The 56,535-nt window shown below is 62.2% G+C and carries 54 protein-coding genes and 1 tRNA gene (2 of these 55 only partly in view); 26 read left to right on the top strand and 29 right to left on the bottom strand.

Features of this window, described 5'->3' with window-relative positions:
• Positions 1–666: the 5' portion of an ABC transporter permease gene (locus tag Q7T45_RS14430; RefSeq protein WP_304871623.1), read on the bottom strand. Its footprint begins 276 nt before the window's first position; only the first 666 of its 942 coding nucleotides appear in the window; its start codon is at positions 664–666; its stop codon lies beyond the left edge, outside the window.
• A gap of 221 nt (positions 667–887) precedes the next feature.
• Complete coding sequence (locus Q7T45_RS14425; protein ID WP_304871622.1) at positions 888–2,018, bottom strand: M20/M25/M40 family metallo-hydrolase; 1,131 nt, start codon at positions 2,016–2,018, stop codon at positions 888–890.
• A 308-nt stretch (positions 2,019–2,326) separates the two neighbouring features.
• On the opposite strand from Q7T45_RS14425, the gene Q7T45_RS14420 reads away from it, so the two are divergent.
• Complete coding sequence (locus Q7T45_RS14420) at positions 2,327–3,934, top strand: ABC transporter substrate-binding protein (RefSeq protein ID WP_304871621.1); 1,608 nt, start codon at positions 2,327–2,329, stop codon at positions 3,932–3,934.
• Between the two features lie 473 nt (positions 3,935–4,407).
• Here Q7T45_RS14420 and Q7T45_RS14415 read toward each other — a convergent pair whose 3' ends face one another.
• Together Q7T45_RS14415 and Q7T45_RS14410 are read right to left on the bottom strand one after the other, a co-directional pair.
• The gene (locus tag Q7T45_RS14415; RefSeq protein WP_304871620.1) at positions 4,408–4,947 is read right to left on the bottom strand and encodes a hypothetical protein; all 540 of its coding nucleotides are present in this window, start codon (positions 4,945–4,947) and stop codon (positions 4,408–4,410) included.
• Between the two features lie 146 nt (positions 4,948–5,093).
• Positions 5,094–5,180 (bottom strand) — tRNA-Leu (locus Q7T45_RS14410).
• A gap of 752 nt (positions 5,181–5,932) precedes the next feature.
• Here Q7T45_RS14410 and Q7T45_RS14405 point away from each other — a divergent pair.
• The 3 genes from Q7T45_RS14405 to Q7T45_RS14395 are packed head-to-tail and all read left to right on the top strand — an operon-like array spanning position 5,933 to position 7,136.
• Positions 5,933–6,331, top strand: coding sequence for a hypothetical protein (locus Q7T45_RS14405; protein WP_304871619.1), 399 nt, complete (start codon positions 5,933–5,935; stop codon positions 6,329–6,331).
• A gap of 12 nt (positions 6,332–6,343) precedes the next feature.
• Entirely contained in the window at positions 6,344–6,832 is a 489-nt protein-coding gene (locus Q7T45_RS14400; RefSeq protein WP_304871618.1) for a DUF5681 domain-containing protein, read from the top strand.
• On the top strand, positions 6,816–7,136 hold the full coding sequence (locus tag Q7T45_RS14395; RefSeq protein ID WP_304871617.1) for a hypothetical protein: 321 nt from the start codon (positions 6,816–6,818) through the stop codon (positions 7,134–7,136). Before Q7T45_RS14400 ends, Q7T45_RS14395 begins: the two co-directional genes overlap by 17 nt.
• Positions 7,137–7,325: 189 nt before the next feature.
• Here the strand turns inward: Q7T45_RS14395 and Q7T45_RS14390 are convergent, their stop codons facing one another.
• Positions 7,326–9,821, bottom strand: coding sequence for a hypothetical protein (locus Q7T45_RS14390; protein ID WP_304871616.1), 2,496 nt, complete (start codon positions 9,819–9,821; stop codon positions 7,326–7,328).
• Between the two features lie 170 nt (positions 9,822–9,991).
• On the opposite strand from Q7T45_RS14390, the gene Q7T45_RS14385 reads away from it, so the two are divergent.
• From Q7T45_RS14385 to Q7T45_RS14360, 6 genes are all read left to right on the top strand, one after another.
• Positions 9,992–10,690 (top strand): recombinase family protein, encoded by a 699-nt coding sequence (locus tag Q7T45_RS14385; protein ID WP_304871615.1) that lies wholly within the window; start codon positions 9,992–9,994, stop codon positions 10,688–10,690.
• Positions 10,691–10,843: 153 nt separating this feature from the next.
• Positions 10,844–11,371 carry a hypothetical protein gene (locus Q7T45_RS14380; protein ID WP_304871614.1) on the top strand — a complete coding sequence of 176 codons (528 nt, stop codon included), beginning with the start codon at positions 10,844–10,846 and terminating at the stop codon, positions 11,369–11,371.
• Between the two features lie 86 nt (positions 11,372–11,457).
• On the top strand, positions 11,458–12,177 hold the full coding sequence (locus tag Q7T45_RS14375) for a hypothetical protein (RefSeq protein WP_304871613.1): 720 nt from the start codon (positions 11,458–11,460) through the stop codon (positions 12,175–12,177).
• A 568-nt stretch (positions 12,178–12,745) separates the two neighbouring features.
• Positions 12,746–12,988 (top strand): hypothetical protein, encoded by a 243-nt coding sequence (locus Q7T45_RS14370; RefSeq protein ID WP_304871612.1) that lies wholly within the window; start codon positions 12,746–12,748, stop codon positions 12,986–12,988.
• Positions 12,989–13,067: 79 nt separating this feature from the next.
• Positions 13,068–14,045 (top strand): tyrosine-type recombinase/integrase, encoded by a 978-nt coding sequence (locus Q7T45_RS14365; RefSeq protein ID WP_304871611.1) that lies wholly within the window; start codon positions 13,068–13,070, stop codon positions 14,043–14,045.
• 319 nt (positions 14,046–14,364) lie between these two features.
• Positions 14,365–14,763, top strand: a complete 399-nt coding sequence (locus Q7T45_RS14360; protein WP_304871610.1) for a twin-arginine translocation pathway signal — start codon at positions 14,365–14,367, stop codon at positions 14,761–14,763.
• An 838-nt stretch (positions 14,764–15,601) separates the two neighbouring features.
• Here the strand turns inward: Q7T45_RS14360 and Q7T45_RS14355 are convergent.
• Both Q7T45_RS14355 and Q7T45_RS14350 read right to left on the bottom strand, forming a co-directional pair.
• Entirely contained in the window at positions 15,602–16,804 is a 1,203-nt protein-coding gene (locus tag Q7T45_RS14355) for an FAD-dependent monooxygenase (protein WP_304871609.1), read from the bottom strand.
• Positions 16,805–16,811: 7 nt separating this feature from the next.
• Positions 16,812–17,057, bottom strand: a complete 246-nt coding sequence (locus Q7T45_RS14350; protein ID WP_057852504.1) for a zinc-finger domain-containing protein — start codon at positions 17,055–17,057, stop codon at positions 16,812–16,814.
• Between the two features lie 233 nt (positions 17,058–17,290).
• Between Q7T45_RS14350 and Q7T45_RS14345 the strand changes: the two genes are divergently transcribed.
• Both Q7T45_RS14345 and Q7T45_RS14340 read left to right on the top strand, forming a co-directional pair.
• Entirely contained in the window at positions 17,291–18,439 is a 1,149-nt protein-coding gene (locus Q7T45_RS14345; RefSeq protein WP_304871608.1) for a hypothetical protein, read from the top strand.
• Between the two features lie 58 nt (positions 18,440–18,497).
• Positions 18,498–19,250 (top strand): alpha/beta fold hydrolase, encoded by a 753-nt coding sequence (locus Q7T45_RS14340; RefSeq protein ID WP_304871607.1) that lies wholly within the window; start codon positions 18,498–18,500, stop codon positions 19,248–19,250.
• Here Q7T45_RS14340 and Q7T45_RS14335 read toward each other — a convergent pair.
• On the bottom strand, positions 19,236–20,528 hold the full coding sequence (locus Q7T45_RS14335) for a hypothetical protein (RefSeq protein WP_304871635.1): 1,293 nt from the start codon (positions 20,526–20,528) through the stop codon (positions 19,236–19,238). The genes Q7T45_RS14340 and Q7T45_RS14335 overlap by 15 nt on opposite strands.
• Positions 20,529–20,887: 359 nt before the next feature.
• On the opposite strand from Q7T45_RS14335, the gene cysE reads away from it, so the two are divergent.
• A complete protein-coding gene (gene cysE, locus Q7T45_RS14330) occupies positions 20,888–21,715 on the top strand; it encodes a serine O-acetyltransferase (RefSeq protein ID WP_304871606.1) in 828 nt (275 codons plus the stop codon).
• Between the two features lie 122 nt (positions 21,716–21,837).
• Positions 21,838–22,056: a DUF3126 family protein gene (locus Q7T45_RS14325; protein WP_304737509.1), complete on the top strand. Its 219-nt coding sequence runs from the start codon at positions 21,838–21,840 to the stop codon at positions 22,054–22,056.
• 197 nt (positions 22,057–22,253) lie between these two features.
• On the opposite strand, the gene Q7T45_RS14320 is transcribed toward Q7T45_RS14325, so the two are convergent.
• Complete coding sequence (locus tag Q7T45_RS14320; protein ID WP_304871605.1) at positions 22,254–22,889, bottom strand: hypothetical protein; 636 nt, start codon at positions 22,887–22,889, stop codon at positions 22,254–22,256.
• 309 nt (positions 22,890–23,198) lie between these two features.
• On the opposite strand from Q7T45_RS14320, the gene Q7T45_RS14315 reads away from it, so the two are divergent.
• The gene (locus Q7T45_RS14315) at positions 23,199–23,528 is read left to right on the top strand and encodes a hypothetical protein (RefSeq protein ID WP_304871604.1); all 330 of its coding nucleotides are present in this window, start codon (positions 23,199–23,201) and stop codon (positions 23,526–23,528) included.
• A 47-nt stretch (positions 23,529–23,575) separates the two neighbouring features.
• Positions 23,576–24,106 (top strand): gamma carbonic anhydrase family protein, encoded by a 531-nt coding sequence (locus Q7T45_RS14310; protein WP_304871603.1) that lies wholly within the window; start codon positions 23,576–23,578, stop codon positions 24,104–24,106.
• Between the two features lie 704 nt (positions 24,107–24,810).
• Here Q7T45_RS14310 and Q7T45_RS14305 read toward each other — a convergent pair.
• The 4 genes from Q7T45_RS14305 to Q7T45_RS14290 form a co-directional block, all read right to left on the bottom strand.
• Positions 24,811–25,311: a hypothetical protein gene (locus Q7T45_RS14305; RefSeq protein ID WP_304871602.1), complete on the bottom strand. Its 501-nt coding sequence runs from the start codon at positions 25,309–25,311 to the stop codon at positions 24,811–24,813.
• A 101-nt stretch (positions 25,312–25,412) separates the two neighbouring features.
• Positions 25,413–25,718 carry a hypothetical protein gene (locus Q7T45_RS14300; RefSeq protein ID WP_304871601.1) on the bottom strand — a complete coding sequence of 102 codons (306 nt, stop codon included), beginning with the start codon at positions 25,716–25,718 and terminating at the stop codon, positions 25,413–25,415.
• A gap of 406 nt (positions 25,719–26,124) precedes the next feature.
• Complete coding sequence (locus Q7T45_RS14295) at positions 26,125–26,745, bottom strand: transglutaminase-like cysteine peptidase (protein ID WP_304871600.1); 621 nt, start codon at positions 26,743–26,745, stop codon at positions 26,125–26,127.
• Positions 26,746–27,076: 331 nt separating this feature from the next.
• The gene (locus tag Q7T45_RS14290; protein ID WP_304871599.1) at positions 27,077–27,691 is read right to left on the bottom strand and encodes a PilZ domain-containing protein; all 615 of its coding nucleotides are present in this window, start codon (positions 27,689–27,691) and stop codon (positions 27,077–27,079) included.
• A gap of 273 nt (positions 27,692–27,964) precedes the next feature.
• Here Q7T45_RS14290 and Q7T45_RS14285 point away from each other — a divergent pair, with 273 nt between their 5' ends.
• Positions 27,965–29,599, top strand: a complete 1,635-nt coding sequence (locus Q7T45_RS14285) for a toll/interleukin-1 receptor domain-containing protein (protein ID WP_304871598.1) — start codon at positions 27,965–27,967, stop codon at positions 29,597–29,599.
• Between the two features lie 14 nt (positions 29,600–29,613).
• Positions 29,614–29,943 (top strand): hypothetical protein, encoded by a 330-nt coding sequence (locus Q7T45_RS14280; protein ID WP_304871597.1) that lies wholly within the window; start codon positions 29,614–29,616, stop codon positions 29,941–29,943.
• A 25-nt stretch (positions 29,944–29,968) separates the two neighbouring features.
• Here Q7T45_RS14280 and Q7T45_RS14275 read toward each other — a convergent pair whose 3' ends face one another.
• Entirely contained in the window at positions 29,969–31,135 is a 1,167-nt protein-coding gene (locus tag Q7T45_RS14275) for a CynX/NimT family MFS transporter (protein WP_304871596.1), read from the bottom strand.
• A 171-nt stretch (positions 31,136–31,306) separates the two neighbouring features.
• Here Q7T45_RS14275 and Q7T45_RS14270 point away from each other — a divergent pair, with 171 nt between their 5' ends.
• On the top strand, positions 31,307–32,458 hold the full coding sequence (locus Q7T45_RS14270) for a zinc-binding dehydrogenase (RefSeq protein WP_304871595.1): 1,152 nt from the start codon (positions 31,307–31,309) through the stop codon (positions 32,456–32,458).
• Between the two features lie 152 nt (positions 32,459–32,610).
• Here the strand turns inward: Q7T45_RS14270 and Q7T45_RS14265 are convergent, their stop codons facing one another.
• The 11 genes from Q7T45_RS14265 to Q7T45_RS14215 all read right to left on the bottom strand — a co-directional run bounded on the left by Q7T45_RS14265 (position 32,611) and on the right by Q7T45_RS14215 (position 44,390).
• The gene (locus Q7T45_RS14265; RefSeq protein WP_304871594.1) at positions 32,611–33,390 is read right to left on the bottom strand and encodes an ABC transporter ATP-binding protein; all 780 of its coding nucleotides are present in this window, start codon (positions 33,388–33,390) and stop codon (positions 32,611–32,613) included.
• Positions 33,383–34,153 carry an ABC transporter permease gene (locus Q7T45_RS14260; protein WP_304871634.1) on the bottom strand — a complete coding sequence of 257 codons (771 nt, stop codon included), beginning with the start codon at positions 34,151–34,153 and terminating at the stop codon, positions 33,383–33,385. The genes Q7T45_RS14265 and Q7T45_RS14260 overlap by 8 nt, the downstream gene beginning before the upstream one ends.
• Positions 34,154–34,236: 83 nt before the next feature.
• Positions 34,237–35,196, bottom strand: a complete 960-nt coding sequence (locus tag Q7T45_RS14255; protein WP_304871593.1) for an ABC transporter substrate-binding protein — start codon at positions 35,194–35,196, stop codon at positions 34,237–34,239.
• A 520-nt stretch (positions 35,197–35,716) separates the two neighbouring features.
• Positions 35,717–36,001 (bottom strand): hypothetical protein, encoded by a 285-nt coding sequence (locus Q7T45_RS14250; RefSeq protein WP_304871592.1) that lies wholly within the window; start codon positions 35,999–36,001, stop codon positions 35,717–35,719.
• Positions 36,002–36,440: 439 nt separating this feature from the next.
• Complete coding sequence (locus Q7T45_RS14245; RefSeq protein ID WP_304871591.1) at positions 36,441–37,520, bottom strand: ABC transporter ATP-binding protein; 1,080 nt, start codon at positions 37,518–37,520, stop codon at positions 36,441–36,443.
• Positions 37,517–38,497 carry an ABC transporter ATP-binding protein gene (locus Q7T45_RS14240; protein WP_304871590.1) on the bottom strand — a complete coding sequence of 327 codons (981 nt, stop codon included), beginning with the start codon at positions 38,495–38,497 and terminating at the stop codon, positions 37,517–37,519. The genes Q7T45_RS14245 and Q7T45_RS14240 overlap by 4 nt, the downstream gene beginning before the upstream one ends.
• On the bottom strand, positions 38,497–40,068 hold the full coding sequence (locus Q7T45_RS14235; RefSeq protein ID WP_304871589.1) for an ABC transporter substrate-binding protein: 1,572 nt from the start codon (positions 40,066–40,068) through the stop codon (positions 38,497–38,499). Before Q7T45_RS14235 ends, Q7T45_RS14240 begins: the two co-directional genes overlap by 1 nt.
• A 27-nt stretch (positions 40,069–40,095) precedes the next feature.
• Positions 40,096–41,658: an ABC transporter substrate-binding protein gene (locus Q7T45_RS14230; protein WP_304871588.1), complete on the bottom strand. Its 1,563-nt coding sequence runs from the start codon at positions 41,656–41,658 to the stop codon at positions 40,096–40,098.
• A complete protein-coding gene (locus Q7T45_RS14225) occupies positions 41,655–42,542 on the bottom strand; it encodes an ABC transporter permease (RefSeq protein WP_304871587.1) in 888 nt (295 codons plus the stop codon). Before Q7T45_RS14225 ends, Q7T45_RS14230 begins: the two co-directional genes overlap by 4 nt.
• Entirely contained in the window at positions 42,539–43,477 is a 939-nt protein-coding gene (locus tag Q7T45_RS14220; protein ID WP_304871586.1) for an ABC transporter permease, read from the bottom strand. Before Q7T45_RS14220 ends, Q7T45_RS14225 begins: the two co-directional genes overlap by 4 nt.
• Before the next feature lie 355 nt (positions 43,478–43,832).
• Positions 43,833–44,390, bottom strand: a complete 558-nt coding sequence (locus Q7T45_RS14215; protein WP_304871585.1) for a PAS domain-containing protein — start codon at positions 44,388–44,390, stop codon at positions 43,833–43,835.
• Between the two features lie 576 nt (positions 44,391–44,966).
• On the opposite strand from Q7T45_RS14215, the gene Q7T45_RS14210 reads away from it, so the two are divergent.
• The 4 genes from Q7T45_RS14210 to Q7T45_RS14195 all read left to right on the top strand — a co-directional run bounded on the left by Q7T45_RS14210 (position 44,967) and on the right by Q7T45_RS14195 (position 49,558).
• Positions 44,967–46,688, top strand: a complete 1,722-nt coding sequence (locus tag Q7T45_RS14210) for a hypothetical protein (RefSeq protein WP_304871584.1) — start codon at positions 44,967–44,969, stop codon at positions 46,686–46,688.
• An 8-nt stretch (positions 46,689–46,696) separates the two neighbouring features.
• Complete coding sequence (locus Q7T45_RS14205) at positions 46,697–47,986, top strand: hypothetical protein (RefSeq protein ID WP_304871583.1); 1,290 nt, start codon at positions 46,697–46,699, stop codon at positions 47,984–47,986.
• A 162-nt stretch (positions 47,987–48,148) separates the two neighbouring features.
• A complete protein-coding gene (locus Q7T45_RS14200; RefSeq protein WP_304871582.1) occupies positions 48,149–48,934 on the top strand; it encodes a rhomboid family intramembrane serine protease in 786 nt (261 codons plus the stop codon).
• A 195-nt stretch (positions 48,935–49,129) separates the two neighbouring features.
• The gene (locus Q7T45_RS14195; protein WP_304741200.1) at positions 49,130–49,558 is read left to right on the top strand and encodes a CBS domain-containing protein; all 429 of its coding nucleotides are present in this window, start codon (positions 49,130–49,132) and stop codon (positions 49,556–49,558) included.
• A 12-nt stretch (positions 49,559–49,570) separates the two neighbouring features.
• Here the strand turns inward: Q7T45_RS14195 and Q7T45_RS14190 are convergent, their stop codons facing one another.
• Positions 49,571–50,590 (bottom strand): patatin-like phospholipase family protein, encoded by a 1,020-nt coding sequence (locus Q7T45_RS14190; protein WP_304871581.1) that lies wholly within the window; start codon positions 50,588–50,590, stop codon positions 49,571–49,573.
• 220 nt (positions 50,591–50,810) lie between these two features.
• Between Q7T45_RS14190 and Q7T45_RS14185 the strand changes: the two genes are divergently transcribed.
• Both Q7T45_RS14185 and Q7T45_RS14180 read left to right on the top strand, forming a co-directional pair.
• A complete protein-coding gene (locus Q7T45_RS14185) occupies positions 50,811–51,866 on the top strand; it encodes a hypothetical protein (protein WP_304871580.1) in 1,056 nt (351 codons plus the stop codon).
• A gap of 176 nt (positions 51,867–52,042) precedes the next feature.
• Positions 52,043–54,526, top strand: a complete 2,484-nt coding sequence (locus Q7T45_RS14180) for a bifunctional diguanylate cyclase/phosphodiesterase (protein ID WP_304871579.1) — start codon at positions 52,043–52,045, stop codon at positions 54,524–54,526.
• Between the two features lie 199 nt (positions 54,527–54,725).
• On the opposite strand, the gene Q7T45_RS14175 is transcribed toward Q7T45_RS14180, so the two are convergent.
• On the bottom strand, positions 54,726–55,289 hold the full coding sequence (locus tag Q7T45_RS14175; protein ID WP_304871578.1) for a nitroreductase: 564 nt from the start codon (positions 55,287–55,289) through the stop codon (positions 54,726–54,728).
• Positions 55,290–55,481: 192 nt separating this feature from the next.
• Here Q7T45_RS14175 and Q7T45_RS14170 point away from each other — a divergent pair, with 192 nt between their 5' ends.
• Positions 55,482–55,841 (top strand): hypothetical protein, encoded by a 360-nt coding sequence (locus tag Q7T45_RS14170; protein WP_304871577.1) that lies wholly within the window; start codon positions 55,482–55,484, stop codon positions 55,839–55,841.
• A 57-nt stretch (positions 55,842–55,898) separates the two neighbouring features.
• Here the strand turns inward: Q7T45_RS14170 and Q7T45_RS14165 are convergent, their stop codons facing one another.
• Together Q7T45_RS14165 and thrS are read right to left on the bottom strand one after the other, a co-directional pair.
• The gene (locus tag Q7T45_RS14165) at positions 55,899–56,120 is read right to left on the bottom strand and encodes a hypothetical protein (protein ID WP_304871576.1); all 222 of its coding nucleotides are present in this window, start codon (positions 56,118–56,120) and stop codon (positions 55,899–55,901) included.
• On the bottom strand, positions 56,120–56,535 hold the 3' portion of the coding sequence (gene thrS, locus Q7T45_RS14160; RefSeq protein WP_304871575.1) for a threonine--tRNA ligase. Its footprint extends 1,633 nt past the window's final position; 416 of the gene's 2,049 nt are visible here — the last part of the coding sequence; its start codon lies off the right edge, out of view — the gene reads right to left on this strand; it ends in the stop codon at positions 56,120–56,122. Before thrS ends, Q7T45_RS14165 begins: the two co-directional genes overlap by 1 nt.

Here is a 56,535-nt window from a genome sequence, read left to right as displayed (position 1 = left end):
GTTGATGCCCTTGGCACGGGCGGTGCGCACATAATCCTCGCCGAGCACGTCGAGCATCGCCGCCCGCGTCATGCGCGCGATCAGCGCCACGTAGATAAAGGACAATGTGCAGGTCGGCAGAATGATGCGCTCGAAGAACGGCCCGAAACCCTGGGTGATGCTTCTGAAACCCTGCACCGGCAGCCAGCGCAGCTCGATGGCGAAAACCTGGATCAGCACATAGCCGATCACGAACACCGGGACCGAGAACCCGATCACCGACAATCCCATCACGAAGCGGTCGATCCAGGTGCCGTGTTTCCAGGCCGCGATGACGCCCAAGGGCACCGCGACCACGATGGCGAGAATGATGGTCGACAGTGCGATCGAGATCGAGGGCTCGACGCGCTGGCTGATCATTTTCAGCACCGGCACGTTGGAGATCAAGGATACGCCGAGATCGCCTTGCAGCAGCTTGCCGACCCAGGTGAAGAACTGGGTGTAGAGCGGCTCATGCAGGCCGAGCGAGATGCGGATGCGCTCGAGCTGTTCGGGCGTCGCATTGTCGCCGGCCAGGATCGCGGCGGGATCGCCCGGCGTCAGCCGCAGCAGCAAGAACACGAACAGCGCCACCACGCCCATCACGGGAATGGCGGCCAGAACACGGCGAAGCAGATATCCGAGCATCGTTGTCCATCAATTATGCGCCAACCGGTGTTCGGTCGGCGCGGATTTTTTTTGTTCCCGCCCGTATGTACCAGCTAAGCAAATTCGGTGCCATCGGGAACGTCGTTTTTGCCGACGCAGGTAGTGAGTAGCCCGGATGGAGCGCAGCGCAATCCGGGAAAGGTTTCACCGCTTGCGCAGCTGCCCCGGATTACGCTGCGCTCCATCCGGGCTACAAGAGCTCACTCCAGCGTCGCCAGCAGTCCCGCCATCAGGCGGCCGCGCTCGGCGAGGCTGTCGACTTCGATATGCTCGTTCAGCGTGTGCGCGTCGGCGCCGCGCACGCCCAATCCGTCGAGGGTGGGGATACCCATCGCGCCGGTAAAATTGCCGTCGGAGCCGCCGCCGGCGCTGGCGTGGGGCAGCTCCTTGCCCATCGCTTTCGCAAGGCCGCGCGCCTTTTCATACAGCGCCATGGTGCCGGCGTCGGGTTCCCATACCGGCCGGGTCACGCCGCGCGTCACTTTAAAAGTGACGTCATTGGCGGTGCCGGACAGCGCCAGCATCCGCTCGACGCCGTGGTCGAGATCGGCCTGGCGTTTCGCCATGCTCAACGCCTCGCCGGTGCAGGTGGTGGCGACGCAGTTGACCCATTGCCCGCCATGCACGATGCCGACCGAGAAGGTGCAGTCCGCCGTGGTCATGCCGTCGATCGCGAGAATCTGCCGCGCCATCTCGCGGATCGCCGAGCGGCCCGAAGATAGAGTTGCGCCGGCATGGCTCGGCTTGCCCACGGATTCGAGATTGAAGCGCGCGATGGCGTAACGCCCGGTGACGACGCCATTGTCCGGGCGGCCCGGCTCCGGCACCAGCACATACTTGTTGCGGGCGGCCTCCGCCTCGATGATGTCGCGGGTCGAGGGCGTGCCGACTTCCTCGTCCGGCGTGAACAGCACGGTGATCGGCAGCGGCGTGGTGAAGGAGGCGCGCGCCAGTTGCCGGATCGCTTCCAGGGAGAGGTAATTGCCGCCCTTCATGTCGAAGATGCCGGGGCCGAAGCACTTGTTGCCCTCGCGGCGCCATTGCAGCTTTTCCAGCGTGCCGATCGGATGCACGGTATCGAGATGTCCCGCGATCAGGATGCCCGGTTGGCCTGCCTTCGGATGCGGGAAGCGGGCGCGGACGCAGCCGGCAAAACCCTGCCGGCCGGCAATGCGTTCGATCGACGCCCCCATGATCGCCATGTCGCGGGCGGCGAGGTCGAGCATGCGCTCGACGGCGGGGGCATCGAAGGTCGGGCTTTCGCATTCCACCCAGCCGCGCAGTCCCTGCAGCATGGCCTCGGAATCGAAAGGTAGGTTGGCGGGGTTCATCGGCTTCTCTTTATGATTGAACGGGGTCTTGTTGACGCGCGGGCTCACGCGAGCGGCTTGCGAGCAGGATCCTTACGAAAGTGACCGGCGGCGAATTTGTAAAGTGAAACTTGTTGTAAAGTGAAACCTGGGCGCCGGCTCGGGCGCATTCGCCGCGCATCCATGATCTAAAACCCGATTGACGCGCCACGCGCTTGGTGCAAGTCTCGAATACCCTCGGAGTTACAGCGTGTTAGTGCGCCTAAATAACGTACCGCATGCATAACTTATCATCTGGGTTTGATCAGTTTCACGTCAGGAGAGTTTGAATGTTCCACATCTCGCGTTGGAAACGGCCCACGCTAGCGTCCGGTGTCGCGCTGTCGGTCCTTGCCTTTTCGGCCGCCTTGACGCCGCAGGCGTTCGCCGCCGGCAAGACCATCACCGCGGTGATGCATTCCGATTTGCGCGTGACCGATCCCGGTCTCACCACCGCCTACATCACCCGCGACCACGGCTACATGGTCTACGACACGCTGGTGGCCACCGATTCGAACTTCAAGATCCAGCCGCAGATGGCGGAATGGAAAATCTCGGACGACAAGCTCACCTACACCTTCACCCTGCGCGACGGCCTGAAATGGCATGACGGCAAGCCGGTGACGGCGGAAGACTGCGTTGCCTCGCTGAAGCGCTGGGGCAAGAACGACGGCATGGGCCAGAAGCTGATGGATTTCACCGCCAGCATCACGGCCGCCGACGACAAGACCATCGTGCTGAAATTGAAGGAGCCCTACGGCCTGGTGCTGGAGTCGCTCGGAAAACCGTCGTCGCTGGTGCCGTTCATGATGCCGAAGCGCCTGGCCGAGACCGAGCCCGGCAAGGCCATCGCCGAACAGATCGGCTCCGGCCCGTTCAAATTCATCGCCGCCGAATTCCAGCCCGGCGTCAAGGTCGCCTACGAGAAGAACAAGGACTACGTGCCGCGCAAGGAGCCGGCGAGCTGGACCGCCGGCGGCAAGGTGGTCAAGGTCGACCGCGTCGAATGGCTCACCATGCCCGACGCGCAGACCGTGGTGAATTCGCTGCAGTCGGGCGATATCGATTTCGCGGAAAATCCGTCCTTCGATTTCCTGCCGGCGCTGGAAGCCAACAAGGACATCAAGGTCGAAACCCTCAACAAGTTCGGCTTCCAGACGCTCGGGCGCATGAATTTCATCCATCCGCCCTTCGACAACGTCAAGGTACGCCGCGCCGCGTTCCTGGCCATGAGCCAGAAGCCGGTGCTCGACGCGCTGGTCGGCAATCCCAAATATTACAAGATCTGCGGCGCGATCTTCATCTGCGACACGCCGCTCGCCACCGACGTCGGTTCGGAGACCCTGGTGAAGGGCAACGGCATGGCGGAAGCCAAGAAGGCGCTCGCCGAATCCGGCTACGACGGCACGCCGATCGTGATCATGGCGCCCGGCGACGTGGTGACCCTGAAGGCGCAGCCGATCGTGGCGGCGCAGTTGCTGCGCGAAGCCGGCTTCAAGGTCGACGTGCAGGCCACCGACTGGCAGACCGTGGTGACCCGCCGCGCCAGCCAGAAGCCGATCAAGGAAGGCGGCTGGAACATGTTCTTCACCAACTGGGTCGGCGCCGACGTGTCCAACCCCGTCGCCAACGTCTCGATCGGCGGCCGCGGCACCAAGGGCGGCTGGTTCGGCTGGGCCGAAGACGCCAAGGTCGAACAGCTGCGCGATGCCTATGCCCGCGCAGGCACCCCCGAAGAGCAGAAGAAGATCGCCGCCGACCTGCAGAAGCATGCCTATGAGCAGGCGATCTACATCCCGCTCGGGCAATATCTCGCGCCCAGCGCCTGGAGCACCAAACTGACCGGCGTACTCGACGGCCCGGCGACCCCGGTGTTCTGGAATATCGAGAAGAAGTAGGGGGCGGGCGACAGTCCCGCGGCCGTCATTGCGAGCGAAGCGAAGCAATCCATCTTTTAGATCGTATGGATTGCTTCGTCGCTTCGCTCCTCGCAATGACGGCGCTCAAGATTATCTAAGCGTCATGCCCGGCCTTGTGCCGGGCATTTTCGTTTTGCGATAACTTGACGACTCGCGGATCAGCAGTGGCTGCTGCGGAGCGATTCCAGTCCGTCATTCAAGATCGGCGGCGCGGCCTGCGCGGACGGCGAACTCGGGGCAGGCAAACCAGTCGGCGGCTTGTGGGTGGTTACGGCGCGCCGGTTACCGTGATTTTCGCTGGGCATGTCGTCTTGCTCCGATTGCTGCAGGACAACATTTTCGGGACAGGGATGTTCCCGAGGGCGAGGAGATGCATGGCCTGGATTCCGCAAGCCATGCGGCGCCGGAACAGGACTTGGCTTCGCGTTTCGTGTCAGCGCGAGGCCGATGGTTTAGCCCTGGTATCGCTGCATGATCGCCATGGCCGATTGCAGCATCTGGCGCGTGACCTCGTCGTTGCGCGAAACCGCGCCCTCGATGCCGGCGCGAACCTTCTGCGTGAAGTCGAGGCGTTCGCCATCGTTGGCGGCCGGAAGCTCGCCAGTACCGCCACTCACCGGAATTTTCATCGTCATCGCCATGAAAGGCCGACTGTCATCAAGCGACATTTTCCCGCTGCGAATCTGGTCATTGCTCCAGTCCCGCATTTCCTGGCGCGTCATGTTGCTGATGTCGACCTGCTTGACGCCGGCTGCGCCCGATCCGGACGGGCCTGCCGTGGCCGTGGCCAGCACGTCCGCGAACGATGTCGCGTTGCCGGGCGCGGCAGGGGATTGCGCGCGCTGGCTGGCGTGGAGATAGCTCGTTCCCGCATCAATTTTCATCGTGGCAACCTCTTCAAGACAGCGTAGGCACCGACCATGCGAGGCAAGGCTGGTGCCGGCCTTTCGGTCGTTAGACAGGCGGCGTTGATCCACCCGAATCGCGTTCAAGATTTAGAACAGCAAGGCTGAAGGGTTCGTTAGTCGGTACTTGGCTGCGGTTGGGATCCGATCGCCGCAGATTGGTGGAGCGCGACAGCGAACTTGCCGCCATGCGCTTTGTCACGCCATTCGTGCGGCTCGTCAGAGCCAATCTCTGGTGCGGGCGGTGGGAATCGAACCCACACGATGTTGCCATCGAGGGATTTTAAGTCCCTTGCGTCTACCAGTTCCGCCACGTCCGCGCGTTTGTTTCATAACGCTTTTTCGGCTTTGGGCAATGAATGTTTTGCAGATCGTCCCTTGCGTTTTGCAAAACAGGTTCCGGGCACGTTCTCGCGCCGGAACGACGAACGTGACGATGACCCGGTTCTAGATCAGCCCGAGCTACGACGCGCCGCTGCCCGACCTGCCCGACTACTTTTTCACCATGGAGGAATAGCAGCGCTCGCGCGCTGACCGAACCACCGCGTTCGGTCTGCCGTGGACGCTCTGATGCATGGTGCTCGGAGGTCCCGCCACCATCACCGTTCATGACAGCCGTCGCGAAAACAGCGACAGGTCGAGATCGGCCATGATCCTGTCGCGGGCTGGCGTGGGGAACACCCCAAAGCCTCGATGAATGACCGCAGCGAACCGGGCCGTTGTCCGCCCGGTCAGAAAGCCGGTTCTGACATTAGGACACCGGCAATACCACGGACTCTCACCCCGGTAGTAGTAGCCGGGACACCTCCGGTCCTGATCGCTGATCACAATGGGCGACGAGAAACGAGCAAATGCATACCCCATCGAAGACGGGTCCAACTCCCGTCGGGAGGGCCGATTGGCACCCGTCAAGGTGCGCTCGATAAAGTGGTTGGAAATTGTGGCCTTCGACCGTGACCGTCCCGCTGAGCGGGAGGGAGGGCAACGGAGGGGGAGGCGTGCCTTTCAGCAAACTGAATGCTGCCCCGATTCGAGGGTCAGTACGTAACGCAATATATGAGAACTCGGAACGATGAAGCGAAGATTTACAACGGCGGCGGCCAGATCCGAACGATTCCAGACCCTTTTTGACGCCTTGCGCGCCAGCGAAAATATGGACGTAGTCGCTGAATATCTTGCTCGCGGTAGAATATTGTCAAGCGCCCGCACTAAAACCTTAGAAGCCCGCTGGCGGGTTTTGTTGCGCAAGTACCTTGATGGCGGTTCGTTCGAGGAAGCAATGGAGGACGTATTTTCCGAGCTTACGCTACGCGGTATTGATCACGTCGAGTTGCCTCGGGATCTTGAGGCTCTAGTCATATCGCATTACGAACGCGTTGACGAAGAACTAAAGTCAAACTTCGAACTGCGAATGGCTCTGTTCGAGAAGATTTTCAAATTTGCGGAAACCCTCCGTAAGCCCAATAACTAAGTTAGAAACCCAATGGCCAGCAAGAAAACAGCGGGAAAACAGCGGCGGGGCCGCCCGTTCGCTCGCGGGCAGAGCGGCAATAAAGCTGGCAGGCCGCCGGGCTCGCGCAATAAGGCAACGCTTATGTCCGAGGCGATCTCCGAGGGGGATGCGTTGGCGATTGCGCGCGCTGTTGTCGGCAAAGCAAAGAAGGGCGATGCAACCGCCGCGAGGCTCGTTCTTGATCGATTGTGGCCTGTACCACGGGGTCACACGATTAAATCTAGGTCTGGAATAATCCCGAAGGTTGCGAGTTCTGCTGATGTACTTGCGGCCCATGGAGCGGTGATCAGATCCGTCGCAACGGGCGAGCTGCCAACCGATGCAGCTCAAGCCCTTTCGGAATTGTTTGAAAGACAGTTGCGAATGATCGAGACGACAGCCATTGAGGACCGTCTAAAGGCGCTTGAGCTGCGGATCGCCAGTGAACACGGATCAAGATCAAATGAAGAAGGCAACTGAGCGCAGGTTGGCTGCAGCCGAGCGGCTGCTGTTGTCGGAGAAAGGCAGCCTTCAAGTGATCATCATTCACGGCGGCTTTTCAGGCCCGCCCCGGTTGGCGGATGTCGGCGGCCGAATACTGGAGCGCGCCGGCGATGAAACGCTTGACGCTTTTGAGAAGCGAGTAATCAACGATGCCAAAGCGGCTAATCTTAAATCAGTTGTCATCGGCGGGCTTCCGCCGAATGGCGTGGAGTTGGGTACTTCAGATGAATTTTTGAGTCGTTTTCAATTTTCGGAAGTTCCTCCGGAGGAGCCATACTAGGAAAATGACGCGCCTCTCGCTCATGAAGCCCTTTTGAACGGCGTTGATCTATCGAAATTGACCATTCGCACGCTCTTTGCCCGATCTCAGCAAATTTTCTGGAATGCAATGATGGTGAGATAAGCGAGGATTGCCCATAAAGGAATGAGAGCATTTGGTAATGGGTTAGCAAAGCGAAAACGCTGACTATCATACGGCAACTTGTTTCGAAGCCTGCCGTGCAAGACGCCGCGCATGACGCTTTTTCCAATAGTTATCCCGCTCCAGATGAAATGACGGCATACCCAAATAGATTTGCTGGGTCGCATCGGCAAAATTAAATAATGTTCGCGTGTTGTTGTAATCGGCGAATTTCGCGTGCTTGCCGCCTAGTTCCTTCCAAGTCGACGACACGTAGTGATCCATCATCAGTTCGTGCGACGTCAAAAGGAGGACTGGATTTGTCGGCTCGCCATATAGGTTCACGCGTCGTCCCCACTTGACGAAACTCGTCAGCATTTTCTTCTCGGCTGGAGTAAAATGATCGCGCAGCACTGCAATCACAATTACCGCCTCTGGCAGCTTGGTCACGACCTGCCTGAGCTTGGCTAACTCGCTGGAGGTAATCGATTCACCTTGTCCGAATGACTTAGCTTCGCCGATCACGAGTTGTGGAGGGCGGTGCGTTTCCTGCATACGCTCTCCAGCATGCCAAGCGATGAAATCGACTTCGCGGTCGATGCCATCGAAGCTCAAGTTCATTGCGGTGGCGAAAGTCATGCGATCCATCGCCGACCGATAACGACTAAGCACGCGTAGCGCCAAGAGCGCGCTGTATGAGCCGCGACCATAGTCAGGTACAGAGAATGGACCGACCACGCGATATGTCCAGTTGCGGTTGTGGTCTCTCAAACCCGCTTCCGGAAATTCAAAAAGTTTCAGGCAGCGGTCGCAAACGACACGATAGTCGACCGCCGTCAACGTGCTCCACTTCTTGGCACTGCAATGCGGACATTCCGTCTCGACCCCAAGACGAATGATATTCGCCGCAGTGAATTTTACCAAATCCGCTGAGGAGGAGCGTTTTTCCTTCCGACGTGAAACAAGCTTTGTCCAAACCTTTAAGGATGCGGTCCTGAGTTCGAAGGTTTCCTCGATTGTTTCCACTTCGTTTCGCTTTCGCCGCATCCCTCCCGCCATCTTGTTGAGCAGTTTTAAAGTGTCAAGATCAGCCAGCAAATGCACGCCCCATAGGCCACCGAGATGCTCCAGCATTTGCTTGGCGATGTGGCCCGGTTCCGATAGTTTGGCCCTTATGCCTAGTTGCTTAAGCGAGCCAATAATCGCTTCTTCAGGATTCATCAGCGAAACGTACTGACCCAGATTCTTATGGCTCTGCGGGAAAACCCAGCCTTCACCTCCAACCGCAACGCTCTCACCGCCTAAAGCAAGGCTTGGCCAAGTACGATCGAAGGTATTGAAGGGCAGTAGTGACGCGACGCTCTTTTTGCCGTAGTTGGAGAGGCGAAGAACATTAACCCATCGATGATCGCCCTTGCTGTGGCGAATGGAGAACTCGGGCTCAAGCGCTTCAAACGTAGTGTGCAATCGCTGACCATCTTCCTTAAGGAGAAGATCGGCTCGTTTCTCGTTTGCAACTACTTTCAAGCGCGTATCGCGATGCATTCTATCGTCGCGATGGTCAATCCATATTGAATTGCGCCAGTACTTCACCGTCAGTGCGCCGGGCGGCAATCCGGGTTTAAGCGTATGTACTAACGCCTCGGCATCCTTCTTTCGTATGGAGCGGCCAAACTCAATTGTTGCGTGATGCATAATGCCATTTGGATTCCCAGCGACCGATCTGTGCTCTGACTGGAGCAGATCAAAGATGTCGTCGGCCAGTGCCACGAACCAACCGATTGGAACGGGTAGAACGGGATGAGGTTCGAGCCTCAAATTCCAAAGATCGATCAAATCGGTGGCGCGCGCCGGATCGAAAACGAACACCAATAGGTCGTGGTACCAATAACGTTGTGTGTTTAAACCGTGACGCGTAACCCGCAGGGGAGTTTCAGCGCCTCTTTGAAAGACCCGACGCCAGTTTTCGGGTGTCGCATCTACCTCCTCCGGTTTGTAGACATCCGTGTACGCTTGCCGGATGTAGTCCACGTCAGGCGTCGTTGGGTATACACCGAAGACGGATTCTACGAGCGCGTTGCCTCGCTGCGGCTTGACAACAACGCTCTCCCGTTTGTCTCTCAGAACGAACTTTTGCTCAGTCTTGTAGATATGGCCCAATATATCTTGGATGTTCAAACCGAACTGCGGCTCCGAATAGCTTCTGTCGGGCTCAGGCTCCAAGAGCTCCTTCAGCGTTATTACGTGCGAATGAAACGAGTATTCTGGACGCAGAGCGCGGAGGCCGGCTTTTTCCAGTAAGCCCGCCTTGGCTTCAACGTACACGTCGGGTTCAAAGAACCGGACATATCCTTTGGCTACTGCGGCTCCCTTGAACCGATCATAGGTCTCCGACTTCCATTCGGTCGGCGGCCTGTTGAAAACCGGGATGATCGGATTGTAGACGCCTCCCCACAGGCACGTGCACGCGCGCATGATGCTGCGGACCGAAGCGAGGTCAGCAGGCTCTACAAGAAAGCCAATGCGGGTTGGCCGAAGCTGGATTTCCGCCGAAAGGTCAGACATGGCACGATCTTGCTGCAAGTTCCCGGGACAATAAAGCTCGATCCGGGACGGGTTGAGTGCAGTGCGCCGATAGTGGGTCTAGTTGAGGCCAGATCCAAGCAGGCGCAATCCTATTGCGCAAAATCAATACGAGCGTATAGTTCTTGCTCAGCGCGGCAGGGACGGGTTTCATGAGACCGATTGTCAGCTACATCCGGGTATCGACGGGCAAGCAGGGTAAGAGCGGTCTGGGAATCGAGGCTCAGCGCGCGGCCATTTCCCGGTTCGCCGCCGCTGAGGGTCTGGAGGTGCTTACCGAGTTCGTGGAGGTTGAGACGGGCAAGGGAGCGGACGCCATGGAGCGCCGCCCTAGGCTGGCCGAGGCGCTATCCAAGGCCAAGAGGGCTAAGGCACCGGTCGTGGTCGCCAAACTGTGCCGTCTGTCCCGTGACGTTGCGTTTATTTCCGGGCTGATGGCGCAGCGGGTGCCGTTCATTGTGGCCGAGTTGGGGGCGGACGCTGACTCCTTCATGCTGCACATCTACGCCGCCTTAGCTGAAAAAGAGCGAGCGTTGATCGCGGACCGGACCCGCGCTGCTCTGGCTCAGAAGAAGGCGCAGGGCAAGGTTCTGGGAAACCCCACTAACCTCCCGGAGGCGCAGGCGAAGGGCGTGGCCACAAACCAGAAGGCGGCGGACGCTTTCGCCGCCAACGTCCTGCCCATCGTGCGCCAGATACAAGCCACCGGGGCAACGACCCACCGCGCCATAGCGCAGGCACTGAATGACAGGCGCGTGCGCACGGCACGAGGCGGGATGTGGCACGATAGTACGGTGCGCAACCTGCTTGCACGGGCAAGTGATCCCACAACGAGACGCGGCGAATCATAAACGGCGCAGACGCCTCGCCTCGTGAACGTGATCACTATTGCTCGGATTACAGTTCATTGTTCTCGCCAAGGGACCGAGGAGACCACGGTGATTTGCACGAAAGTACGATGCGTAATGTGCTGGCGGAGTGCATTGGAAGTGAGATATTTTTGATTGCCTCATCTTGAACCGATTGGCGGCGTCATTGGGGATATTGAGCCGGGGGATTTCGTGGAGGATTTAGAACGCTATCTTGATGAAATTGTCGAGCCCACAATCAAGGACTTGGAAGCAAACCGCACGTCGGTCCGGAAGACCTTCCTTGCGTGCGTCGTGGTATTTCACGCAATTGACTATTTGGCATATCCCAAGCGCTCTCGAACACTTCGACAGCAATTCAATCAGGAATCACGGTCCTTCGCTATCGTCGACGACACGGCGCATGCGTTCAAGCACGTCGTCGCGGGAAATCCAGCGAGCCCCGATCTTACGGCGAGGGAAGTCATTTCACGACCTCCGGCGGTTTGGGGCAAAATGACATGGGACCTGTCGCGCTGGGGCGACCCTGTCGGCGGCGTCACGCTCGATAAGGAACGCAATGTGGACCTATACGACGTGGTGGTCGACGCGACTGCATTCCTTCGTCGGAAGCTAAAGGAAGTCCCCTCTGACCAATGCCCCATCGACAGAGGAACACCTTAGTCCTCTCGGCTTGCGGCAAGTAAGTTGTACGAGACTGGGATATCAATACTGATCCCTTGGACGGGTCGCTGTCCGGAGTTTTAACGATGGCGGAACAGAAGGCACGCAATCGCCGCTTAGGCAACCAACCCAAACCCGTAATTCAGAGATGGTGGCGCCTCAAGAGCGTGAGGGTCGCAAAGCGCGTGGCGCGCTTTATGTCACGCTGGAAATTGCCGCTAGCGGAAAGGAAAAGGCGACGGGTGCTCGCCTCGACGTTTGAGACGATCAAGTCGCTAGCAATCAAACATGAGAATGGCAAGTTCACCGGCCTATCGATTTTGTTCAATATCGGACTTTATTTGCTAATTGCTGATCGCGACATTCAGGCAGTAAAGCTAGGTGCACTCACACACCCTGACGAGTGGACTAGAAAACTGCACGCCCGAATCATGTTGCTAACGATCTACGAGTGGGACGCCGATAAAGTAGCCGGTCGACAATTGAAACAGGCGATGGAGTTGATGCTGGTTCCGGACGAACTGCAACGCGAGGCAATTGAATGCCTACGCGATCTCAGGCTAGTTCAAAGGAAGGCGAGAAAGCAATTTGCCTTCATCAGGAATGTAGCAATTGCTCACCGTGACCCCAATGCGTTGATTCAGTATCGTGCGATTCGCGATCTCGATGTAAACGCAGTTTTTGCATTGGCGACTGAGTTCTTTGGCGTCGTCGAAAAATTCGTAGGCATTCAAACGAAGCTGTTGGCGGCAACTGACAACCTGCCATCTCTTCTTAACCAGTGGGCGGCCAACACCAAGGCGTAGCATCCATATGTCGAGCCCAATCTACCATCGCTTGGTAGGTGCGCACGGATCGTAAGGGTGGCTACTCAGCAAGCCGGACATCGACTGTCCCGCGCGAGCGGCCTAGAACAAAGGTAGCCCGCTTGCATTCCCAGCGTGCCAAATTCCTCGTGCCAAAATTGTCCACAGCTTTCTTTTGGCGCTTCAAGCACCTGAAATAATTACGAAACTTACCTAATAGGCGCGTATACGGCGAATCCGACGAAAGTCTCTTGGCTGCGGTTGACCACGCGTGACCGCCCTCGCATTGTTCTGCTTCTAGCTGGAAATTTACAGTGAGAGCCAGAAATGCCGCGTCAGAATGGTCACTTCGCTGACGATATTGTTCGCGACGACGACGACAGCGTCCTGTCCTTCCATGAATGGTGCGCGAAGGCAAACGTAAGCGAATCTACCGGGCGACGAATGGTTGCCTGTGGCGAAGGTCCCGTTCTCACGCAGATAAGCAGACGACGGTTTGGCATTACAAAGCGACATCACCGCGAATGGCTGCGCGAGAGATTAGCGGTATCCGCGCCAAGGAAACGAAATGTCTGATGTCGGTTTGCCGTTTTGGCCTGCCGCGCTGCGCCTTGATCAGGCGGCGGCGTACAGCGGCCTGAGTAAGCAGACCTTCAAGGAGGTCTGCCCCGTCAAACCGGTTTCGTTCACCAGCTCCGCAAGAGGCGACCGGTATTTGCGCGCTAGTCTGGACAACTGGATGCAATCGTTAGACCCGAATGTCGCTGCAACAATGACGACCAGACGCTTCGGAGAGAGGATCAATGGTTAAGGTCAAGTTGAGTGGACTGAACATCGTACCCGCACGCGGCAAGTGGTACGTCTACCACCGCGACAGCAAGGAGATCCTGTTGAAGGGTTTCGAGGGAAGCCGCGCCGATCTGGTGCGACGGCTTGCCGAACCGGATTTGATCGCCGCCTATAACAATCGCAGGACACGCGACCTCAAGCGCACCTATCCGGAAGGGACGCTCGGTGCGTGTGTGCAGTGGTTCGAGACCGAATGCCCGACCTATACGAAGCTGGCGGACGCTACCAAGAAGGACTACACCGCCGCCTTCCAGTATCTGCGACCCGAGTTCGACGTGCCGCTGCATTCGATCACGCAACCCGAGCTGTATGAGGTCCGCGACCGCTGCGCCGTGCAGAAGTGGCCCCGGTTCGCTGACAAGATGATGTCGGCGCTTTCGTCGATGTTTTCGCAGGCCGTCAAGCGAGGCAAGATGCCGACCAATCCGGCGAAGGGCATCGACAAGGCCCACAGGGCCGATCCGAACGCCAATCGCGAATGGTCGCCGGAGGAATGGCCCGCCGCGACCGCGAACGCGCCGACCGAGATCATGATCCCGCTGATGCTGGCCCGCTATGTCGGCTTCCGGGGTCAGACCATCGCATCGGTACAGTGGAAGAACTACCAGCCCGATGCCCGCTTCGGAAAATGCTTCCGGCACGTCGCCAAGAAGAATGCCGAACAATCATGGGTGCTGGTCGCGCCCGAACTGCAAGCCTATCTCGACAGCCTTGACCGCACTTCGCTCAACATCGCGACCAGAACGGACGGGAGGCCGTGGGCGAGCGAGAAGGAGATGCAGACCGCCGTCAGCCACTACCTGCGGCGGCTTGAGAAGGATGGCCTGATTGGGGCAGGGACGACCCTGCATGGCCTGCGCGTGAGCTACGCGGCGGAGCTAGGCCGGGGAGGCGCAAGCAATGGTGACGTTGCTGCGGCGCTGGGCGACCGCTCCGAGCGGATGGGTAAGCACTACACGCGACACGTTGAAAACGAAACCAGAGTAATCAGGGCATTCGAGGGAAAAAAGAAGCCCTAGATGTTTTGCAAATCTCGTTTCGTTCCATAGGTTTCGATGCACTTTAGACTTGATGTTTGCAGAGAAGTCACAATGAAAACAACAACGCCAAGGCATTTTAAGTCCCTTGCGTCTACCAGTTCCGCCACGTCCGCTTAGTCCACGAGATCAGATACTTAGCGCGTTTCCTTACGGCTTGGAAATGGGGTAGGCTGCAGGGCGGCGCCAAGTCCTGCTTACGGCAGCGCGCGGGTCAAAGCAAAGTCAAAGGCAAAGCCTCAATCCCGACATCCCCGCCTGCTTTAGGCATTCTCAAGATTGTCCGTCTACGAAAAGCCGCATGACCGCCCAAACGCGCCACCCGTCCTTGTCGTTCGCCGCCGCCGTGGCGGTGCTGTTCGTGGCCTTGGGGCTCGGCGGCTGCGCCAGCATGAGCGACGGCATGAGCACGGCGTTTGCCGATCCCGCCCAGTTCGATCTCTACGACTGCAAGCAGCTCGAGACGGCGCGCAAGACGCAGGCGGCCCGCACCGCGGAATTGCAGGGCCTGATGGCGAAGGCCGAGACCGGGGCAGGCGGCGCTGTGGTGGCTGAACTCGCCTACCGCAACGAGTACATCGCGGTGCGTGGCCAGGCCAAATTCGCCGAGGAAGCCTGGCAGAAAAACCGCTGCGCCACCGCAGCGCCGCCCGCTGCCGCGCCGGTGCCTCCGGTGATCGCGCCGGCGCCGAAGCGCTGAGGCGGCGGGTTTTCCCGCCGGGTCGATGCGAGCGCTTCCATCAGCGTTCGGCGCAAAAAATCTTCTCCTCACGAGGCCTGCGTCAAAGCACCGATTTGTTGAACGGATTCAACAAGTCCCACCCGACGGGCAAATCACTTCTGGTTATCGGAAATTGTGTCAAGCCCTCTCGGGAAAAATATTTCTGTTTATCAGAAATGCAAACCGGACTATATGAATAGCCATCCCGTCCCACCCAGAGGGGCGTTGCGCAACGTCATCAGCGCGGGGCGGGGATGCGGTGGACGGGGATGGCGCTCCTGACGAGGGTGCCTGAAGCGGACGACGAAGTCGTGTTGTCCTGACATCTCGGTGCTGATGTCAAGCCTGCGGTCAGTCCCGCAGGTGACGGTGGCAAGAAAGCCGATCGCCGGGGAGACCACGTATAAGCGTAAACCATCGCGCGGGGAGTGCCGGGTGATTCCGGTGTGACCTGACTAACGCGTGTGCCTACTACCCACTACCGTTGCACACGCGGCTATCGGGCGCATCGGGCGCCCGGCCTCCCCGCGCCCTCTGATTGGAGAGGGCGGAAGATAAATGGCAAAGCTCGGGCGAAACGTGCCGCGAGATTGCGAAGGCGTGTTTGCGAACGAGCGCTGTCTGATATTCGTATCCAAAAAACCCGTAGCCCGGATGGAGCCAACGGGTCGGCGCTTGGCGCCGCCCGATGGCGCAATCCGGGGCCAGCCTCGCGTTCGTTCCCGGATTGCGCCAGCGGCCCGCGCCTTCGCGCGATCCGCTGGCTCCATCCGGGCTACGAAGAAAAGACCTTCGCATGCGCGCCCCACACCACCCCTCACGCCCGCCAGTCGTAAATCCAGTCCTGCCGCGCCAGCATGCGCTGCGGTCCCATCGCGCGGATGAACCAGTCGCGGGCCAGCGCCGCCGGGCCGCCGAGGTGATAGATCGTGCCGTTGCGCCGCGCGGTCCGCTGCACGCGGCCGACGCGGGCGCGGCGCATCTGGCCGTAGCGCTTCAGCGCCGCTGGTATGCCGGCGGCGTTGTCGCCTTCGCCTTCGCCCAGCACCTTGGCCAGCACCGCCGCATCCTCGATCGCCATGCCGGCGCCTTGCGCGGCAAACGGCAGCATGGCGTGGACGGCGTCGCCCAGCAGCGCCACCGCGCCTTCGCTCCATTGGCCGCCCTCGGGCACCGTGAACAGCGCCCATTTGCGCCAGTCGTCGACGGCGTTGAGCATCATCCGCGCCGGCGCCGGCCAGCGGTACGAGGCAAAGGCGTTCTTGATTTCGGCGGCCTCGCCGGGCGCGCTCCAGCCCGGCCGGTTCCAGGTTCCCGGCACCACGGCGACGACGTTGATCAGGCGCGCGCCCGAGATCGGGTAGGCGACGAGATGGGCGTTCGGGCCCATCCAGAGCTGGACCCGGCGCGAGGTGTATTCGCGCGGCAGCTGGGTGGCGTCGAGCGTGCCGCGCCAGGCGATCAGGCCGGAGAATTGCGGCTGCACCTCCGGAAACAGATGCTGCCGGACCGTGGACCAGATGCCGTCGGCGCCGATCAGCGCGGTCGCCAGTTCCTGGTGGCGCGTCATCCCGCTGCGCTGGACCACCGTCAGTCCCTTGGCGTGCGCGGTGACGTCCTCGAACTGGCAGCCGAGCCTGAGCTCGATATCGGGGTTGTCGTTGACCGCTGCCGCCAGCGCGCCCTGCAGGTCGGCGCGGTGCACCACCCAATAGGGCGCACCGGCGCGAAAGGAGGCGGCGTCGCCGAGCGGCAGCCGCGAGATTTCGCCGCCGTGGCGGGCGCTCATGATGCTGACGGCCTCGGGGATCACCGCGCGCCCGGCGAGATGCGGCTGCAGGCCGAGTTCGATCAGCACCCGGCTGGCATTGGGCGACAATTGCAGGCCGGCGCCGGCCTCCTCGAGCCGCTCGGCCTTCTCCAGCACGACGACGCGAAAGCCCTGCGCGGCGAGCGAAAGCGCCGCCGTCAGTCCCCCGATCCCGGCACCAGCGACGACGATGGTGCGTGAGATGGCCACAGGTCGATCAGGCGACCTTGTCTTTCAGCACGCATTCGGGGGGGCGGGCCTCGCCGGCCCCAAGGTCGGCGGCAAAGCGGTACAGCGTCGAGCAATAGGGGCAGATGATCTCGTTGTCGTTGCCGAGGTCGAGGAACACATGGGGGTGGTCGAACGGCGGATTGGCGCCCACGCACATGAACTCCTGCGAACCGATCTCAATGACCGAAACGCCGGCATCATTGTGGAAGTGTGGGACGACGTGGTCGGACATTGTATTTCACCCTGGGTGGACGGCGGCGGACGCAATCGGACGCGGCAGGCTGGACGTGCCGCGCGCTACTGATACTGGCGGAAAGTGCTGATTCCTAGAGCCCCGAGAGCTCATTTGCTCATGCAAATTCGACACAATCTTGTCCTCCCAGAGAAGCCCTTCTTTCGTCGGGGCTGTTGTGTCCGAAAAACGGCACACCATCTTGATGGGAGCGAAACACTGGGTTTTTCGGGATGAAGCGGTCGCGGATAGTTCCGGCGGTGGCGGGCATGGCGGTGTTCGCCGTGGCGTTCGCGCTGCTGTGGCCGCACGCCCGCGACTCGGCCGCCGTGCTGGCGGCGCAGGACGATCCGGCCGAGCTTTCCGACCTCCAGCTCAGTTCTGCGTTGCGGAATAACGCTGCGGTCATCGGGGACAATATCGAGGCGGCGCTCGCCGCCAACGACGCCGACCTCGCCGACAGTTTTGTCAGCCTGGCCCGGGAAAAGAACATTCCGCTCGGCGACGAGCTCCTGAAGCGCGTCAGTGACAAGGTCGCGGAACAAAGTACGTCGTCGCACTATGCCAGGCGCTTCCTCACCGGGCTCGTGGTCGGCGAGGCCGACGACGTCGCCAGCCTGTCGGGCACGGTGGCCGGCGATCTCTTTGTCTACGGCGACATCAGGGACGTGGTCCGCGAAGGCAAGCATCTGGCCATGGGCGAGGATACCGACCAGCTGGTGCTGGGGCTTGCCGCCGTGGGCCTCGTGGTGACGGCGGCGACCTACGTCTCGGTCGGCGGCGTGGCGCCGCTGCGCGCCGGGCTCACGCTGGTCAAGGATGCCCGCAAGGTCGGGCGGCTGGGCGAGGGGCTTACGCTGTGGGCCGGCCGTTCGGCGCGCGAGATGGTCGACACGCCCGTCCTGCAGCACGCGATCGCCTCCGGCTCGGTGCTGCGGCCGGGCCAGACCATGACCGCGATCAAGGCCGCGTTCCGCGCCGAGAAGGCCGGCGCGCTGGTTCGGCTCGCCAAGGATGTCGGCCGGGTCGGCGAGAAAGCGGGGATCCGCGCCGCCAAGGACACGCTGAAAATCGCCGAAGGCCCCAAGGATGTGGCGCGCGCGGCCCGGCTGGCGGAGGCCAAGGGCGGCCAGACCCGCGCGATCCTGAAAGTGCTCGGCCGCGGCGCGCTGTTGCTGGTCGCAGGCGCCTTCAATCTGACGATGTGGGTGTTCGGCGCGCTGCTTGCGCTGGTCGGCTTCCTGTCCTCGATCAAGGCCACCACCGAACGCCTGACCATGGCCTGGCTGCGCCGCAAGAAGGCGCGCCGGCTGCGAAAGCAGACGGCGGCCGCGGCGCTTGCGCCCGACGCATCTCTGGCGGGTGCCGTCGCGCACGGCTAGGATTGGTGCCAGTCCTCGACCGCCGATCCCATTTCCCCGAAAAATACTGGAACTGCCGATGCCGAGTTTTCATAACGGCGAAGTTGAAATTGCCTATCTCGACGAAGGCGAGGGCGATCCGATCCTGCTGGTGCACGGCTTTGCCTCGACCAGCAATGTGAACTGGGTCTATCCGACCTGGGTGTCCGAACTGAGAAAAAACGGCCGCCGCGTCATCGCGCTCGACAATCGCGGCCATGGAGATTCCGGCAAGCTCTATGACGCCGCGGCCTATGAGGTCGCCACCATGGCCGGCGATGTCATCGCGCTGATGGATCATTTGAAGCTCGAACGCGCCGATGTGATGGGCTATTCGCTGGGCTCGCGGATGACGGCGGTGCTGGCGCGGCAGCAACCGCAGCGGTTGCGCTCGGCGATTTTCGGCGGCATCGGCATCGGCCTGATTGAGGGCGGCGGGCCTGGCGAAAACGTCGCGGCGGCGCTCGAGGCGCCGTCGCTGGAGGATGTTACCGATCCGGTGGGACGAACGTTTCGTGCGTTCGCCGACCAGACCCGCAGCGATCGCCGGGCGCTGGCGGCCTGCCTGCGCGGCTCGCGCCGCCTGATGACCCGGGAGGAGGCCGCCGGCATTGCGGTGCCGGTGCTGATCGCGGTCGGCACGGCAGACGAAATCGCGGGCTCGGCGGCTGCCCTGGGAAAGATCATCCCGGGCGCCGAGGTGCTTGATATTCCAAACCGCGACCACATGCGGGCCGTCGGCGACAAGGTCTACAAGGCGGGCGTGCTGGATTTTCTCTCACGGCGGAGGTGAGGTCTCGGCTTCGTCGCTGCGGGCAAAATGCCTGACCAGTGCGATCAGCGCGACGAAGCTGGCAACCCATGCGAGGCGCGCGCCGTAGCGGTCATGCGGTCCCGATATCACACCGCAGACAAAGGCGTTGCCGAGCAGCGCCAATGTCACCGTCGCCGCGAGCAGCGTGAGATCGTCGAGCCGCCGCCGCCAGATCGCCATCGCGAAGATGGCAACGACCGCCATCATCGACGCCAGCGCGACCGGCACGTGCAGCCGGTTGATGGCGGCAAAATCGATGTCCCAGTGCTGCTGATGCGCCGCGCGCATCGACTTGAGTTGCGAGGGGATATAGCGCTCGATGATCCCGTAGGTATGGGCGACCCAACCGTGGGTGCCTTCACCGGTTCCGACCAGGACCAGTTGTTGCGCGGTGGCGACGATGGCGGCCTCGGCCTGGCGGCGCGGATATTCGACGAGCGAACGCCGCACGATCAGGCCCATCTCGTCGTTCAGGCCCGTGAAGCGGCCGAGCGTGTTGAACATGCTGCTGCCCCACAGGAACCTGTCGGCGGTGTCAGGCAGTTCATTGCGATAGGGGCAGAGTTTCAGTTTCTGCCGCGGGCAATGATCGTCAAGATATTGCTTGACGATTCCGTCCTGCAGCATCCGGCCGAACGCCACGCCGTAGCCGCCGGGCGTCCATGCCAGCTGTCCTGACAGGGCGAAGTTGGCGGATAACAGCATGGCGGCGCCGGCAACGAGGGTCAGGCTGCCCTGCAGCAGTCCGGAAACGGCGATCCGCCCGCGCAGAAAGGGGGCCGCGATCCAGCCGGCGCAGCACAGCCCGAGCAGTACGGCCAGCGTGGCGCTGTGGGTTGCCGCGGCGAAGGCCGTGAACGCGAACAGCGAACATTTTTCGATCGTGGAAATCCGGCTCCCGTGCACGACCAGGATGAACAGCGCCAGCACCGACAGGCCGGTAAAGATGTCGGTCAGAAGCGTCGAGGCGAGCCAGGGCAGTGCCGTGGTCAGGATCAAAGCGAGGCTGATCGCCGTCAGCCGCCATGGCCGGAGCATGCCGAACACGCGCAGCGTCAATTGCACGATCCACAGCGTCGCCAGCGCCTGAATACCCAGATTGATCCAGAAGCTCGAATCCTCGCCGAAATGCAGATAGAGCCCGAACACGGTGGACCGGCTGGGGACCAGGTAGCCTTCGTACCACCGGGCCAGATAGCCGCCGGTGTCATACTGCAGCAGCGGATAGCCGTTCCACAGCGCCGGCAGGACCAGCATCAGGGGGATGGCGACGGCCGACACCCAGACCCAAGCCGGATCGGTCACGCGCGCGCGTGTTAAAGTATGTGTGTGAATGCTTCGTCCCCCCAGACCTGCGATCATCATGCCCCGACTGGCACGCCGAAATCCACAAATAGTTGGAACCCGGACCGCTTGATTTTCCAGAATTGCGGGCCACTTTGAGCCGACGCCTGCAGGAAAGTGGTTCTCGGCCTGGCCAAGAAATCGTGCTGTTTCAATGTTTTGGCGCAGTTTCCTGACGGGGACCGCAGGCTCGCTGGGCCTGACGCGGGACAGCCGTCCGTCCGTCGTGCTATGGTGCGCGCCGGGAACATCAGAATTTACGAGAGCAACCCATGGCAGTGCATCAGATCAATCCGCAGGGTGCCAAACTGGCGGCGCTCGATCCGATCTGGGATCGGGTGCGCACCGAGGCGGAAGATATCGTCCGCCGCGAGCCGGAGCTCGCCTCCTTCATCTATTCGACCGTGCTGCATCACGACCGGCTGGAAGATTCCGTCGTTCATCGCATCGCCGAGCGGCTCGACCATTCGGCGCTGTCGGGCGATTTGATCCGCCAGGCCTTTGACGAGGCGCTGCGCAACGATCCCGATCTCGGCAATGCCTTCCGCGCCGACATGGTGGCGGTGTTCGACCGCGATCCCGCGACCTCGCGGTTCATCGATCCCTTGCTCTACTTCAAGGGTTTCCATGCGATCCAGACCCATCGCCTGGCGCACTGGCTCTATCACAAGGGCCGCAAGGATTTTGCCTATTACCTGCAGAGCCGCGCCTCGGCGGTGTTCCAGACCGACATCAATCCGGCGGCAAAAATTGGCCGCGGCATCTTCCTCGATCACGCCACCGGCTTCGTGGTCGGCGAGACCGCTGTGATTGAAGACGACGTCTCGATCCTGCACGGCGTCACGCTGGGCGGCACCGGCAAGGAGAACGAGGATCGCCATCCCAAGATCCGTCGCGGCGTATTGATCGGGGCGGGCGCGAAAATTCTCGGCAATATCGAGATCGGCCATTGCGCCCGCATTGCCGCGGGCTCCGTGGTGGTGAAGCCGGTACCGCACAACGTCACGGTCGCCGGGGTTCCCGCCAAGATCGTCGGCGAGGCCGGCTGCGCCGAGCCGTCGCGCACCATGGATCAGATGATCAACGCCATCGGAATTTGATTACCAGCCTGCATGGCCGGCAAGCTTGCGGAATCGGATGCCGAATTCTGCAAGTTGGGCTGGCAGTTCGCCTCGTCCCGGCCTAGAACTTGCCGAAACCTAAAATCGCATTGGAGACTGCCGTGGACGTTCAGGAAGTCAGGAAACTCGACGCCTATCTCAAGCGCGTGTTCGGCAATCAAAAGCTTCGCGTGGTGCCGCGGCCGAAAAAGGATGACTCGGCCGAAGTCTATATCGGCGAGGAATTCATCGGCGTGCTGTTCGTTGACGATGAAGACGATGACCGCTCGTTCCAGTTTCAGATGGCGATCCTCGAGGAAGATCTGGTCGATCAGGGCTGAGGCGCGACGTCGTCCTCGTCGCTTCCGTGACACACTCCACTCCCTCATGGTGAGGAGCGCGTTCGGAAGCGCCCTTGCGCTACCGGGCGCGCGTCTCGAACCATCTGGCACACCGCCTGCTGCCATCCTTCGAGACGCATCGCTTGCGCGGCGCTCCTCAGGATGAGGTCGGTACTAATCTCACGGGACGACAAATCTCACCTCGGCCCGCCCAACTGCCGCGTCAGGCGGTCCATCGCATTGGCGACGTCGCGCCATTGCGCCAGCCAGCTCCTTGGAAAGCGAAACGTCAGATCGGCGCCGTCGATGCGACGCTCGCTCAGGCACATGCCGGGGGTGGCGGCGTCGCGCGTGCAGCGCGCGGTGAGATTCGGCGCCTTCGCCAGAAACAGATCCTCGTTGCTGTAGGGCGTGCCGTCGCGAAATGCGCGCATCGTCAGGCCATCCTGTTCGGACGGCGAGGCCTTTTCGAGATAGCGCGGATAGATGGTGCGCACGCGGGCGTCCGGCGCCAGCGTATCGTGATGTGCCGAAATCGACAGGAAGATCCGGTCGATCGGCTGTATCGATTCCTCAACGGTGTCGGCGCTGACATGCTTCGGGGCGTCGGGAGCCTCGAGTGCGGGAAACGTGAAGCTGAGATCGACGCGTTCCTGCGGCCCAGAATGGCGCTGGATTTTCCGGCGTACCGCCATGGTCGGCACGTTGAAGAGGGTCGCTCCGACGCTCACCGGCAACCGCTCCGGACTGCTCGAAGCCCTGGGCCCAAAGGTCGGCCACAGCAGATAGCCGATCACGGCAATCGCGCAGGCCGTGACCGCGCCCCCAACCATGACCGGAATCATGTGGCTGCGGCGACGCCGGCGCGACCGGCGGGCGATGTGCTGGACGGACGAAAGGAAGGTCATGAACCAAACAGCTTGAGGTGGCCCCGGGGGCTCGAATCACCCGCAAATATGCCATGCGCAGGCGGGCTTCCGCACGATTTCGCGCAGATAGCACCCGCGCGAGCCATGTCCGGGGGGCGGTTCCGGGCGCCGGCGTTAACCTTTCCTTAAGGATAGTGTGGCGGCCGCAGGCCAATTTTGCGATGCAGGGGGCAGTTGCCGGACGTTGGCGTTGTGTAGCGGAAGTGCCTTTTGATGTCGCCTGATGCGTTGAATTCCCTGTTCTCCCTTTGCATCGGCTTTGCCTTCGCGGGCGCGCTGGCCAGCGGATACCAGGCCCTGGTAAAACGTCCGGCCGGCTTCGGACTGCTGCAGCAGGGCGTGGCGCCGCAGGCTTTCGCAGCCGTTCCGTTCCTGGTGTTCGCCGCCCCCTTCATCATCATGCGCAACACGCTGCGCGGCGCGCGGATCGAACGTCGCCGCTTCCAGTTCGTGATGATGGCGACCATGCTGGCGGGGTTCTGGAGCCTGATGTCTGGCACGTTCTTCCTGATGACGCTGCGCGCGGCAGGGGTGCTGGCCTGAGCCAAACGTCTATGCCAATGTCGCCGCGAACCGGAGACTGATTGGGCATGGCGATCTACGAACTCGACGGGCAGGCGCCCGAGCTCCCTGCGGACGGAAACTTCTTCATCGCCGACACCGCCACGGTGATCGGCAGGGTCCGCTTGCACAATTCCGCGAGCGTGTGGTTCGGCGCGGTGTTGCGCGGCGACAATGAGTGGATCGAGATCGGTGAAAATTCCAATGTGCAGGACAACTCGACCTGCCATACCGATATGGGTTTTCCGCTGACGATCGGAAAGAATTGCACGGTCGGTCACAACGTCATCCTGCACGGCTGCACGATCGAGGATGACGCGCTGGTGGGGATGGGTTCGATCGTGATGAACGGCGCCAGGATCGGCCGTGGCAGCGTCGTCGGCGCGGGCTCGGTCATCACGGAAGGCAAACAATTTCCCGAATACTCCCTGATCATCGGGTCGCCGGCGCGGGTCATCCGCACGCTCGATCCCGCGCAAGTCGCCAGGATGGGAAGTGCGGCAAAATTCTACGTCGCCAACGGCGCGCGATTCAAAAAAGGCATGAAGAAAATCGGCTGACGCAGGCTGTTCGCGGCGAGTCTCCGCCGATTCCGCAGCTTCGGTTTCTGCGGTTGTTTTTTAGCGCGGGCCGCGCCTGCCCGAACGGGATCCGGACCGGACATCACGAGCCGGGCTTCCGTTGTGGGCTCGCCCCCGTTCCCTTCGCAGGCTTGGGGTTGGGAAGCCGGTCAAAATAAAATCCGCCTGGTCCGGGACGAGGCTGCGACTTTAGTATAATATGCTCCGGTGGCGATCATTTCCGCCCGTTCGCTGTTTACGCCGTTTGCCTCCTTTGATGGACGCTCACCATGCTCACAGCTCCTGCCTATACTTTGCTGCTTCTAAGCGTCATCGTCGGTCTCGGCGCCGCCTTTGTGTGGATGTTCTGGGAATTCGAGCAGTTCAGGCTGCGCCGTCATCACGGTCGCTTCGGGGTGGTCGTCAGACCGCCTCGTCGGAACGGCCCGCGATAGCGCACCGCCCGAAATCGTTGCACCGCGCCGATCGCCGGATAAAAAACAAGGCCGTTGACGCAGTATAACGCCAACGACCTTGCCAGCCCCGGATATTGAAATTGGCTTGCGCCATCCGGTGAATTGCATGATGCCCCGGAACACTACGGGCATATGTGATCCAGTTCACAATCGGCGAGAAAAACTTCTGTCAGGGCCCTTGGGGAGGCTTGGCGGCGGGATGATTCCGCCAACGGCGTGGGCGCTAGACTAGCCCCGCGAATTGGCACGCTTGCGCTGCGACACCGCGCTGCGCTTCTTCTTGATCGACGACTTTCGAACCGACGGTGGACTTGAGGGTTCGGAAGCCTGGGCGCTCGCGAACGACTGGCGCAGGCCGTCGATCGCGCCGGTCAGGCTGCCCACCTGCTCGGACAGTCGCTTGGTCTCGGTTTGCTGTGCGGCCAGCAGCCGCCTGACGGTTTGCAGCTGGTCCTGGACCACTTGCAGCTGGTCGATCGACTCCTGCTGGGTCGCTTCCAGGCCCTTGGTTTTCTCCACCAGTTGCTCGGATGCCTGGGCGGTGCGGGCCTGCAACTGCCTGACGGCAACGACGCGGTCGGGTTCGGGTGACGTGCCGGTGTAGCCGCGCCACAGCGCGATGGATCCGGCTCCGGCCACCAGGGCGACCAGGATGGCGGCGCCGAGTGCAATGGGCTGCGAACTGATACGCGTGAGGCCGTTGTTCTTCGTCTGATTGAATTCGATCATGGGACTCCAAAGCCCGGCAGAAGGCGAAAGTTCCAGCACGCTCGACGCCTGCCCAACGGCATGGCGCTACTACAGAAATCGTTAAGCGGCGACCGGGCCGCCTAATAGCACGGGTGCCGCCGGCCGTCCTGGCCGCGGTAGTTCGCCGACGACTGCCCGCAAAGGCGATCGAAGCCGTCATAGATGCCGTAGGGCCGTTCATTCAGCGGCACCACGACGCGGTCCGGCGGCGCCGTCGTTCCCGGATAGAAATCGGCAGGGCCGTAATTGTGGGAATAGTCGATGATCAAGGGAGCGGCATACACCGCCTGAGCACGCTGGCGATGAACACGGACATCAGCATCGGCGGCCAACGCGGGCACGGAGACCACCACCAGCGCCGCGGCGGCCAGCAATTTCAACTTCATCTCGCCCTCGTTTTCCGTTCCTTGCCAAATCCTAGCGGCATCGGCTGGGGCGGTAAAGGGAAGAGGGGGCCGTTGGAGGGCTCCTCCACCGGGCGTTGCCGGGGCTGTTGGAGCCGAGCCGCGGCCCGAGTGGCGCTGCGATCATACCCGGAACGGCAATTGCAACGCCGACGCGGCGGGGCTCGAACCAAAATATCGAAAACAACCCCATGCACAGATAGCGGACGATCGCTGGCAATGAATGCCTAGTTGGCTAAAATGCCCTGAAATATCAGTTATTTGACCCCAAAAAAGTTGCGGCCAGCCTTTGGGGGAAGGCTGGCCGCGCGCGATCCGGTCTGGGACGGGGAGGGGTGGGGATGTGACCGGGTCGCGTGTCCTGTGATTCCTTGTCTCAAGCGCTCTGTCAGCGATCCCTTGCGCTGGCGGTGGCAACGGCCGGGCGGTTGTCGCCCAGCGAGACCCATACATTCGGATCGCCCTGCGACTGCCGCTTGACGAAGCGGTATCCGGTCTCGGTCCAGGCCAGGACGCTCTCGTTCTGGTTGTCGAGCACGAACTCGCCCTTGTCGCTCTTCACGGTCAGCACCGCGTGGCCTTCGCCCTTCTTGTCGCGCACCACCGTGATCAGCAGCGCTTCCCGCGGCCAGCCGGCATCGATCAGCATCTTGCGCTTCAACAGCACGTAGTCCTCGCAGTCGCCGTATCCGTCTGATGGCAACGACCATTTCTCGATCGTGCCCCAATGATCCATGTCGGTCATCGGCTTGACGGTCTCGTTGACCCACTTGTTGACCCGCACGAGGTCCCGCCATGCCGTCTGCGACATCACGATATCGCGCGGCTGCGATGCGCGGCCCCGGCAATCCACCGGATTGTCGGCGCAGAATTCGACCCAGCCGATCGGCGAGCGCGTGGTGTCGCCAAGGCTGGCATAGAGCGTCTCACCGGCAGCCTGCGCCGGCGCATTCAAACCAATCAGGATGGCGACGACCGCCAATCCTTTCCCCTGTCCCCAACCAAACATTGTGGCCCCCGTTTCTTGTTGGGACCATGTTTCGCACAAAGGTTTTGCGCCGCCGCTAAGTCAGGCAAGTACATTTGAAGCGAATACAAGTAATAGGCGCGGGAAATTCGAAACTATACTTGTATAAAATTAGATTAGAATTTTAGACAACTGCAATTGATTCAAATTGTAGGGATTAAGGAACCAACGCCCGTCGATGCTGGGGTTGCGGCGGCAAAAGCCCGCGGCGTTAACCCAAAATGGCAGGCGCCAAACGGCGAAAGGCGGCATCCGCAACGCGGATACCGCCTTCAAGTCTCGTTAAAAAGAGGGGCTGAGAGGCTGGCGCGCTTTACCGCGCGGTAACCGCGTCTTCGAGCGTCTCGGCCAGCTGCTCGTGAACGAACTCCAGCGCAAAGCCTTCCTCGAGGTTTCGCACCACCCGGGACTGCACCTTGCCGAGCAGCACCAGCGATTTCAGCGGCGGGCGGTTTTCCGCGGCGATGGCGGCGCCCGACAGCGACATGTCGATGATCCGGCAGGTCATCTTGGTGCCGTCTTCGAGCGTGAGCAGCGAAATCGGGTTGCGCGGGATGATACGGTCGTGGCGGCGGTCTTCCGGCAGGTTGAGAATGTCGCGGTTGGCGAGCCAGGTCAGCTGCGCCGCCAGCTTGTCGCGCTTGCGGGCGGTTGCGCCCACGCTCATGGCAAAACCATTGTCGATGATGCGGGTGATCTTGCCCTCGACCCGGCCGATATGGTCGAGATAGGCGATCACGCGGTCGCCGACATTGCCGATGCCCGGCGCCAGCAGCGCGAGGCCGCCCGGCGACATATTGATGATCTGGCAGGGAAATTCGCGGCGGTCCGGCAGCATGTAGCGGCCGAGCAGGTGAACCTTCACCCGCTGGAAGCGTCGGCGCTCCTCGGCGGCCGGCAAAATCGTTCTTCTGTGCGCCAACGCCATCTTCGCCACCCGACCACCGGCTTTTCGGTGTCTCCAAACCCTACGGCCAGCAGGGTTAACGAGGAGTTAGCGGCGGTTGCAAGAAGGGTAGGCAGCCACGCGACCGCTGGTCGCGCGGCATGGTCCCGCTGGCAGGCCACCAAATGGCTACGGAGACCGCTTGAAGGAGCGAAAGTCGCCATCACGCCCGACCGTCGTTCTGGAAACCTCCCGGCGGCACCTTGACCTCCGCGCAGGCGCTGGCACTCTCGCGCCGGGGTTGTGGGGATGCGAATGTCTGATAGTTCGGCCAAGCCGGTTATTTTTATCAGCTATAGCCACAAGGACGAGCCGGAGAAGCCGCGCGAAGGTGAGACCCAGTGGCTCAGCTTTGTCCGGACCTACCTGCAGCCTGCCGTCAAGGATGGCATTTTCGACCTTTGGGTTGACTTGCATCTAACGGGCGGGGCGGATTTAGACCCGGAAATCAAGCGAAAGCTTCAGGTCTGCGACATCTTCATTTTACTCGTGTCGGCAAACTCGATGGCGTCAAACTATATTGTCGATACGGAAATCGCGACTATTCGAGGCCGACAGGCAAGGGGCGAAGACGTCCATTTTTATCCATTGCTGCTGACACCGACACCCGATGCGGGCCTAAACAAAGTCAAAGACAAAAATTTGCGTCCCCGGGATGCCCGGCCATTCTCCGGGCTTTCCTATCATGACCGCCTTCAACATATGACGGAGGTGGCAAATGAGATTGGGAAGATCGCTCAACAGATTGTCGAGCGAAAGGACACGAGATCGCCAAGCTCTCCCGTTGCCTCTCCTGCTTACGTTCACATCAGTAGCCTTCCTGAAACTGCTTACGAACAACTACGTGGACGCGATGATGAATTGAAGCGTCTGGACGACGCCTGGTCCGATCAAAGCATCAATATCCTTTCGCTTGTCGCGGAGGGCGGTGCCGGCAAGTCAGCGCTGATCAACGAATGGCTCAATCGCATGCGCGCTGACAGCTACCGGAAGGCCGAGACAGTTCTAGGCTGGTCGTTCTACAGCCAAGGCACCAAGGAGCGCGCGACTTCGGCGGAGGTGTTTCTGAATTGGACTATCGACAAGCTTGGCATCAAGATCGAAACCACGAGCTCCACCGCAAAGGCGGAAGCGATCGCCGAAGCATTGACGAAACGCCGGGTGCTGCTCGTCCTGGACGGCTGCGAACCGCTGCAGCACGGCCTCGACAAGCAGCAGGGCGAATTGAAGGACCAAGGTCTGCGCGCGTTGCTGCGGCGATTTGCTGCTACGCCGCCGGACCGGGCACATGGACTGGTGGTGCTGACTAGTCGCCTGGCGATCAAGGATATCGCTCGATGGGAACGCGATTCGGCGCCGGTCCGGTACGTAGACAAATTGTCCGATGAGGCAGGTGCGGCGCTACTGCGCGACAATAGCGTGTGGGGAACCGATAGGGAATTGCAGGAAGCGACACGCGACTTCGGTGGCCACGCGCTAGCACTCGGTCTGCTCGCTAGTTTCCTGAAAGAAACACAATACAGTGACGTTCGCCGGCGCGACCATATTCGCGGCTTGCTCCACGATGAGGAAAATCTGCGCCACGATCATGCACGACGCGTGATGGAGTCCTATGAAAACGAGTGGCTTGTTGGGCAGGGGACTTTACTCGCGATTCTGCGCATCATTGGTCTGTTCGATCGGCCTGCGATGGGCGATTGCTTACGAGCCCTACGCAAGAAGCCCGCGATAGCGGGTCTTACCGACATGATTGTCGATCTAAACGAGAGCGATTGGCAGCGAGCAGTTACGCGGTTGCGTTACGCACATTGCTTTCACCGTCGGATCCCTCAGCGCCAGATTCGCTCGACTCACACCCGTTGGTACGGGAATGGTTTGGGGAGAGCTTAAGGAAATCCAACGAAGTGGCGTGGAAGACCGCTCATGGTCGGATCTACGAGCACCTGCGTGACACGACCAACGAAGGCCAGGTCTCGACGATCACACGTCTCGCGTTTGCCCAGATCGAAGCTTTCGCGCCGCTCAGTGGTCTCATCGACGACAGCCCGCCAAAACCGGTTGTGCCCGATGCTGCTGACGTGATGCTCTTGAAAGAGGAAGCTACAAAACAACTCGCTACTGCAGCCGACTATATCAAAACCTGCGGCTATCACCGTCGCGACGAGGAACTGGCCGAACTGCAAGCGGTGCTCCGCGGGGAACGAAAATTCGCCGACCTGCTGCCGCGAGTATGAGCGCCGTAATGACTTAGACGCCCATTCACCCCGCCTTCGCCCCTGCCACAATCCGATAAAACCCCCACAACAGCACCGGACACAGCAAAATCATCGCAGCCCCAAAATCGAACGCCGCACCGGCGCTGCCGGCCCACTTGGCGCAGGCGCCGCCGACCACCGGGCCGAGCATCATGCAGGCAAAGAACATCGTGAAGAACACGCCCATGCCGATCGCGCGGGTCTGGGGCTGCAGCACGCGCGCCGGCAGGCTCATGATCGGGCCGGCGGGCAGGCCGCTGATCAATCCCAGGACGAAGATGACCGGGCGGACGGCGCTGCCGCTGCGCGGCAGCAGCACCATCAGGACGGCGGTCAGAAGCGCGGCGGCGACGACAATGGTCGCCGGACGCCCGGTGCGATCGGCCAGCAAGCCGCCCAGGGGAACGGAAATGACGGAGACCCACAGCACGATGCTGACGGTCGATCCGGCTTCGGCGATCGACCAGCCCTGTTCGACCAGCATCGAAGGCCCGAAGCTGACGATCACGGCGAAGCCGACATTGAACAGGCCCCAGATCAGGCCGGCGACGATCACGGCGAGCGTGGCGTTGCGGTCCAGACGCTGCGGTGCCGTCGTCCACGCCACCGCGACATCGGCCGGCGGCCGGTAAAGCATCGCGAGCAGCACAAGGGCGCCGGCGGCGAAGGCCGCGACGCCGAGATGGGCCGCGCCGACACCGAACTGCGTGCCGATCCACGGCAGCACCAGCAGACAGAGCGCGATGCCGAGTGGCCAGGAATTGACAAGCAGCGCCATCGCGGTGGCGATCTCCTTGCCCGCGAACCAGTCCGTCAGCATTTTCGTCGCCTGAACGCTGAGGATGACGGAGCCCGCACCGCCGATCAGCCGGCCGGCGATCTGCACGCTCCATGACGCGCCCGCCGCCATCATCGCGCTGCCCGCCAGCATCAGCAGCAGCGCGCCGAGCGCCGTCCGCTTGTCGCCGAATCGTTGCCCGATGGCGCCGCCCGGCAATGCCAGCGCCACGCCGGGGGCGAAATAGAGTCCGATCAGGACGCCGATATCGGCGAGGCTGACGCCGAACTGGCTCGTCAGCAGCGGCGCCACCGCGGCGACGCTCTGGAACTGGAAGGCGATGGTGCTGCGAACCGCGAACAGAACGGCGAGGATACCCCAGCGATTGCCCACGCGTCACTCCTGTCGACCTGCTTGCGCAAGCTGAGGCGGCATCGTCGACTTGTCAATTGGCGTGCGGATGATGACGGCACCGCGTAGCAATTGGCATTGCATCCCACTTCACATAACCTGCCTGCGCCCACGCAGCCAAAAATCAACACGCACCGAAGGGCCGGAGGAAACATGCAAGATATCCGCGTAGCCACCTATGACGGCCCCGGCGCCCAGCCGGTCATTCGCACCGTGCCGTGGCCCAAAATTCCGAAGAAGGCGGCCTTGATAAAAGTCGGGGCCTGCGGCGTCTGCGGCACCGATCTGCATATCCTGAAAGGCCACTGGCCAAAGCCGTTGCCGTGGCCGTTCACGCTCGGCCATGAGATCGGCGGCGTGCTGGTCGAGGTCGGCTCGGAATTCAAGGAAGACTTCATGAGCAAGCCGCTCGGCGTGGGATCGAAGGTGATGATCCCGCCGCTGATGCCGTGCGGGAATTGCTATTACTGCATTCATTACCCCGAGAGCGCCAACAAGTGCCTGACGCCGGTGTATTACGGCCGCTATCTCGGCTTCGACAAGGCGCCGCATCTATGGGGCGGCTGGGCCGAATATGTCTATGTCGATCTCGAGATGTTGCCGGGTACCAAGATCTACAAGCTGCCGGATGACATGTCGCTGCGGCTCGGCGCGCTGTCGGAGCCCTTGACCTCCTGCATCCGCGCCTTCAACCGCGCCACCCGCGCCGGCGGGTTCACCTGGGGCGACACTGTCGTCATCCAGGGCTCCGGCCCGATCGGAATCCTGGCGGTGGCCGCAGCACAAGAGATGGGAGCAGGGCGCGTGATCTGCGTCGGCGCGCCGGAAAACCCGCGGCTGAAGCTGGCGCGCAAATTTGGCGCGGAAGCGACCGTCGATATCGAACAGGTCACCACGCCGGAGGCGCGCATCAAGGCGGTGCGCGATATCGTCGGCGGGTTCGGCGCCGACCTCGTGATGGATTGCTCGGGTCATCCGAGCGCCGGTCCCGAAGGCATCGAGATGCTGCGCGACGGCGGCACCTATGTCGAGATGGGCCAGTTCACCGATGCCGGCTCGATCAACACCTCCTGGCATCGCATCTGCACCAAGGACCTCAACGTGCTCGGCTCCTGGGGATTTACCGGCAACGACCTGCCGCTCGGCGTCGACATGCTCTATCGCACCCGCAACAAATATCCCTGGCTGGAGATGCAGACGATCTATCCGTTCACCGAGGAGGGCATCGGCCGAGCGGTGGCGGACGCCATGGCGATGAAGACGGTGAAGTCGACCATCGTGCCGTGGCCGGAACTGGCGGAGTAGAAACTTCACGAATCTCGTAGGGTGGGCAAAGGCGCGCGCTTCGCGCCGTGCCCACCATCCATCAACGCAATGGTGGGCACGTTTCCGCCTTCGCTCTTCGAGCTGCGGCGGAAACTTTGCCCACCCTACGCGAGGCTGTTCGAAGTCCGTCTTCATCCCGCCTTGCGGCGATGGTGGCTATGCAGTTGCGACGACAACAGGCGTCGCCACTCGTTGAACTCCGCGCTGGCGGTATCGCGAGGCCTCGGCAGGTCGATGCTGTACTCATTGTCGATCCGGCCGGGTCCGGGCGACATTACCACGACGCGGTCGGCCAGGAAGATCGCTTCGTCGATGGCGTGGGTGACGAAGAGAACCGTCAGGCCGGTTCGCGACCATATCTCGACCAGCTCGTCCTGCAGCCGTTCGCGCGTCATGGCGTCGAGCGCACCGAACGGCTCGTCCATCAGCACCACCTCGGCGTCATTGGCGAGCACGCGGGCGATGGCGACGCGCTGCTTCATGCCGCCGGAGAGCTGATGCGGATAGACGTCTGCAAAGCGCTGCAGGCCGACGAGGTCGATGAAATGATCGACGGTTTCGCGAATCTCGGCCTTGGGGCGTCCCCTCGAGGTCGGACCGAAGCCGATGTTGTCGCGGACGTTGAGCCAGGGAAACAGTCCGTAATCCTGAAACACCATGCCACGGCTCGGGCCCGGTCCCGATATCGGCACGCCCCACATCAGATTGTCGCCCTGCGTGGCGGTCTCGAACCCGGCGGCCATCCGCAACAGGGTGGATTTGCCGCAGCCGGAGGCGCCGATCAGGCAGATGAACTCGCCTTTCTTCACCCGCAGATTGGCGCCGCGCAAGGCTTCGATCGAGCGTCCGTTCTGCGAATAGGTCTTGCCGACGTTCTTCATTTCCAGGATCGGGATGGTGGCTTCAGCCATGCGAGGGACTCCACGACAGCAGGCGCCGCCCCAGCAGCATCACCAGCTGATCGGACAGGAAGCCGACGATGCCGATCACGATCATGCCGGAGATCACGATTTCGGTGCGCGAGAGCTGCCGCGCTTCCATGATGATGGCGCCGAGCCCGGTTTGCACGCCGGTCATTTCGCCAACGACGATGACGACCCACGCAAAACCGAGGCCAAGCCGCATGCCGGTGAAGATGGAGGGAAGCGCGGCCGGCAGCACGACGCGGAAGAACTGCGCCGAGCCGTTGCAGCCGAGCATGGCGGCCGCCTCGAACAATCGCGGCTCGACCGAGCGCACCCCGAAAACGGTGTTGACCAGGATCGGATAGAACGCGCCGAGAAACACCAGAAAGAATGCGGAGCGTGGTCCGAGCCCGAAAAGGATCATCGCCAGCGGTAGCCACGCGGTGACCGGTACGGGGCGAAGAATCTGAAGGGTCGGATCGATCACCTGCCGCACCAGCGGCACGCGGCCGATCAGCATTCCCAGCGGCAGCGCGACCACCAAGGCCAGCGCGAAGCCGCCATAGACCCGGCTGACCGACGCCAGCAGATGGATATGCAGGGTTCGGCTGAAGGCGTCGTCATTGATGCCGCCAAAGGCGAGATCCTGCAGCTCGAGCCAGACTTCGTGGGGCGGAGGAATCAGGCTGCCCGGCCGCCCCACCGTGAAGACATGCCAGAGGACCAGCATGGCAACCGGAAATGTCGCCGCCAGCAGCAACGGTTTCAGGCGCGGCCGCCACGTCGTTGCCCATGAGCTGCCGCGCCCGGAGAGGGTCTGGTCGTCGTCCCGGGACGCGAGAGTTGTCACGATCAGGTCGGTTTCACCGCATCGACGAAGCTGGTGTCGATGAAGGTGGCGAAATCAGGCAGGCGCTTGATCTGCTTCAGCGCCAGCATGTGGTCCGCATAGGTCTTCGATTGCTGGATTTCCTTGGCGCCAAGCCGCCACGTCAGTTCGACATTGGGCACCGAGGCTTCGATCGCTTCTTTTTTCTGTCCGAGCTTGCTGGACGCCATCGCGACCATGGCGGCCTTGTTGGTGGCCGCAAAATCGGTCGCCCTTTGATGAATGCCCATCATCACGCGGACGAGTTCCGGCTTTTCCGCGATCACGTCGCGATGCGTGCCGAACACCATGTTGAGAGATCCCATCGCCGTCGAATAGGGGTATTCGACCAGCGAACCGACGCCGCTGGACAGCGACACGCCGGGACCAGGCTCGGCGCCGACATAGGCGTCGATGTCGCCGCGCGACAATGCGATATGCATTTCGCTGAACGACACGCGAACCGGCTCGACATCCTTGATCGTCATGCCCTCCATTCGCAGCCGCTCCATGAAGAACACTTCCTGGGTGGTTCCCGGGAATACGGCGACGCGCTTGCCCTTGAGATCCTTGATCGAAGCGATGCCCGCGTCCTTTTTCGCGATGATGGCCATGCCGCGATTGCAGGTGGAGGCGATCACCACGACCGGTTCACCTGCCGCGGCGCCGAGCACGGCCGCCGCAATTCCGAATGCGCCGAAGTCGACCGACTTGGTCACCACGGCGTTCTTGCATTCGGTCGGTGTTTCGAACGGCAGCACTTCGATCTTGTAGCCCGCAGGCACGAACTGATCGTAGAAATAGGGTGCGATGGAATGGATCAACTTGAGCGCGCCGGCACGAATGACAATCGGCTGGCCCTGGGCGCGAACGATCGCCGGGGCTGCGAACAGCCCGACCCCGAGGGCGGCCATGAATTCACGACGGCGGATTCTGGATGTCATCAACGCAACTCCCCTGTTGCGCCGATAAATGCAACAACCATGCCGCCGCAAGCGGATGGCAAGGATCTGCCGCTCCAGGCTGCCGTGACGCGTTGGCCGGGCAGGGACGCTTCGGCGTTTGAAGTTGGCTGGCATCCGCCCGGGCCGTGAAAGGCTGCTTCCAGGGCGGACCGTGCAATTAAATTGGGCACGTTGACTGTCGTGCCGTGGTCCGAGAGCAACCCGCAGCGGTTCGCGTCACATCTCGGCTGTCATCACCCGCGCAGGCGGGTGATCCAGTATTCCAGAGACGGTCGTGGCCATCCGAGATGCCGCCGCGTACTGGATACCCCGCCTTCGCGGGGTATGACGGCCGTCGTGTAGTTGCGGACAGAAAAAGAGCCGCCCGTTGCCCAGGACGGCTCAAAGTCGTAGCTTGATAAAAGCCGGGCTCGTGTACCGCCGTTACCTTGTTTTCGGCCATACGAGGTTCAACGGGTAGCAGACGCGCGGCCGATTCGCTGTGACCTGGTTAACACACTCAATGACTGTCGAGCGGGGAAGGGGAAGCGAGCAGGCCCTCCAGAACAAGCGCGGTCTGCAGCGACATCGTCGCGGTCTTGAGGTAGGTCGGCTCCTTCAGGGCATTGTTCAGCATCCGGATCGCGATCGTCCAGTGGCTCTTGTCGCGCTGTTCCAGGGGGAGGCGGGCAAAAAAGGTCACGGCCTCCCCCACGGTCGCGATCACCGTCCCGTCAGGCAATGTGAGGGGAAACGATAGACGGGAGCTGTTGTTCAAGCCTGACAACGCGAAATCCTGGGCCATGGCATTGCTTTACACCCTTTTGGCCAAGAAGTTCCTTTGTTGTGTCCATGCCCGCCAGTCATGAAGGAGGCAGCTCCACCTCGGGCGGGTGGGACGACCATCGCGCTCGGTAGGGACGGCTGGCTGACCGCGAAGAGGGCGCCTGCCCGAACACCGGCGCAACTCTCACAGCGTCATTGCGAGGAGCGCTTGCGACGAAGCAATCCAGCTTTCTTTCTTCCATTGTGTTTCAGGAAAGCTGGATTGCTTCGCTTCGCTCGCAAAGACGTTGATGGATTGAGCGTACGACGCGCGGCGGCGCCTACACGAACATCCGTAGCCCGGATGGAGCCCATGCGAAATCCGGGGCCACTGCCGCGTTCATTCCCGGATTGCGCCATCGGCCCGCGCATTCGCGCGACCCGCTAGCTTCATCCGGGCTACGCCGTTTCGCAGGTCATCAGGCAGATGCCCGCGTCGACTTCGCCGCTTCGAATGCTGCCAGCCGCTCGGCGAATTTGCCGCTCGCGGCACCGGCGCGCGCGATGATGGTGGGGACGGGCAGGGTTTCGAAGAAATGACAGGCGACGCGATGGCCGGGGGCGGCCTCGCGCAGCTTCGGCTCCTCGGCCGAGCAGCGCGGCTGGGCATGGACGCAGCGGGTGTGGAAACGGCAGCCGGTCGGCGGATTGAATGGGCTCGGCACGTCGCCCTGCAGCATGACGCGCTTGGCACGCAGGGTCGGGTCGGGCTTTGGAATCGCCGACAGCAGCGCGTGGGTGTAGGGGTGCAGCGGCTTTGCGTAGATCGTCTTCTTGTCGGCGATCTCGACCAGCTTGCCGAGATACATCACCGCGACGCGGTCGCTGATGTGTTTGACCACGGCGAGATCGTGGGCGATGAACAGATAGGAAAGTCCAAAACGCTGCTGCAGATTCTGCAGCAGGTTGACGATCTGCGCCTGGATCGAGACGTCGAGCGCCGACACCGGCTCGTCGCAGATGATCAGGTCGGGGTTGACGGCCAGCGCGCGCGCAATGCCGATGCGCTGGCGCTGCCCGCCGGAGAATTGATGCGGATAGCGCCGTGCATGTTCGGGCAGCAGGCCGACGATCTCCAGCAGTTCCTTGCCGCGCGCCTCGCGCGAGGCGGCGTCGCCGATGTCGTGCACCCGCTGCGGCTCGGCCAGGATCTCGCCGACGGTCATGCGCGGATTGAGCGAGGCGTAGGGATCCTGGACGATGATCTGCATGTGCCGGCGCAGCCGGCGCAGCGCGTCCTTGCCGAGATTGGCGATCTCCTCGCCCTTGAAGCGAACCGAGCCCGCCGTCGGATCCATCAGGCGCAGCACCAGCCGTCCGGTGGTGGATTTGCCGCAGCCGGATTCGCCCACCAGCGCCAGCGTCTCGCCGCGCGCGATCTCGAAGCTCACATCCTCGACGGCGCGCACCAGACCCACCTGCCGGCGCAGGATGATGCCGCGGCTGACCTGGAAATGCTTGACCAGGCCGTCGACCTGGAGGACCGGGACTTCGCTCATGCCGCTACCTCGACCGGGGCCTTCCAGCAGGCGACCAGATGACCGGGCGCGATGTCGCGCAAGGGAGGCGGCTCCTGCCGGCAGCGCCGGTCGGCGAACGGGCAGCGCGGCGCGAAGCGGCAGCCCTTGGGCTGGCTGTTGGGGCTGGGCACCGTGCCTTCGATGGTGGCGAGCCGCACGCGGTCGACGTCGAGCCGCGGGATCGAGCCCAACAGGCCGATGGTGTAGGGGTGCTGAGGGTCGGCGAACAGGTCGGCCACATCGGCGCTTTCGACGATCTGGCCGGCATACATCACCAGCACCTGGTCGGCGACTTCGGCAATCACGCCGAGATCATGGGTGATGATCAGGATCGCCATGCCGAGCCGGCGCTGCAGGTCGCTCAAGAGATCGAGAATCTGGGCCTGGATGGTGACGTCGAGCGCGGTGGTCGGCTCGTCGGCGATCAAGAGCGCCGGCTCGCACGACAGCGCCATCGCGATCATGACGCGCTGGCGCATGCCGCCGGACAGGCTGTGCGGAAAGTCGTCGATGCGCTGCGCCGCGGAGGGGATCCGCACCAGTTCGAGCATTTCGACCGCGCGCGCGCGTGCCGCCTGCGGCGACATCGTGGTGTGCGCCAGGATCGCCTCGACGATCTGCTGGCCGATGGTGTGGACCGGGTTGAGCGAGGTCATCGGCTCCTGGAAGATCATCGACATCTTGCCGCCGCGCAGCTTGCGGCGTTCGTCGGCCGACAGCGTCAGCACGTCGCGGTCGCCGAACATGACCGCCTCGGCCTCGACGTTGCCCGGCGGGCTCGGCACCAGGCCCATGATGGAGAGCGAGGTCACGCTCTTGCCGCAGCCGGATTCACCGACCAGGCCGACGGTACGGCCGCGCGGCACGCTGAAGGAGATGCCGTCGACGGCGCGGAACAGGCCGCGATCCGTCGCGAAGTGAGTCTTGAGGCCGCGAACCTCGAGGAGCTTTTCCATCAGAAGGAGTAATCCAGACCCTTGTAGAAGGTGTTTTGATAAAGCATGTGCGGGCGCACGCCCTTCATCTTCTTCAGGCTCGTCGTGTACATCGCGATATTCATTACCGGCATCCACAGATGCTCCTCGGTGACCCGTTGCTGGGCCAGCGCGTAATATTTGGCGCGATCGGCATCCGTCAGCGAGGCGCGTCCCAGCTTCAGATACTCGTCGGTCTTCGGGTCGTTCCAGTTCATGCGGTTGGGCGCCGGCATGTTCCTGGAGTCGAAGTAGAAGTTCAGCAGGTCGCCCGAGGAGATGTAGGGGAACGTCACGGTCCACAGTTCGAAATCCTGCTTCGCCATTTCGGCCGGCGCGATCGTGGAATCGAAGCCGACGATCTTCCAGTCGATGCCGATCTTGCGCATGTAGCCCTGGATGGCTTCGGAGACGCGGCCGAAATAGGCGACCTGGGTGAACAGGACTTTTGGCGCGAGCTTGACGCCGTCCTTCTCACGAATGCCGTCGGCGCCGACCTTCCAGCCGGCATCGTCCAGCAGTTTTTTGGCGCGCTCGACATCCTCCTTGATGATGCCTTTGGTGGAGTCGGCGAAGTCGAGCGCCTTCGGATCGATGAAGGTATAGGCCGGCTCGGCATTGCCCAGCATGATGCCCTTGACGATGTCGGCGCGGTTGATGGCGATGTTCATCGCCTCGCGCACGCGCTTGTCGGCCACCATCGGCCGCGTGGTCTTGTAACCGTAATACATCAGCTGGAAGTTCGGCTGCGCCTCCTGGACGTTGAGATTCGGCGCGGCCTTGACCTGCTGGATGAACTGCAGCGGGACCTGGTGGGTGACGTCGAACTGTCCGCCCAGCATGGCGGCGACGCGGCTGGAATCCTCGGGCACGATCTTGATGCTGAGCTTCTCGAATTTCGCCGGGCCCTTGTTCTGATACATCGACGGCCCCCATTTGTAGGCGTCGTGACGCTTCAGCACGATCTCGGTGCGCGGCTGCCAGCTCTCGAAGCACCAGGGACCGGTGCCGTCGATCGCCTTGATGCCGTAATCCTTGCCCAGCGCCTCGACGCTTTCCTGGTTGTGGATCGCGGTCGTGAACATCGTGAGCTGCAGCAGCAGATCGGCGAACGGTTCGTTCAGTTCGTATTCCACCGTGTAGGGATCGGGCGCACGCAATTCCTTGATGTTGCCCGCGCGCCAGGCCAGCGGCGCCTTGAGCTCGGCGCTGGTCAGGCGCTTGAAGGAGTAGATCACGTCGGCGGCGGTGAACTTCTTGCCGCTGCAGAACTGCACGTCATCGCGCAGCTTGAAAGTATAGAGTTTGCCGTCGGGGCTTACGGTCCAGGATTTGGCGAGGTATGGGATCGGTGTCTTGCCGTCCCAGTCCATCGCCACCAGCGTGTCCTGGAACATGTTGACGATGTCGGAAGTCGGCGACCAGGTGGTGCGCTGGCCGTCGTAATGCGGTGCGTCCAGCGACTTCATGATCTTCAGGGTTTGCGCCTCGCTCGCCGAAGATGCCCCGACCACTCCCAGCAGCGCCACAGCGCCTGCAAACATCCTGCGCATCGTGTCTTCTCCCTCGTGGTGTTTTTCTTAACGCGTTACGTCCAGCCCCTTGTAAAAAGTGTTCTGGTAGATCATGTGCGGCCTGGCGCCGGTGATCTTCTTGTTGGCTACCTGGTGCATGTTGATGTTGAGAACCGGCATCCACAGGTGTTCCTTCGTCACCTTCTGCTGCACCAGCGCATAATACTTGATGCGATCGGCTTCGGTCAGCGCCGAGCGGCCCTGCTTGAGCCACTCGTCGGTCTCGGCGTCCCTCCAGTTCATCCGGTTGGGCGTCGGGATATTGTGCGAGTCGAAATAGATGTTCATGAGGTCGCCGGCCGACAGGTACGGCACGGTTACCGACCAGATCTCATAATCCTGCTCGGCCATCTTCACCGACGAGATCGTCGAGTCCCACGGGTTGAGCCGCCAGTCGACACCGATCTTCCTGAGATAGCCCTGGATCGCTTCGGCGACCCGGGCCGAGTTGGCGTTGGCGGTGTAGTATATTTTCGGTGCCAGCCGCTCGCCGTCCTTCTCGCGCACGCCATCGGCGCCGGGTTTCCAGCCGGCTTCGTCGAGCAATTTCTTGGCACGCTCGATATCTTCCTTGACGATGTCCTTTGTCTTGGGATCGAAGTCGAGCGCATCGGGATCGACGAAGGTATAGGCCGGATCGGCATTGCCCTGCAGGATGGCTTTGGCGATTTCGGCGCGATTGATGGCGATGCTCATGGCCTCGCGGACGCGCCGGTCGGCGACCATCGGTCGCGTGGTCTTGAAGCCGTAATAGAGCAGCTGGAAATTGGGCTTGGCCTCGCTCACCGTCAGCATGGGCGCGGCCTTGGCCTGGGCGATGAATTGCGATGGAAACTGGTGGGTGATGTCGAACTGGCCGGACATCATGGCGGCGACGCGGCTGGAATCTTCGGGCACGATCTTGACGACCAGCTTCTCGAATTTCACCGGGCCCTTGTTCTTGTACATCGACGGGCCCCATTTATAGGCGTCGTGGCGCTTCAGCGCGATCTCGGTGCGCGGCTGCCACGATGCAAAACACCATGGCCCGGTGCCGTCGGCGCCCTTGATGCCGTAGTCCTTGCCGAGCGCCTCCACGCTTTCCTTGTTGTGGATGACGTTGGTGAACATGGTGAGTTGCAGCAGCAACTCCGAATAGGGCTCCTGAAGCTCGTATTCTACCGTATAGGGATCGGGCGCGCGCAATTCCTTGATGTTGCCGGCGCGCCAGGCATAGGGTCCCTTGGTCGCGGGGTCCTTGAGCCGCTTGAAGCTGTAGACCACGTCCTCCGCGGTGAACTTCTTGCCGCTGCAGAACGACACGTCGTCGCGCAGCTTGAAGGTATAGGTCTTGCCGTCCGCGCTCACCGTCCAGGATTTGGCGAGGTAGGGAATCGGCGTGCGGCCATCCCAGTCGAGCGCCACCAGCGTGTCCTGGAACATGTTGACGATATCGGAGGTCGGTCCCCAGGTGGTGCGCTGCGCATCGTAGTGCGGCGCGTCGATGCCCTTCATCAGCGTGAGCGTCTGGGCCGATGCGGAAGCCGAAATGCCCAGCGCGAATGCTACAGCCAGAACCGTTCTGATCATGTTTGCAGCCTCGGATCGAGGACGTCGCGGAAGGCGTCGCCCAGAAGGTTGGCGGCCAGCACGATTACGAAGATCGCGCAGCTCGGGATCGTCGCGATGTGCGGCGCCATGAACAGGAAGTCGCGGCCCTGGGCCGCCATCATGCCGAGTTCGGCGGTCGGCGGTTGCGCGCCCATGCCGAGGAAACCGAGCGCCGAGCCGATCAGGATGATCTGGCCGAAGCGCAAGGTGAGGAACACGAAGATCGTCGAAATGCAGTTGAGCGTCAGGTAGCGCCAGATCAGGGCGCCGTCCGTCACGCCCACCGCGCGGCCGGCTTCCATGAATTCCTGGCCCATCACGCCGACCGCGGCACCTCGCGCCACCCGCGCGACATCGGGCACGGTGGCGACGACCAGCGCGATGACCACGGCGGTCAGGCCGGCGCCGAAGATCGCGGCCACGGCCAGCCCGATCAGGATCGCCGGGAACGCCAGCATCACGTCGACCAACCGCATGATCCAGCCGTCCAGCCGCCGATAATAGGCGGCGAGAATACCCATGACGCCACCGATCAGGCCGCCGACGATCACGCCGACCAGCCCGAGCATCAGCGTGCTGCGGGTGCCGTAGATGACGCGGCTCAGGATGTCGCGGCCGGTGTTGTCGGTGCCGAACCAGTGCTCGGCGCCCGGCGGCTGCATCACCTTGGTGAGGTCGGTGAAGTAGGGATCGTAAGGCGAGATCCACGGCGCGAACGCTGCCGCGAGCACGATTGCCGTGAGCAGCAGCGCGGCCGCCGCCGCCACCCGGTCGCGCGCCAGCCGGCGCATGATGCCGGCGCGGGCGAACACCGCCGCTTCGGGGTCCACTGCAAAGGGGGTTTCGAGGGCCTCGACGCTCATCGGCGCTGCACCCTTGGATCGAGATAGACGTAGAGCACGTCGACGATAAGGTTGATCGACAGGAAGGCGACGGCGAGGATCATGATCGCGCCTTGCGCCGTCGGAAAATCGCTGGAGACGATGGCGCCGACCGCGAGTCGGCCGACGCCGGGCCACGAGAACATGGTTTCGGTGACCACGGCGCCGCCGAGCAGGAAGGCCGCCTGCAGTCCGATCAAGGTGACGACGGGGATCATGGCATTGCGCAGCGCGTGATGGATGATCACCACGGTCTCGCGCAGTCCCTTGGCGCGCGCGGTGCGCACGAAATCGGCGCCCAGCACTTCGAGCACGGCGGTGCGCGTCAGCCGCGCGATCGGCCCGATCAGCACGAGGCCGAGCGTGGTGGCGGGCAGGATCAGGCTCGGCAATCCGCCGTCCCATACCGGTCCGGTACGGCCGGTGAACGGCAGCAAGGCCCACTTGAAGCCGACATACTGGATCAGGATCAGCCCGATGAAGAACACCGGCATGGAAACGCCTGCCACCGAGCAGGCCATGATGACGCGATCGGAGAGACGGCCGCGATTGACCGCCGCCAGTGTTCCCAAAGCGAGTCCGGTCGGCACCGCGATCAGCATCGCTCCCAGCATCAGCTCGACAGTCGGGCCGATGGTCATCGCCAGTTCTTCGCTCACCATCCTGTTGGAAATGATCGAGCGGCCGAGATCGCCGCGCAGCACCCGCATGATGTATTCAAAGAACTGGATGGGGATCGAGCGGTCGAGACCAAGCTCGAGGCGGATCGCGGCGATGGTCTCGGCCTTGGCGTCGGGCCCGGCGATGATCATCGCGGGATCGGCCGGCACCACCTGGAGCAGGCAAAAACAGAGGAAGAGAACCCCGAGCAAGGCGGGGAAGGAAATCAGCAGACGATGGACAATCTGTTGTCCCATGCGACGCCAACGGACCGGTTAGGCCATGAGGAATCGCTCGCGCGGCGCGTGCCGGCGTTGTGCAGTCCCCTCCCTGGCAGCCGTGCTTCGTCCGACGTGCGCGGCTTTTGCTTATGTCGGAATACTGACATGCGTTGGACGTGGCGTCACGCCCAATCTGTCAAACCGTTTCCAACTGTGCGTCCTTGTCGCGTGCAACCACAATGACGCCTCGCGGCGCGAGTGCGCGTGCGTGATGAAGGCAAGAGGGGCTGACATTCTTCAGAGACAGCCCAAGCCCGGCTTAATTCCGCCACGCGATAAATGCGGACGTGATGGAGAGTTGCTGCCGGAATTCGATTTTGCAGGATGCGCTTCAGCGCAGCCCTTCATACACCATGAAGCCGCGGGCGACCGCGAGCTTGCGCAGCGCGCGCGGAACGAATTTTTGCGGCTGGTGTCCGATGTAACGCCACGACGTCAGTTTGAAATCCCTGAGCAGGCGGCGATCGGTTTCGAACGGCGCCAGCAATCCGGTCAGGCTCAGCGGCGAATGCGCCCGGGTGTTGAACGGCAGCAGCAGCAATTCCAGATGCGCCGGCCTGCCATCCTCCGAGACGGCGGTAATGCCGGCGACCACGGCCAGCGCGTCTTCCGATACCGCGGCGATGATGTCCTCGATCTCGCGGCGGCCCTCGGCCGTGAACAGTCCGGAAAAACTGCGATCCTTCAGATCGCAGCCGAGCAGGGCGCAGACCCGCGTTCCGGCGACGCGAAACGGATAGCCGGCGGCGCTGTCGTAAGACAGCACGAAGATATCGCCGAGCAGTTCGCGCACCGCGCCGGGTTCGATCTCGCTGCGGTCGGGAGCGCGCGCGTCGCCGCGCTTCTGGTCCCAATAGGCGTAGAACTCTCGGGTTGACGGATGTTTCATTATTCGGCCTTGCCCCTTGCGCCCGGCCTGGCGGGACAGATCTGTCCCGCTTTCGCCCACGCGCATTCCCCTGGTTGTTTTGCAAGACAGGCTTTGCAGCGTCCATGCCGTGGACGCGTTTTCGCCGCCCCGGCGGCGTCTTTGCGCCGTTAACGTTAAATTAACTATCAGCTTGGGGATCGGCACAGAGCTGGCTAGGGTCCGCTCGCTCTAGTTCGCCGGTTTTCTCCAGGGGCCGGCGAGTTGTTACACAGGCGGCGTCAAACAGTTTGGTCATCGCGCGGGGAGGGGTGGGGATGTCACCCGGGACCTTGCGCGGAAAAAGATCAGCACGAATGAGGGAGGGTGTCTCAGCACCCTCCCTTTTTCTTTGCCCGGCATCGCGGCGCGCTGTTCATGCCCGGCGACCCGGGCAACGCTCGTTTCGTGCGGTTGCCGCGGGCACGGCAAATATTTTCAGGGGCGGGCTTGTCTGAAACGCGCGCGCATGTAGAATGCGACTACAAGTTGCGACGTTTGCCGCCTTTCATTGAATCCATATTTTCCTGTTTCGACTTTTTTGCGGACAGTGCAGCCATGAAAAACCGTGGTGGATCGCGACACAGCCTTCCGACTACGCAGAAGCTCACGATCATCGCGCAGGATCCATCGGTGCGCCTGAACGGCAAGATTCTCACCACCGAGATCGAGATCCCCGCCGAGGAAATCCTGGATGGTCCGTGCGGCTATCGCATTAACGTGATCGACTACGACTCTACCTCCAACGTGCTCTACCAGCCCGCCAGCTACCAGATGCTGGACAACGGCAGCTACAAGGACCCCTTCAAGCGAAGCAGGCCGGCAAGGACGGCGGCACAGCATAATGACGCGCTGGTGGGCGACCCCCGGTTTCACAGCCAGAATGTCTATGCGATCGCGATGCGCATCCTTGCCCGCTTCGAGTTTGCGCTTGGGCGCAGGGTCCCCTGGGGGTCGCACGGACATCAACTCCACGTGGCGCCGCATGCCTTTGCCGACGCCAACGCGTTCTATTCCAAGCAGGACCGCGGCCTGTTCTTTGGATATTTCGCCGGCGGCAACGGCAAGCCGGTGTTTGCCTGCCTGTCGCATGACGTGGTCGCGCACGAAACGACGCACGCGCTGCTCGACGGCCTGCGCGGCCGCTTCCTGGAGCCATCTTCGCCCGATCAGGCGGCGTTTCACGAAGGGTTTGCCGACATCGTCGCGCTATTGTCCGTATTCTCCCTGAAGGATCTGGTGGCGAAGCTGATCGATGGCAGTACCGGCGCGGCGCGGTTGATCGATCAAAAGTTTCTCGAACCCGAGGCCCTCAGGGAATCCGTCCTGTTCGGCCTCGCCGAGCAGATGGGAGAGGAACTGTCGAAGGTCCGCGGCGAGGCGCTGCGGCGCTCGATCAGGCTTGCGCCGGGCCGGGATTACATGGCGGAGCCCGAATATCAGGAGCCGCATCGTCGCGGCGAGCTGCTGGTCGCGGCGATCATGAACGCATTCCTCGAGATCTGGCTGAAGCGGCTCGACAGGGTCGGGTTCATCCAGGGACGGAAGCGCGACCGCAGCCTCGTCATCGACGAGGGCGCCGCGGTTGCCGACCATTTGCTGACGATGGCGATCCGGGCGCTGGATTACTGTCCACCGACGGATCTCGCCTTCTCCGATTATCTCTCGGCGCTGCTGACCATCGACCGCGAGGTCGTTCCCGACGACAGCCGCTTCAACTACCGCGAAGTTCTCGTGAAGTGTTTTGGCGCCTACGGCATCGCGCCGGACAGCGACGCCGACAAGGACGGGACATGGCGCCGATGCGACATCGATCTCGTCTACAGCCGGACGCATTTCGATTCCATGCTCCGCGACAAGGAGGAGGTGTTCCGCTTCCTGTGGGAAAACCGCAAGGCGCTCGACATCGTCCGGGAAGGCTACGTCGAGGTCGAAACCGTGCGCCCGAGTTTCAGGGTAGCTCCCGACGGATTCATCCTTCGCGAGACGGTGGCGGAATACGTGCAGATTCTGACGCTCCAGGTCGGCGAACTGAAGGATGCCCTGGATATCGATCCGCCGAAGGACATGCCGCACTGGAAGCGGGTGCGGATTTTCGGAGGCGGTGCGCTGATCTTCAACGAGTACGGGCAGCTCAAATACCAGATCAGGAACAGGATCGAGGATTCGAAGGGCCAGACCGCGCGGCTGAAATATCTCTGGGAGAGCGGCTACTTCGATCGGGAGCCGGACGACAAGTCTCACTTCGCAGCGTTGCATCTGGCGAGAGCGACGGACTGAGGATCACCATGGCAGGCACGGCGCCCAAGAGTCTGAAAATACGAACCTACCATGTCGGGTTCGGAGACTGCTTCCTGTTGAGCTTCGAATACGCCAGGGGACCGGAGCGGCACGTCCTGATCGACTACGGTTCGACCGGATTGCCGGCGAAGACGCCGAAGACGCGCATGATGGACATCGCCGTGGACATCAGGAAGCGGACCGGCGGCAAGCTTCACGCGGTCGTGGCGACGCATCGGCACAAGGACCATATCTCCGGATTCGAAACCAAAAAGAACGGCAACGGGACCGGCGACGTCATCAGATCCCTCAAGCCCGATCTCGTCGTCCAGCCATGGACGGAGGATCCGAAACTTGGCCCGAAAGCAACAGGCCCGGTTGCCGCCGGGGGCGGCGCCAAGCGCCTGGCGGATCTGTCGTCGATGCAGTCGGTGGCGGCCTTCACCATGTTGCAGTCGCGATCGACGCGCTACTTCAACAAGGAGTTGCGGGAACAGTTCAATTTTCTCGGCGAGAGCAACATCAGCAATCCGGGCGCCGTGAAGAACCTGATGAGCATGGGGAAGAAGTCGGAATACGTCCATGCCGGAAAGAAGACCGCTCTGGAAAAAGTGCTTCCTGGCGTCAAGGTCGACGTGCTGGGCCCGCCGACGGTCAAGCAGACGGCGACCATCAAGAAGCAGCGAGATCGGGATCCCAACGAGTTCTGGCAACTCCAGGCGCGTGCAATGAATGCCGCCGGCATGACGGAGGCGGGCGGCAAAGTCCTGTTCCCGAAACATGTTCGTACCCGCGGACCCAGGTTTCCCGTCGATACGCGATGGCTGATCTACCGTGCGCGAAATATCCGCGGCGATAACCTGCTGCAGATCGTGCGCATGCTGGACAAGGCGATGAACAATACCAGCGTTATCCTGCTGCTCCGGGTCGGAAAGTTCAGCCTGCTGTTTCCCGGCGACGCCCAGATCGAGAATTGGCAATACGCCCTCGACAACAACGCCAACCGCAAGCTGCTCGCCGGCGTCGACGTCTACAAGGTCGGGCATCATGGAAGCACCAACGCGACGCCGAAGACACTGTGGCAAGGCTTCAAGAAAAAGTCGAAGGATGCTGGCAACAAGTCGAGACTGCGGACGCTGATGTCGACGATGGAGCACAAGCACGGTAGCGAGGAAAGCCACACCGAGGTTCCTCGCACCACGCTGGTGAGCGCCCTGAAGACCCAGTCCGAACTGTTCTCGACCCAGCAACTGACCGCAGGCAAATTCTTCCACGAGACCCTTGTGAAGTTCAGCTAGCCGCCGCCGACGGCGGCAAGATCCTGACGCCATGACCGGCGTTCCCGCGCCGGCGGCTGCCTTATTGCCTGTTCCGCAGTGTCCTGCCCTTGCGCTGCCCCGCCAAGCCGCCTATTGGGGCGCAATCGCTCTCGTGAGCCGCTTGCTTCAGGTCTTGAGCCCTTGCAATTTCCGCCAGAATTGTCGCAGGACAGCCCGCGCGAACCGATCCTGACGCTGCCCGGCGCGCTGACCGCCTATGTGCTGTTGCTTGCGGTCCTTCACCTGCGCGTGCTGCTGCCGCCCGATCTGGAATACTGGACCGTCGAGGTGTTCGGATTCATTCCGAAACGCTTCGATTCCACGCCGCTGGCGCTCACCTTTCCGGGCGGCGCCGGCGCCAGGATCTGGACCTTCGTCACCTATTCATTGCTGCACGCCAATCTCAGCCATATCGGTTTCAATGTGCTGTGGCTGCTGCCGTTCGGCAGCGCGCTGGCGCGCCGCTTCGGCGCGTTGAGGTTTTTCGCCTTCATGGCGGTAACCGCCATGGCCGGGGCGCTGGCGCATCTCGTCACCCATGAGCACGCGATCGCGCCGATGATCGGCGCTTCGGCGTCGGTGTCGGGCGCGATGGCGGCCGCGATCCGCTTTGCCTTCGTGCAGGGAAGCTTCCTGTCGTTCAGCCGCGGCGACGCCGATGCGGCGGCGCGCGTGCCGGCGCTTTCGCTGTTGCGCGCCTTCCGCGACCCGCGCGTGCTCGGTTTTCTCGCGGTCTGGTTCGGCGTCAACATCATCTTCGGCGTCGGATCGATCGCGATCGGCGCCGACGGCGGCAGCGTCGCCTGGCAGGCGCATATCGGCGGATTCTTGGCAGGGCTGGTGTTGTTTTCGCTGTTCGATCCGGTCCCGCGCGCGCCTGCCGATACCGCGGATACGAGATTCCCCGATGTCCAGGATCGCGGCTGATCGTCGCTTGCGGCGCAACGCGATTTCATTCATCATCATTGATCTGTGTAGCAGGGCTTGAGCCCGCAAACGTGCTTAATCGCCGTGCTTGTCCAACGCGCCTGCAACGAAATCGGCGCTGGGCTGTTGATTGAAGACTCAAGGAAACAAAGATCGCGCTCGTTTAGGGGCGCGATCGGCTTCAGGGAGACGACAATGACGGTACGTGCAATCCTCGATACCAAAGGCCATCAGATCCAGAGCGTCGAGCCGGACGCCAGGCTCTCGGCTGCGATCAAGATTCTGGCGGATCGGAAGATCGGCGCCGTGCTGGTGATGAGCAAAGGCCGTATCGAGGGCATCCTGTCGGAGCGCGACATCGTGCGCGTGCTCGGCGATCGCGGCGCCAGCGTGCTGGAAGAGCCGGTCAGCGCCGTGATGACACGCAAGGTCATCAGCTGCAGGCAGTCCGATACGGTCGCCGCAATCATGGAAATGATGACGCTCGGCAAATTCAGGCATCTGCCGGTGGTCGAGGAAGGCATGGTGGTCGGCCTGATCTCGATCGGCGACATCGTCAAGTGGCGGGTCCACGAATTCGAGATGGAGCAGGAAGCGCTGCAGAACTACATCAAGACCGCCTGATCCAGCCCGCTGTCACGGCGCCTTGTCGACGACAGCCCCAGGCTCGCCGGGAACCGGCGCCAGCATGTGGATGGCTTCCTGGATGGAGTCGATGGCGCGCTCGGCGGAGCGTGCGCCATGGGCAATCAGATCCTCGGCGCGGTGGAAATCGAACCAGCCGATTTGACCGACGCGGGGCGTGATCAGCAGATCCGGCGGATCGCCGGCGAGGCGCGCGCGGGTGATGCGGTCCTGCATGATGTTGAACGCATCGACCATGACCGAGGAGATGCCCGGCCGTCCGCCGCTGCCGAAGAATTCGCGTTTCATGGTACGTTCGGCGGAAAACAACCGGCCGAAGCGGCGTTTCGTCGGGGTCGGCTCGACCGCGGTCTCCGGCGCCGCGGTTGTCGGGCCATGGGCATAGATCGTCGTGGAGAAGATATCGCTGCAGAGATTGGCGGCGATCACGATTTCCGCTCCCAGCGCGCGCGCGGCCGACACCGGCACCGGATTGACCAGCGCACCGTCGACCAGCCAGCGGTCGCCGACCAGCACGGGTGAAAAAATCCCGGGCAGCGCGTAGGAGGCGCGCATCGCATCGACCATGCGGCCGTGGGTGAGCCAGATCTCGTGCCCGGTGCGGACTTCGGTCGCGACGGTCGCAAATTTCAGCGGCAAGTCCTCGATCAGGGTCGGGCCGATCGCGGCTTCCAGCTGCGACGCTAGCCGGTCGCCGCCGATCAGTCCGGAGCCGTTGAGGCGGATGTCGAGATAGCCGAGAATATTGCGCGGCTGCAGGCCGCGCGCCCATTGCTCCAGCGTATCGAGCTGCCCGGCGGCATAGGCGCCGCCGACCACCGCGCCGATCGAGGTGCCGACCACGACATTGGGAACGATGCCATGGGCCAGCAATGTCCGGAGAATGCCGATATGGGCGAAGCCGCGCGCGGCGCCGCCACCCAACGCCAATCCGATGACCGGCCGCCTGGTACTGCCGAGCCCGACTTTGTCCTGGTCCTCGGCGCCGCGTCCGATCAAACTCTTCAGCACCTGATGCTCCTTGCCGGACAAGGCACTGCGCTATGACTCCCAGCCCATCGAAAGCTCAAATAAGCATAGTTCATGCCGCGGTCCAGATTGTGACGGGATCGCGGCCTCGCGGGAACACTGGACTAACTCTCGAGCATTTTTTGGGTTCCATGGCGGGAACATCCTGCGAACGGTTCGCCGCAGGCTTGAATTTGCCGCGTTTTCAGTGAAAAGCATCTCCATGACATCAGGGGATAAAGGGATTGCTGGTTCCGGGAGGGGCGGACGCCTGTTTCCGGTACTTGTGCTTGCCGCAATTCTGGCCGGCGCGCCTTTAGCTCCTGCTTCGGCCCAGATGTTCAGCGACCGGCCGCCGCCGGTGCCGCCGGCCTCGGTCCCGGAAGTGCCTTCCGGACCGGCGATGAATCTGGCTCCGCCATCCGGTCCGGCGTCGACTCCGATTTTGCCCGCGCCGTTGACGCAGCCGGCGATCGCCGCGGTGCCGCCGGTGGTTCCACCGCCGGGCGCATCGACCGCCGGCCAGGCCGTGCTGTCGCTGACGGCGCGCTACGGCAAGGACCTGCCGGTCATCAGCAACGGGCTGGTGTGGCGGGTGTTCGCCGACAAGCCCGATGAGACCGGCGTTTTCAAACTGATCCGCGAGGAACGCGGCGCCACGCCCAACATCGTGCTGCCGCCGGGCGGCTACGTCGTTCATGTCACGATGGGTCTGGTCAGCGCGGTGCGGCCGGTGACGCTGAAGTCCGAGACCGACCGCGAATCCTTCGTGCTTCCGGCAGGCGGCTTGCGCATCGAGGGCCGCGTCGGCTCCAGCCGGATTCCGCCGAACCAGATTTCCTTCGCGCTCTACAAGGGCAGCCAGTTCGATAGCGGCGAACGCGCCTCGCTGGTGCCGAACGTCGCCGCCGGCGACGTCGCGCTGCTGACCGAGGGCACCTACTACATCATTTCAAATTACGGCGACGCCAATTCCGTGGTGCGTTCGGATATCCGCGTTCAGGCCGGCAAGCTGACCGACGTGGTCATCACCCATCGCGCCGCGGTGATTACCCTTAAGCTGGTCAGCGACAAGGGCGGCGAGGCGCTGGCAAACACCGCATGGTCGGTGATCACGCCGGGCGGTGACGTCATCAAGGAATCGATCGGCGCATTCCCGCGCGTCGTGCTGTCCGAAGGCGAATACCGCGCCATCGCCAAGAACGAGGGCAAGGTGTTCGAGCGTTCGTTCAACGTCGTCAACGGCGTCGACGGCGAGGTCGAGGTCGTCGCGCGCTAGTTCAGCGTCTCGCGATGTCATCCGACTGTCATGGTCGCTAACGCGGACTAACCATCGAAACACTTAGAATTGTCATAATCGCCGGATCGGCGTACCGCTCCCGCAATTTTCACACCGCGTTAAGCCCGCCTGCATTGGATGCGATCGGGTTGAACATTCGCGCAGTGGGGAATGACATGATTGCGGCCAAGAATTCGTTCAAGAGCTCGTCCGGTAAATCCAACGCCGAGATGTTCGATGACGTCCCGGTGCTGCAGCGCAAATGGCAGGCCGCGCACCGGCCCGGCGGAGGGCTGCCGCGCTATGAAGATGTGATGCTGGGCAGCCTCGGGCGGCTGGCGGATCACATCGTCCTGCTGAAGAGCCATCATGACACGCTCGAAGTATCCCGCACCGGCCGATACGCGCAAAAATGGCTCGGCGACGACCGCTGGGATATCCCCCTGACCGGGCTGGCACCGGATTGCGCCACTGCGCTCAACGAAGCCGCGGCCAGCGCGCTTCGCAACGGCCGCCCTTACCTCGCCGCGGCGCACTGCGTGCGCGATGGCGTGGTGCAGACCTACGATATTCTGGCGCTGCCGACCTCCTCGCGCTGGGGCGGCACGCTGATCGGCGTCTACGTCAACGCGCGAGGATTGCAGTACAATCTGCTGGATGCGATTTTCTCCACCACCGATGAGGGCGTCCTGTCGCTTGCGGCGATCCGCGATTCGGCCGGGCAGCCGTTCGATTTCCAGATCGTCCATCATAATCAGGGGGCGTCCCGGCTGCTGAAGCTGCCATCGACCGACCTGCTGTGGCACCGGCTCAGCGCCGGCGGAAACCTGCTGTGTTTGCCCGACGTGATCGAGCGGTTGCTCGACGTCATCAAGAGCGGCGACGGACAGCAATTTGAAATCGACAGCGATCATCGCAATCTGAAGCTGGGCGCGAGGGCCTTCGGTGACATTCTCTCGTTGACGGTGTCCGACGTCACGGCGCTCAAGCGGCGCGAAGCCTCGTTTCGCCTGTTGTTCGACAACAATCCGATGCCGATGTGGGTTTTCGATGCGGAGACCACCGGATTCATCAGCGTCAATGACGCGGCTGTGCAGCATTACGGGTACAGCCGCGAAACGTTCCTGCGCATGAAGCTTCGCCAGATCTGGCCTGAAGATGAATGGGTAACTCACACCGAGGCGCTGCAGCAGGTCGGCGACACCTATCATTCCGGTCGCAACTGGCGGCATCTCAAGGCCGACGGCAGCGAGATCCAGGTGCTGACATTCGGACGGCGCGTCGCGTTCGATGGCCGCGACGGCTTTCTCGTTGCTGTCGCCGACATCACCGAACGGCGCAAGGCCGAGGCCCGGATTGCCCATATGGCGCATCATGATGGCCTGACGAATCTGCCGAACCGCGAGCTCTATCAGGATCGCCTCCGGCAGGCGCTGGAGCAGAGCCAGCCCGGCAACAAGCGGGTGGCGGTGTTGTGCGTCGATCTCGACCTGTTCAAGAACGTCAACGATTCGTTCGGCCATCCGATGGGCGACCGCTTGCTGAAGATGGTGGCCGACCGGCTGAGGTCGGAAGTTCGCGGCAATAATCTGGTGGCGCGCCTTGGCGGCGACGAGTTTGCGATCGTGCTGGCCTCCGATGTCTCACCGAACGAGGCGAGCGATTATGCGGCCCGGCTGATCAAGACCCTCAGCGCCCGTTATGACATGGACGGCATCGAGGTTGTCATTGGCGCCAGTATCGGCATCGCACTGTCGCCCGGCGATGGCGACACCAGCGAGGAGTTGATGCGCAACGCCGACATGGCGCTGTACCGCGCCAAATCGGACGGCGGCGGCGTTCACCGGTTCTTCGAAAGAGAGATGGACCGGCAGGCGCAAAAACGCCGCGACATGGAGCTCGATCTGCGTCGGGCCTTCGCCAATGGCGAATTTGAAGTTCATTATCAGCCGCTGGTTGATATCGCGGCGGACCGGATCAGCGGCTTCGAATCGCTGCTGCGCTGGCGCCACCCCGAAAAGGGCATGATCTCGCCGGCGGACTTCATCCCGGTTGCCGAGGATATCGGGCTGATCGTCGCGCTGGGCGAGTGGGTGTTGCGGCAGGCCTGCACCGAGGCGGCGAAATGGCCTGAGGACGTCAAGGTCGCCGTCAACCTGTCGCCGGTGCAGTTTCGCAGCCGCAACCTCGTTCAGGTGGTGATTTCGGCATTGGCGCGTTCCGGATTGTCGCCGTTGCGGCTCGAGCTCGAAATCACGGAATCGCTGTTCCTGGCCGAGACCGAGGCCAATCTCGCGATCCTGCATCAGTTGCGCGAACTCGGCGTCAGCATTTCGATGGACGATTTCGGCACCGGCTATTCCAGCCTCAGCTATCTCAGAAGCTTCCCGTTCGACAAGATCAAGATCGATCGTTCCTTTATCAAGGATCTGGCGCAGCGCTCCGACTGCGTTGCGATCGTGCGGGCGATCTCCGGCCTCGGCCGCAGCCTCAACATCACCACCACGGCCGAAGGGGTCGAAACCGTCGACCAGCTCAACTGGTTGCGTGCCGAAGGCTGCAACGAGGTGCAGGGCTTCCTGTTCAGCGCGGCCAGGCCCGCCGCCGAGATCGAAGCGCTGCTGCTCAGGTTTGGTCGGCGCGCGTCGCAGGCGGCGTGAGAATGCATCTCCGTGTCCCGGACGCGGTGCAGCGTTCTTTACGGCGATGCGAAGCATCGTCCGGCACGCTGCTCCGCAGAGCCGGGACCCATATCACAGGGGGGGGCTGCTGAAGCATGGGCCCCGGCTCAGCAGCGCACCGCTTGTGCGCTGCGCAGCGTCCGGGGCACGAAGCCCCTCATCCCGTGTGAGGTCGCTCCTAAAACCGCGTCACGATATCGGCGAGCGCTGGGCGAGGGCGGTCTTCGCTCGGCCTCATTGGCGTGCCGATGTGAATGAACCCGGCGAGCCTTTCGTCCGGCTTCAATCCGAACCCGTCCAGCACGTCGCGATCGAAGGCGAACCAGCCGGTCAGCCAGTTCGCGCCGTAGCCGAGCGCGGTCGCCGCCGTCACGATGTTCATCGCGCTGGCCCCTGCGGATAATTCCTGCTCCCACGCCGGCACCTTGGGATGCGGTTTGGTGAAGCTTACCACGGCGATCACCAGCGGGGCATCCATCAGCCGGCGCTTTTCGATCTCGATCTCGGCCGCCGGCGCCTGCGGGTTCTTGCGCGCGAAGACCTGCGAAATCACCTCGCCGGCGCGGGCGCGCCCATCGCCCTCGAACACGATGAAGCGCCACGGCGTCAGCTTGCCGTGGTCGGGCACCCGCGCGCCGATGGTCAGAATGGTCTCAAGCTCCGCAGCCGAGGGGCCGGGACCGCTCATCTCGCGCGGCTTCACCGAGCGGCGGATTTTCAAGAGTTCGAGGGCGTCGGGCATCGGGTTTCCAGTGCGTCAAGGGTTCGCAGCAGATATCTGCATCTGCGAGGCGATAGCAAGCCGCAGCCAATTATAAGCGCTCCAGATCGGCTTTTGCGGGCCGGGTGCGCCCGCGGATCATTGATCCCGGTCAAAGAACCTCGCAGAAATGCCCTTATCGTTATCTCCAGTGGACCTTTCGGACACCTGCCGATGCTGGAATCGAAAAAGATCGATCAGAATGCGACCGCGGGTCACCCCGTCAGTGCGGTCAAGCTGCCGGCGGTTCTCACCGGGCAAATCGATGCCTGGGCCCGTGCGCGAGGGATCAACCGTTCCGAGGCCATTCAACGGCTGGTCGAACTGGGTCTGAAGTCGGAAGCCGCGGCCGACCCTAAACCGGTCCCGGGCCACGATGCGCTCGCGGTCGAAGAGCTGGCCGCAAGCCAGCTCGATCAGTTCATCGATCCGGACACGCCACAGGAAGAGCGCGAACGCCGCATTCACCGGCTCACGGAAGGACCGCCGGAATTCGTCGATCTGCGCATCGATCTGCCGAAACGGGGATCCTGAGGGAACGGGGCCCGTAGCGAACCGGTCAGGCCGCCATCGCTCGCGCCCGCTACGGGGTCAGGCCGGATCCCGCCTCGCCGGCATCTTCGCCGCACGCTCCAGAAGATCCTTGCCGAGATCTTCCAGAATCTGACGGGTCGCCAGAAACAGGCTGTGGCCCTGGTCGGTTTCGATCGCCAGCGCCACTACATCAGGCTGATTGGGATCCGGGATCAGCTGGTAGGCCCGGATCGGATAGGCCGGCAGTTCCTGTTCTTCGGTGGTCGGTCCGCGCGCCATCAGGTTTCCAGTCTCGCCCGCTTGACGTCGGGTGGCGTTGCTTCCTCGAGCAATGCCGCCAGCGCCTCGACGGTGGGCATCACGGTCTGCCCCTCGCTGCCGAGGCGGCGGATCGAGACCGAATGGCTCTCGGCTTCCTTCTTGCCGACCACCAGCAGCGCCGGGATTTTCGCCAGCGAATGCTCGCGGACCTTGTAGTTGATCTTCTCGTTGCGAAGGTCGATTTCGACGCGCAGCCCGGCTCGCCGCGCCGCCGCCGCAACGATCTTGGCGTATTCGTCGCCTTCCGACGTGATGGTGGTGACGACGGCCTGGATCGGCGCCAGCCAGAGCGGGAAGTTGCCGGCATAGTGCTCGATCAGAATGCCGATGAAGCGCTCCATCGAACCGCAGATCGCGCGATGCACCATGACCG

Origin of the sequence: Bradyrhizobium sp. (assembly GCF_030646015.1) — a bacterium.
Lineage (GTDB): Bacteria > Pseudomonadota > Alphaproteobacteria > Rhizobiales > Xanthobacteraceae > Bradyrhizobium.
The sequence above is the reverse complement of the archived record's forward strand: the minus strand, read 5'-3'. Positions and strand labels throughout refer to the sequence as shown.

What these genes read in the sequence shown, in the direction of transcription:
- Q7T45_RS14425 (WP_304871622.1), bottom strand. Translation starts at nt 2,018, where the DNA reads ATGAACCCCGCCAACCTACCTTTCGATTCCGAGGCCATGCTGCAGGGA.
- Q7T45_RS14420 (WP_304871621.1), top strand. Translation starts at nt 2,327, where the DNA reads ATGTTCCACATCTCGCGTTGGAAACGGCCCACGCTAGCGTCCGGTGTC.
- Q7T45_RS14405 (WP_304871619.1), top strand. Translation starts at nt 5,933, where the DNA reads ATGAAGCGAAGATTTACAACGGCGGCGGCCAGATCCGAACGATTCCAG.
- Q7T45_RS14400 (WP_304871618.1), top strand. Translation starts at nt 6,344, where the DNA reads ATGGCCAGCAAGAAAACAGCGGGAAAACAGCGGCGGGGCCGCCCGTTC.
- Q7T45_RS14395 (WP_304871617.1), top strand. Translation starts at nt 6,816, where the DNA reads ATGAAGAAGGCAACTGAGCGCAGGTTGGCTGCAGCCGAGCGGCTGCTG.
- Q7T45_RS14390 (WP_304871616.1), bottom strand. Translation starts at nt 9,821, where the DNA reads ATGTCTGACCTTTCGGCGGAAATCCAGCTTCGGCCAACCCGCATTGGC.
- Q7T45_RS14385 (WP_304871615.1), top strand. Translation starts at nt 9,992, where the DNA reads ATGAGACCGATTGTCAGCTACATCCGGGTATCGACGGGCAAGCAGGGT.
- Q7T45_RS14375 (WP_304871613.1), top strand. Translation starts at nt 11,458, where the DNA reads ATGGCGGAACAGAAGGCACGCAATCGCCGCTTAGGCAACCAACCCAAA.
- Q7T45_RS14370 (WP_304871612.1), top strand. Translation starts at nt 12,746, where the DNA reads ATGTCTGATGTCGGTTTGCCGTTTTGGCCTGCCGCGCTGCGCCTTGAT.
- Q7T45_RS14360 (WP_304871610.1), top strand. Translation starts at nt 14,365, where the DNA reads ATGACCGCCCAAACGCGCCACCCGTCCTTGTCGTTCGCCGCCGCCGTG.
- Q7T45_RS14350 (WP_057852504.1), bottom strand. Translation starts at nt 17,057, where the DNA reads ATGTCCGACCACGTCGTCCCACACTTCCACAATGATGCCGGCGTTTCG.
- Q7T45_RS14345 (WP_304871608.1), top strand. Translation starts at nt 17,291, where the DNA reads ATGAAGCGGTCGCGGATAGTTCCGGCGGTGGCGGGCATGGCGGTGTTC.
- Q7T45_RS14340 (WP_304871607.1), top strand. Translation starts at nt 18,498, where the DNA reads ATGCCGAGTTTTCATAACGGCGAAGTTGAAATTGCCTATCTCGACGAA.
- Q7T45_RS14335 (WP_304871635.1), bottom strand. Translation starts at nt 20,528, where the DNA reads ATGCTGGTCCTGCCGGCGCTGTGGAACGGCTATCCGCTGCTGCAGTAT.
- cysE (WP_304871606.1), top strand. Translation starts at nt 20,888, where the DNA reads ATGGCAGTGCATCAGATCAATCCGCAGGGTGCCAAACTGGCGGCGCTC.
- Q7T45_RS14320 (WP_304871605.1), bottom strand. Translation starts at nt 22,889, where the DNA reads ATGGTTGGGGGCGCGGTCACGGCCTGCGCGATTGCCGTGATCGGCTAT.
- Q7T45_RS14315 (WP_304871604.1), top strand. Translation starts at nt 23,199, where the DNA reads ATGTCGCCTGATGCGTTGAATTCCCTGTTCTCCCTTTGCATCGGCTTT.
- Q7T45_RS14310 (WP_304871603.1), top strand. Translation starts at nt 23,576, where the DNA reads ATGGCGATCTACGAACTCGACGGGCAGGCGCCCGAGCTCCCTGCGGAC.
- Q7T45_RS14305 (WP_304871602.1), bottom strand. Translation starts at nt 25,311, where the DNA reads ATGATCGAATTCAATCAGACGAAGAACAACGGCCTCACGCGTATCAGT.
- Q7T45_RS14300 (WP_304871601.1), bottom strand. Translation starts at nt 25,718, where the DNA reads ATGAAGTTGAAATTGCTGGCCGCCGCGGCGCTGGTGGTGGTCTCCGTG.
- Q7T45_RS14295 (WP_304871600.1), bottom strand. Translation starts at nt 26,745, where the DNA reads ATGTTTGGTTGGGGACAGGGGAAAGGATTGGCGGTCGTCGCCATCCTG.
- Q7T45_RS14290 (WP_304871599.1), bottom strand. Translation starts at nt 27,691, where the DNA reads ATGGCGTTGGCGCACAGAAGAACGATTTTGCCGGCCGCCGAGGAGCGC.
- Q7T45_RS14285 (WP_304871598.1), top strand. Translation starts at nt 27,965, where the DNA reads ATGTCTGATAGTTCGGCCAAGCCGGTTATTTTTATCAGCTATAGCCAC.
- Q7T45_RS14270 (WP_304871595.1), top strand. Translation starts at nt 31,307, where the DNA reads ATGCAAGATATCCGCGTAGCCACCTATGACGGCCCCGGCGCCCAGCCG.
- Q7T45_RS14265 (WP_304871594.1), bottom strand. Translation starts at nt 33,390, where the DNA reads ATGGCTGAAGCCACCATCCCGATCCTGGAAATGAAGAACGTCGGCAAG.
- Q7T45_RS14255 (WP_304871593.1), bottom strand. Translation starts at nt 35,196, where the DNA reads ATGACATCCAGAATCCGCCGTCGTGAATTCATGGCCGCCCTCGGGGTC.
- Q7T45_RS14250 (WP_304871592.1), bottom strand. Translation starts at nt 36,001, where the DNA reads ATGGCCCAGGATTTCGCGTTGTCAGGCTTGAACAACAGCTCCCGTCTA.
- Q7T45_RS14245 (WP_304871591.1), bottom strand. Translation starts at nt 37,520, where the DNA reads ATGAGCGAAGTCCCGGTCCTCCAGGTCGACGGCCTGGTCAAGCATTTC.
- Q7T45_RS14240 (WP_304871590.1), bottom strand. Translation starts at nt 38,497, where the DNA reads ATGGAAAAGCTCCTCGAGGTTCGCGGCCTCAAGACTCACTTCGCGACG.
- Q7T45_RS14235 (WP_304871589.1), bottom strand. Translation starts at nt 40,068, where the DNA reads ATGCGCAGGATGTTTGCAGGCGCTGTGGCGCTGCTGGGAGTGGTCGGG.
- Q7T45_RS14230 (WP_304871588.1), bottom strand. Translation starts at nt 41,658, where the DNA reads ATGATCAGAACGGTTCTGGCTGTAGCATTCGCGCTGGGCATTTCGGCT.
- Q7T45_RS14225 (WP_304871587.1), bottom strand. Translation starts at nt 42,542, where the DNA reads ATGAGCGTCGAGGCCCTCGAAACCCCCTTTGCAGTGGACCCCGAAGCG.
- Q7T45_RS14220 (WP_304871586.1), bottom strand. Translation starts at nt 43,477, where the DNA reads ATGGGACAACAGATTGTCCATCGTCTGCTGATTTCCTTCCCCGCCTTG.
- Q7T45_RS14215 (WP_304871585.1), bottom strand. Translation starts at nt 44,390, where the DNA reads ATGAAACATCCGTCAACCCGAGAGTTCTACGCCTATTGGGACCAGAAG.
- Q7T45_RS14210 (WP_304871584.1), top strand. Translation starts at nt 44,967, where the DNA reads ATGAAAAACCGTGGTGGATCGCGACACAGCCTTCCGACTACGCAGAAG.
- Q7T45_RS14205 (WP_304871583.1), top strand. Translation starts at nt 46,697, where the DNA reads ATGGCAGGCACGGCGCCCAAGAGTCTGAAAATACGAACCTACCATGTC.
- Q7T45_RS14195 (WP_304741200.1), top strand. Translation starts at nt 49,130, where the DNA reads ATGACGGTACGTGCAATCCTCGATACCAAAGGCCATCAGATCCAGAGC.
- Q7T45_RS14185 (WP_304871580.1), top strand. Translation starts at nt 50,811, where the DNA reads ATGACATCAGGGGATAAAGGGATTGCTGGTTCCGGGAGGGGCGGACGC.
- Q7T45_RS14180 (WP_304871579.1), top strand. Translation starts at nt 52,043, where the DNA reads ATGATTGCGGCCAAGAATTCGTTCAAGAGCTCGTCCGGTAAATCCAAC.
- Q7T45_RS14175 (WP_304871578.1), bottom strand. Translation starts at nt 55,289, where the DNA reads ATGCCCGACGCCCTCGAACTCTTGAAAATCCGCCGCTCGGTGAAGCCG.
- Q7T45_RS14170 (WP_304871577.1), top strand. Translation starts at nt 55,482, where the DNA reads ATGCTGGAATCGAAAAAGATCGATCAGAATGCGACCGCGGGTCACCCC.
- Q7T45_RS14165 (WP_304871576.1), bottom strand. Translation starts at nt 56,120, where the DNA reads ATGGCGCGCGGACCGACCACCGAAGAACAGGAACTGCCGGCCTATCCG.